This is a genomic window from Sphingobium indicum BiD32, assembly GCF_000382885.1.
GTDB lineage: Bacteria > Pseudomonadota > Alphaproteobacteria > Sphingomonadales > Sphingomonadaceae > Sphingobium > Sphingobium japonicum_C.
Window position 1 is genome coordinate 1 of record NZ_CAVK010000198.1, and the last position, 44505, is coordinate 44505.

The window sequence follows — 44505 nt, forward strand, 5'->3', positions numbered from 1 at the left end:
AGTCGAAGGGGGCCGTCCTTTCTTCCGCGAAGAAGGACAAGGCTTCGACAAGCTCAGCCCGAACGGAGGATATATTCTCCCCGCGTGGAAACATGGCACTGACCCACCCCTCCCCCTGGCGCATCGAAGCCACCGCCCTTGTCGCCCTCGCGCTGCCGATGATCGCGGGCAATATCGCCTGGTCGGCGATCGCCGCGACCGATCTGTTGCTGCTCGGTCGTCTGGGGGCGGAGGCGGTGGCTGCCGGTGCGCTCGGCATCAACCTGTTCCATGCGCTGCTCCTGTTCGGCATGGGACTGGTCACCGCAGCCTCTCCCCTCATCGCCAGTGAGCGCGGCCGTCGCCGCCATTCGGTGCGCGATGTCCGCCGCACCGTTCACCAGACGCTGCGCGCCGCCACTCTCTTCGTCATCCCCGCCTGGGCAATTCTTTGGCAGAGCGAGGCGATCCTGCTGGCGATGGGGCAGGACGCGGATCTGGCCCATGGCGCGGGCCAGTTGATGCGCGGCCTGCAATGGGCGCTGCTCCCCTTCCTGGGCTTCACGACGCTGCGCACCTTCATCGCCGCGCTGGAACGGCCGGTCTGGGGCTTGCTCATCATGCTCGCCGCCATCCCGTTCAATGTCCTTGCGGGCTGGGCGCTCATCTTCGGCCATCTGGGTTTCCCCCGACTTGGCCTGTTCGGAGCCGGGCTGGCCAGCACGGCCTCTTCCTGCTTCCTCTTCCTTGGGCTGCTCGCCGTCATCCTGATCGACCGCCGCTTTCGCCGTTACCGACTGGTCGGTCGCTTCTGGTCGCGCGACCGCGAACGCCACGCCCAGGTCTGGGCGCTCGGCCTGCCGATCGCCATCACCTTGGGCTTTGAAACCACCGTGTTCAATGCGTCGGCCCTGCTGATGGGCCTGATCGACCGCGATTCGCTCGCCGCCCATGCCGTTGCGATCCAGATCGCCGCCCTGGTGTTCATGGTCCCCATGGGCATCGGTCAGGCCGCCACCATCCGTGTCGGGCTAGCCTATGGCAGGCATGATCGCGCAGGGGTCGGGCGTGCGGGCTGGCTGGCCTTGCTGATCGGCACCGGTTTTGCCTGCTGCGCCGCCCTCGCCCTCATTCTCCTGCCACGCACGCTCGTCTCCGCCTTCCTCGACCTGAACGATCCCGCCAACGCGCGCACTGTCCAGCTCGCTGTCAGCTTCCTCGCCGTCGCGGCCTTGTTCCAGCTGGTGGACGCCGCGCAGGCCGTGGGCGCGGGCGTATTGCGCGGGGTGCAGGATACCAGGGTGCCGATGATCTTCGCGATGATCGGCTATTGGGTCGTGGGCATCGGCGTCGGCACGATCCTCGCCTTTCCGCTACGAATGGCTGGCCTTGGCATCTGGCTGGGTCTGGCCGCCGGATTGGGATCGGTCGCGGTCCTGCTGGTCACCCGCTGGAGCCTGCGTGAACGGCTGGGGCTGGTACGCGGCTGACCCAATTGCATGATGGAAAAATGGTGCAGCGCACAAAGCAATTGATCGAATCAGCCAAATCGGTCAGATGTCGATCACTATGCAAGCCCCGACCGAGATTTTTGAAGCGATCGCGCTCCAGAAGTGCCTGATGGTGACCTATAACAAGATGGTCGTCACCCTGGCCCCGCACATTCTCTACACGCGCCATGATGAATTGTTCATCGACGCCGTGACCGTGGACCGCGACGGCAAGCCCCCGCGCGAACTGAAGCTCGGCACCTTCAAGCTGGTGGGCCTGTCCGACCTCAAGGTATTGGACGAACCGTTCGAGGCGATGCACGGCCTCTACGACCAGAATGACGACAAATATCGGAACGTCACCCTGTTCGCCGTCGCGCCGGAGAGCGCCGCCGCCTGATTGGCGGGCCTGCGTCATCATCCCAACCTCGTCATGCTGAACTTGGTTCAGCATCCATTCTCTCAACGGTAGCATTGTCATACCAACCGAGAGCCAATGAATCCTGACTTTCGTCAGGATGACGGAAATCTCACTTCTTCAGCCGATAGCCGGTCCTGAACATCCAGCCGATAATCGCCAGACACACCGTCAGCATCCCCGCGACGAAAATCAGGCTGAATTCAATGGCAACGTCGCCCTTGCCAAAGAATGTCCAGCGAAAGCCAGAAATCAGATAGACGATCGGGTTGAACAGGGTGATGGTGCGCCACGGTTCGGCCAGCATCTGCACCGAATAGAAGGCGCCGCCCAGAAACGTCATCGGCATGATCAGCAGCATCGGGATAACCTGCAACTGCTCGAAACTCTGCGCCCATATGCCAAGGATGAAGCCGAACAGGCAGAAACTGATCGCGATCAGGATCATGAACCCGGCCATCGCGAACGGGTGTGCGACCGGCACATCGACGAACAGGTGCGCGGTCACGAAGATGATCGTTCCGATAATCAGCGACTTGGTCGCCGCCGCCCCCACATAGGCGATGATCGTCTCGGTCGCGGACACGGGTGCCGACAGCAATTCGTAGATGGTGCCGGTGAATTTGGGCATGTAAATGCCGAAACTGGCGTTGAAGATGCTTTCGGTGAACATCGCCATCATGATCAGCCCCGGCACGATGAAGGCGGCATAGGGGATGCCATCCACCTCCGTCATCCGCGACCCGATCGCCCCGCCGAACACCACGAAATAGAGCGTGGTCGTGATCACCGGCACCAGCAGCCCGGTCAGCAGGGTGCGCCGGAAGCGGTGCAGCTCGAACTTGTAGATGGCGGCGATGGCGCGCAGGTTGGACAGGCTCATGCCACTTTCTCCTGATGCACCAACTCCACGAAAATATCCTCCAGGCTGCTCTGCGCCGTGTTCAGATCCTTGTAACCGATGCCAAGGTCCCCCAGCCGCCGCAACAATGACGACACGCCGGTCCGCTCCGCCTGGGTGTCGAAAATATATTCGATCTCCTGGCCATCCCCCTTCAGCGTCACGTCCCATTCCGCCAGTTCCGCCGGCACCGCCGCCAGCCGCTCGGCCAGCACCACGGTCAGCGTTTTCTTGCCCAGCTTCTTCATCAACGCGGCCTTGTCCTCGACCAGCATCAGCTCGCCCCGGTTGATCACCCCCACCCGGTCGGCCATTTCCTCGGCCTCCTCGATATAATGGGTGGTCAGGATGATGGTGACGCCGGTTTCCCGTAGTTCGCCAATCAGCTTCCACATATCGCGGCGCAACTCCACGTCCACGCCCGCGGTCGGCTCGTCCAGAAACAGCACGCGCGGCTCATGGCTCAGCGCCTTGGCGATCATCACCCGGCGCTTCATCCCGCCCGACAGTTCCAATATCTTGGCGTTGCGCTTGTCCCACAGCGACAGGTCGCGCAGCACTTTCTCGATATGCGCGGGATTGCGCGGCTTGCCGAACAGCCCTCGGCTGAACGTCACCGTGTCGATCACCCGCTCAAACTGGTCGGTGGACAATTCCTGCGGTACCAGCCCGATCGCGTCCCGCGCACCGCGATAGTCGCCGACAATGTCATGTCCCGCCACCTTCACGCTGCCGCCGGTCGCCCGCGCTATGCCGCAGATGATGGAGATCATCGTTGTCTTGCCAGCGCCGTTTGGCCCCAGCAGCGCGAAAATCTCGCCTTCCTCGATGGTCAGGTCAACGCCCTTGAGCGCCTCGAACCCCGACGCATAGCGTTTGGTCAGGCCGGAAATCTCGATAATGGATGCCATGGATGGCTCTGCCCCTTTTGCGTTGCGGCAAAGATAAGAGGCAGATTGCCAAACGCAACCTATTCGCCGCGCCGCGTGAAACGGAAAACAGTCGCGGGCGGAAAGTTGCGCACCGTCTGCCCCACCCGCACCACGTCCAGCTCCAGCGCATCGATCACCTCGCGACTGACCGGCGGGCGCATCGAATAGGTGAACTGCACGAAGCTGCCGCCGGGCTGCAACATGCGGAAGGATTCGGACAATATATCGAGATGCACATGGCGATCCATCGCCAGCAATGGCAGGCCGCTCACCACCGTCTGGTAACTGCCGGGTTCCCCCGCCGCCGCCGTCGATACGATCTGCGCGGGGGTTTCCAGCACCGACACATGGGGAAAATGCCGCCGCAACCCGCGCGCAAAGGCCGGGTTGATTTCCACCACCTCCAGCTTTTCGGGCGGCAGGCCCGTGCCCAATATCGCGCGGGTAAACACGCCGGTGCCCCCGCCCAGTTCCAGCACCCGGCCATCGGCAGGGTCGATCTGCGCCACCATCAGCCGCGCCAGATAGCGGCTGCTGGGCACGACCGACGCGGTCTGGCGCGGCTTCTGCACCCAGGCCGCCAGAAAATCGAGATATTCGGTGGCGCGGGCGCGAAATTCCCCGCGCGGCAAAGCGATTGCGCGGCTCCGCTTGGGCTTATGCTGCATAGGCGAAATGCGACCGCTCTCTATCCATCCCGACTCCCTTAACGAGCCGGAGCCGTGCCGTCGATTGGCTTTAGCGTTTCGATGCGTTCTTGCAGCCATTGCGCCACAGCCGCGATCCGCGCCAGCTTGCGCAGGTCGCCATGCATCACCAGCCAGAAGCTGCGCGTTATCTCCACCTGATCGGGCATCAGCGGCACCAGGGCAGCGTCGCGCCGCCCGATAAAGTCCGGCAACACGCCGATTCCCGCGCCCTCCGCGATCATCCGCTGCTGCATGATGATGCTGGTCGACCGCAGCGTCGCCTCCAGCCCCGCCTCCACCTCGTCCAGATAATCCAGTTCGGGCGAGAAGATGAATTCGGGCACATAGCCGATCAGCACATGGTCCCGCAGCTGCGCCGCCCGTTCCGGCCGCCCCGCCCGCGCCAGATAGTCGGGCGATGCGTAAAGATGCAGCCGATAATCCCCCAGCCGCCGCACCATCAGCCGCCCGCGTTGCGGCCGCGCCAGCATCACCGCCATGTCCGCCTCGCGCTTGGACGGATTGAGGAAGCCCGACGCCGTGATCAGGTCCAGCCTGATGCCCGGATGCCGCCGGTTGAAATCGCCCATGCCCGGTGCCAGCACCCAAGTGCCAAATCCCTCCGCCACTGACAGCCGCACCTGCCCCGCCAGCCGATGTTCCTGCCCCTGCGCATCCTCGATCGCCGCCAGCGCCGCACTTTCCGCCGCTTCGGCATGGCCCAGCAATTCCTGCCCCCGCGCCGTCAGCGTCCGCTCGCCTGCCCCCAGCTCGAACAATTCAGCGTCCAGCGCCTTTTCCAGCCGCGCCAGCCGCCGGGCGATGGTGGTCGCGTCGATCCCCAGCGCGCGCGCCGCCGGTGCCACCTTGCGCGCCCGCGCCACCGCCAGAAATACCCTCAGATCATCCCAGTCGAACATCGCCGCCACCGCCTGCAAATTTGCAGCCTGCCTATGCAAGACTTCGCCATTGCTTGCAATAACGCAAGGCGCCTAAAAGGCACCAACCAACCGAGAGGATGCCTCCCCATGCGTGAGATTTCGCACAAGCTCGCCTTCGTCCACGACACGCCCCCCACGCGCTACAGCGACGTGTTCGATCCCAACAATGGCGGGGTGCAGGCCCGCGTCGCGCTGGGCGATGCTGCCCTGCTCGACCTCGCCGTCGCGGCCGCCAAGAAGGCGCAGCCCGGCTGGGCCGCCGTCAATCCGCAGCGTCGTGCCCGCGTCATGTTCAATTTCAAGGCGCTGGTCGAAGCCAATATGAACGAGCTGGCGCATCTGCTCAGCTCCGAACATGGCAAGGTGATCGCGGATTCAAAGGGCGACATTCAGCGCGGTCTGGAAGTCATCGAATTTTGCTGCGGCATCCCCCATGTCTTGAAGGGCGAATATACCCAGGGCGCGGGTCCGGGCATCGACGTCTACAGCTTCCGCCAGCCGATCGGCATCGGCGCGGGCATCACCCCGTTCAACTTCCCCGGCATGATCCCGCTCTGGATGTCGGGCGTCGCCATCGCGACCGGCAACGCCTTCATCTTGAAGCCCTCCGAGCGTGATCCCTCGGTGCCCGTGCGCCTGGCCGAACTCTTCCTCGAAGCCGGCCTGCCCGAAGGCATTTTGCAGGTCGTGCAGGGCGACAAGGAAATGGTCGACGCCATCCTCGACCACCCGGATATCAAGGGCGTCAGCTTCGTCGGCTCCTCCGACATCGCGCACTATGTCTATAATCGCGGCGTCGCTGCCGGAAAGCGCGTCCAGGCGATGGGCGGCGCGAAGAATCATGGCATCGTCATGCCCGACGCCGATCTCGATCAGGTAGTGAACGACCTGTCGGGCGCGGCCTTCGGCTCGGCTGGCGAACGCTGCATGGCGCTCCCCGTCGTCGTCCCCGTGGGTGAAAAGACCGCCATTGCCTTGCGCGAAAAGCTGATCCCGGCGATCGAGGCACTGCGCGTCGGCGTCTCCACCGATGCCGAAGCCCATTATGGTCCGGTCGTCACCGCCGCGCACAAGCAGAAGATCGAAAACTGGATCCAGACCGGTGTGGACGAAGGCGCGGAGCTGGTCGTCGATGGTCGCGGCTTCAAACTGCAAGGGCATGAGGAAGGCTTCTTCGTCGGCCCCACTTTGTTCGACCATGTCACCACCGACATGAGCGCCTATAAGGAAGAGATTTTCGGCCCCGTCCTCCAGATGGTCCGCGCCGACAGTTTCGAGGAAGCGGTATCGCTGCCCAGCAAGCATCAATATGGCAATGGCGTCGCCCTGTTCACCCGCAACGGCCACGCCGCCCGCGAATTCGCCGCCCGCGTCGACGTCGGCATGGTCGGCATCAACGTGCCGATCCCGGTCCCGGTCGCCTATCACACGTTCGGCGGCTGGAAACGCTCCGCCTTTGGCGACACCAACCAGCATGGCATGGAAGGTGTGAAATTCTGGACCAAGGTGAAAACGGTCACCCAACGCTGGCCCGACGGCGGCGCGTCGGCCGACAGCGCCTTCGTCATTCCGACCATGGGGTAAAGGGATGGGGGGAGCGGCATCACCTCTCCCCTCGTCATCCTGACGAAAGTCAGGATCCAGAGCATCAAGGCACAGCGCCTGCCGCCCTGGGTGCCGGATCAAGTCCGGCATGACGGAGGAAGAGGATCGAATCCCAGATCCTCAGCAAGATCGCGCCAGCGGGGATTGTCAGCCTCAATAAGATCGAGCTTCCATTTCCGCTTCCAGTTCTTCAACTGTTTCTCTCGAACAATGGCCACTTCCATGGTGTCGCACATCTCGAACCAGACCAACCGGCTCACATCATATCGCGCCGTAAAACCGTCCATGGCTTTCGTGCGATGCTGATAGATGCGCGCCATCAGGTTGGGCGTGACGCCGATATAAAGTGTCCCGTTGCGATCACTGGCCATGATATAAACGACAGGTTGACGATCCATGGGGCAATGCTGCGATGCTCCAGATGACGAATCAAGCCAATCATCGTCATCCTGACGAAAGTCAGGATCCAGGGTTCCAGACGCGACCCATGACGCTCTGGATGCCGGATCAAGTCCGGCATGACGGCAATTTAGGGTAAGGCAATGACCAATCAGTTCGACCTGACCGACGACCAGCGTGAAATCCAGGATCTCGCCCGCCGCTTCACCGCCGACGCGATCACGCCCCATGCGGCGGAGTGGGACGAAAAGCATATCTTTCCCCGCGACACGATCCGCGCGGCGGCGGAGCTTGGCTTTGGCGGCATCTATGTCTCCGAAGCGTCCGGCGGCATCGGTCTTGGCCGACTTGAATCCGCGCTGATCATGGAAGCCATGGCCTATGGCTGCCCCTCGACCAGCGCCTTCATCTCCATCCACAATATGGCCGCGTGGATGATCGACACGTTCGGCGGGCAGGCGGTCAGGGACGCCTATCTCCCCGACCTCATCCCCATGACCCGCATCGCCAGCTATTGCCTGACCGAGGCAGGCGCAGGCTCCGACGCCGCCAGCCTCAAGACCAAGGCAGTGCGGGACGGCGACCATTATGTCGTCACCGGCTCCAAGCAATTCATCTCCGGCGGCGGCGAGAATGAAGTCTATGTCGTCATGGTCCGCACCGGACAGGACGGGCCAAAGGGCATCAGCTGTCTCGTCATCGACAAGGATATGCCGGGCGTCAGCTTCGGCGCGCAGGAACGCAAGCTTGGCTGGCACAGCCAGCCCACCGCGCAGGTCAATTTCGACGGCGTCCGTGTGCCCGTCGAAAACCTCGTCGGCGTGGAGGGTCAGGGCTTCGCCATCGCCATGGCGGGCCTGGACGGCGGCCGCCTCAATATCGGCGCCTGCTCGCTGGGCGGCGCGCAGCGCTGCATCGACGAGGCCGTCCAATATACCAGGGACCGCAAGCAGTTCGGCCAATCGATCGCCGACTTCCAGAACACGCAATTCACGCTTGCCGACATGCAGACCGAGCTGGAGGCAGCCCGCACGCTGCTTTACGCCGCAGCCGTCAAGGTAAGCGACAATGCCCCCGACAAGACCCGCTTCGCCGCCATGGCCAAGCGCTTCGCCACCGACACCGGATCGTCGGTGGTGGACCGCGCGCTGCAACTCCATGGCGGCTACGGTTATCTGATGGACTATCCCATCGAACGCTTCTGGCGCGACCTGCGCGTCCATTCGATACTGGAAGGCACCAACCAGGTCATGCGAATGATCATCGCGCGGGATATGTTGCGGGATTAACCCCCTCTCCCCGCGGGGGAGAGGGTTGCGAAGACTTGGCAGCGTGCTGCCTAGTCGTAGCTGGGAGAGGGGGACATGCCTGCGCGGCCCCCTCTCCAACTTCGCCTAGGCGCGTACCGCGCCAAGGATTCGTATCCTCTCCCCGCCGGGGAGAGGCAGGAGAGAGACATGACCGACCAAGTCCTGACCTTCATCGAAAATGGTATCGGCCGCATCCGCCTGAACCGGCCCAAGGCGATCCACGCCCTGACGCCCGAAATGTGCGACGCGATCAACGCTGCGCTGCTCGACTGGCGCAGCGACGATAGCGTAACCGTCGTCATGATCGATCACAGCGAAGGGCGCGGCTTCTGCGCGGGCGGCGACATTGCTCTCATCGCCAACAGCGCGAAGGCCGACTGCGTCGAGGCCGAACGCTTCTTCCATCTCGAATATCGCATGAACCATCTGCTGTTCGTCTATGACAAGCCGATCGTCGCCTTCATCGACGGCATCGTCATGGGCGGCGGCGTGGGCATCTCGCTCCCCGCCCGTTATCGCGTCGCGACCGAGCGGACGACCTTCGCCATGCCCGAAACCGGCATCGGCCTGTTCCCCGATGTCGGCGGCAGCTGGTTCTTGCCCCGCCTGCCGGGCCGGGTCGGCGCATGGCTTGCCGCCACCGGCGCGCGGATCGACGGGGCGGATTGCGCCGCCATCGGCATCGCCACGCACTATATGCCGTCGGACACGCTGGAGGACGTCAAGGCGCGAATCCTGGCCGATCCCGCCAGTCTCGCCGCGATCCTTGACGCCGCCACGCAAACGCCCCCGTCCTCGAAACTCGACGCCGCCCGCTCTGACATCGACCGCCTCTTCGCCTCTGACAAGGCGGAGGAGATCGTCGCCGCGCTCGAAGCGGACGGTGGCGAATGGGCCGCCAAGCAACGCGCCACCCTCGCCACCAAATCGCCCCAGACGATCAAGGTCGCGCTGCGCCAGTTGATCGAGGGCGCGGCCCAGCCCGATTTCGCCGCCAATATGGCGATGGAATATGGCCTTGCCTGCGCCATCATCCGCCGCCCCGATTTTGTCGAGGGCGTCCGCGCCGTGATCTTCGACAAGGATAATGCACCGCAATGGAACCCGGCCACGCTGGAGGAAGTGAGCGACGCGATGATCGACGCCATCTTCGCCTCGCTGCCCGCCGACAAGCAATGGACGCCGCTGCCCGCTGTCGCGACCTGATCTGTCCTACATGGCAGGCGCTTGCTATGGTCCCGACGCACCGTGCCTGCCAATGCCGCCACTTTCCGATAGGATCAGGGCCGCGCAAGAATATGTCCGTTTTACCGGGAAATATGCGAAGTTAAGCAGGAGGAATGCCATCATGACCCAGACGATCGCCTTCATCGGCCTTGGCAATATGGGCGGCGGCATGGCCGCCAACCTGGTTAAAAACGGCTATGCCGTCCGCGCCTTCGACCTGTCGGAAGAGGCGCTGGCCAGGGCGGAAGCCCATGGCGCCACCCGCGCCGGCAGCGCTGCGGACGCTGCCACCGGAGCCGACGCAGTCGTCACCATGTTGCCTGCTGGCAAGCATGTCGAAAGCGTCTATGCCAGCCAAGTCTATGGTGCGGCCAACCCCGGCGCCTTGTTCCTCGATTGCTCGACCATCGACGTCGCTACCGCCCGCCGGGTGATCGAAGCAGCCACGGATCGCGGCTTCGACATGGTCGATGCCCCCGTCTCCGGCGGCATCGCTGCGGCCAATGGCGGCACGCTGACCTTCATGGTCGGCGGCACCGATGCGGCCTTTGCCAAGGCAAAGCCGATCCTGTCCGCCATGGGCAAGGCGGTGATCCATGCGGGCGGCGCGGGCAATGGTCAGGCCGCCAAAATCTGCAATAATATGCTGCTGGGCGCCACCATGGTCGCCACCTGCGAAAGCTTCGCCATGGCCAAGAAGCTGGGCCTCGATCCCCAGACCTTCTACGACATTAGCAGCGTCTCATCCGGCCAGAGCTGGTCGATGACCAGCTATTGCCCCGTCCCCGGCGTCGGCCCGCAAAGCCCTTCGGACAATGGCTATCAGGGCGGCTTCGCCGTGGGCCTGATGCTCAAGGATTTGAAGCTGGCCACCGAAGCCGCCGCCCTGGTCGGCGCGTCGGTGCCGATGGGCAATGCGGCGGAGTCCCTCTACCAGCTGCTCGCCAATCAGGGCGAAGCCGGTCGCGACTTCTCGCTGATGATCGAGATGCTGGAGGGGAAATAACCTACACCGTCATCCCGGCGAACGCCGGGATGACGGAAAAGAACTATTTCCCCTTGCCCGCCTCCGCCGCCGCCAGCACGCGCAGCACATTGCCCGACCAGATTTTCGCGACATCCGCCTCGCTATAGCCAGCCTTCAGCAGCGCATCGGTGATCCTGGGCAAGTCCAGCACATCCTCCATGCCGACCACGCCGCCGCCGCCATCCCAGTCCGCGCCGATCCCGACATGGTCCGGCCCCACGACCTTCAGCGCATGCAGCATATGCGCCATGAAGTCGTCAAAGGTCGCCCGGTCGGTATCGGGATGGAGCCGGTCAATCTCCTGCCGCTTCGCCAGCAATTCCGTACGCTTCTCCGCGGTCAGCTTGGTGCCCTCGCGCATTTCGCCGAACAGCGCCATCATCGCCTTCTGCCGTTCAGGGTTGGGCTTGCTGGCCTTCAGATAGGCGCCAAAAGCGTTCATCTGGATCACCCCGCCCTTGGCCGCCAAGGCTTTGAGATGCGCGTCATCGATATTGCGTGGATGGTCATAGACCGCCTTGCACCCCGAATGGGTCAGCAGCACCGGGGTCGTGGACAACGCCAGCAGATCGTCCAGCACCTGATCGCTACTGTGCGACGCATCGGGCACCACGCCCATCCGGTTCATCTCTTGCAGCAATTGCTTGCCCAGTGGACTGAGGCCGCCAAAACGCGGCTTTTTGGACGGGTCGGTCGAACTGTCGGCGAACTGGTTATGCGCGAAATGGGCAAAGCCCACGACCCGCACCCCCATGTCGTAGAAACTCTGGAGCAGCGACACATCCTCGCCCAGCGGATAGGCATTTTCGATCGACATATAGACGACCCGCTTGCCCGCCGCTGCGATCGGGGCTGCATCCTTCGCTTCTGTCGCCAGCGCGAAATTGGCCGGGTCCGCCGCCACCATCTCGCGGATCGACACCCCGCGCAGCAACGCGAAATCGCGCGCCTTGCGGAACCCCTCGACCGTCAGCGGTCCTTGGCTCGTATAGATCGCCCAGAAACCGCCATCCAGCCCGCCCTTCTTCATCCGCGGCAGATCGACCTGGGTATAATCCAGATGGACCCCATGTTCCTCGTCGATCGACCAGCCGGGCAGATCGAGCGAGGCGGGCGTATCCAGGTGACTGTCGAGTGTCAGTAATTTCTGGTGCAATTGCACCACCTTCTTCGACACCGCCTGCGCCGACGCCGGACCGGAGAGCAGCGCGATCAGCGCCGCTCCCAACATCACACCAGCCCGCATCAGATTTCGCCCGAAATGGTGAACTGGAAGGTGCGCGGCGACTGCGGCCGGAAGAAGCCGTCGCCCGTCACTGACGTGAACATGAAGGACAGCACATCCTTGTCGAAAATATTGTCGACGTTGAACCGCGCCTTCATGCTCTTGATCGGTCCCAGTGAAAATCCATCGCCAATATCGACATAGGCACTGAAGATGGTGAAGCCCGGCACGCTTGATCCTGGCGTATTGTCGAATGTCGAAAAGCGGCTGCTGGTATATTTGCCGGAAAAATTCCCGACCAGCCAGCTCGCCGGCTCGATGGTGACTCCGCCATTGACCACCCATTTCGCGCTGTCGGGGATATATTTTCCGTCTGTAGCGATGGTGGTTGTCGCGGTGACGATATCATCCTTGAACTTGGCGATATTATAGGTGGCGTTCAGGTTGAAATAGGCCAGGCCGTTCAGTGCAGTCGGCTTGAACGTCCCGCTGAATTCCGCGCCATAGGCCGTCACCCGGCCGACATTCTGGAAAAATGTTTCGGTCACATTGGTCGTGCCCGGCAAGATGGCGCTGATCGACTGGATGCGATTTTTGAACTTGGTGTAATATCCCGCCAGCGACGCATAAAATTGCCCCTGGTTGGTGCGAATGCCCGCCTCAAAATTTTTCGACCGTTCGGGCGCTGGCGCGGGAACCAAGGCCGCGCTGCTGTTCAGCGATACCGAGAAAATGTCGTCCATCCCCTTGGGCAGCGCCATATTTTCGGCATAGGATGCGAAAAGCTGCGTCTGGTTGTCGATCTTGTAGAGTATGCCTGCCATCGGCAGGAAGCCGTCGCCATAGCTGGCATTGTTGGTCTGCGGACCCCAGCCGGCGACCCAGATCGGCGCTGCCGATGTCCCCGCATTGCGATAATAGTCATTGAAGTCGCGATAGCCGGTCTGGCGGTAGTCGATATGCAGCGCCTTGACCCCCAGGTCGAAGATCAGGCTGTCATCCATCAGCGCGACCCTATCCCTGATGAACGCCTGCGTCGTGTTCCGTTCGGTCGCATAGTCGCGGCGCAGATAGACCAGATCATCCAGATTGGGCGCGCTGGCAGGCGAACCGTCGATCGTGTTGAACCGCGCCTGGGTGCGGTCATAATTATCGACTTCGGCCCATATCCCTGTTTCGATGGTGTGGGCACCCAGTTCCCAATGCAATTTAGCGGTCAGGCCATAGCGTTCGCCGCCCACAGTCGACAGGCCATATTGCGTCCCCTTGGGCGCATTGACCGGCAGGCCCGCAGCCACCTGCCGCAAATATTGAGTCCGGCTGTTGCTGTAGCTGTCGGGCGAAACGCCATAGCCCGCCTTGTCCTCATAATAGGCCGTGGCTTCCGCCCACATACCGTCGGCGATACCGGCATGGATTGTACCGCCATACAGTTTGTCATCGCGCACATTGAGGGCAAGGTTGTAGGTGTAGGTATAGCTGCCGCTGGAGTAGGCCGGACCGCCAGCGACCGGCTCGAAGCCCTGTGTCGTATTGGGCACAACCTCGATATATCCGCGATCCCGCCCGGTTTTGCCGCCCAGGTCGGGCGTAGACGAATAATATTGCGCGCGGCCCAGCGATGGCGAATCATAATCGAAAAACTTGTTCGACACGAACTTGAACCGCGCCCAACTGTCGCCGCCCAGATCGGCATGAACCATGGCTTCCCAATGTTCCCGATCCACCGATCCCGCGCCGCGCCACAGGTCTGTGTCCAGCTTGGTGCGGCTGACATAGGCACGGAACGGGCCGACCTGCCCCGTGCTGGCGCGAATGAAGGTACGCTTCATGTCGAAATCGCCGAAGGATTGCGACACGAACAGGCCCATCTCTTCCTGCGGCGCGATGCTGTTATATTGCACCACCGGACCCAGCGTAGAATAGCTGGGCAGGCTGACTTCGCCTGCGCCGACGGATGCTTCCACCACGCCCAGATTTTCATTGTCGACATAGCGGAACACCGGGCTGCCGCCAAAGGCGTCGCTGCGCCCGGTCGGGATGCCATCGACCACGAAACCGATCTGGTCCAGGTTGAAAGCGCGGGTCTGCACGCTGTTGCCAAATTCGTAGAGGCCCAGTGCGCCATCGGTCTGCACGTTGAAGCCCGGTAGTTGCTCCAACATCTTCAGGCCCGAAACGCCCGCCGGTGCCGACAGCAACGCCGCGCGCGTGACCGCGACGACATTGCTTACCTTATCCTCGCCAATCGCCTCCGACGATTGGGAGATACGGCGACCCGTGACGGTGATGCTGCTCTCATCATCGGCGACCGGTTCCTGCGCATGAGCCGCAGGAACCAGGGCACCGGCAGCGCATGCCAGCAACAGCGCACGAGTGGAAAAGCGGACGGGATAATGAACGGACATGGCGAGGCTCCCTGCATATTATGAGCCGTTCAGGGCAGCGCAAAGCGCCACGCCTCTCCATATTTGTTGTTCAGTTTCCTTGTGAAACGAATATGCCGGAAAACCCCTCCATGAACCTATGAGAATTTCTCAGCCCATGGCGGGAAAATAGACAAGAATCCGGCTATTCCCGCCCGGGCGGGAATAGCAGAAAATTGCCGCTCAGCGCCCTTTCCAGACGCCCGGCCGCTTCTCGACAAAGGCAGTCATGCCTTCCTTCTTGTCCTGCGTCGCAGTCAATATCTGGAACATGCGCCGCTCGGTCAGCAGTCCCTGGGCCAGGCCCGTCTCGAACGCGATATTGACCATTTCCTTATTCACCATCGCGGCCATCGGCGGCATGGCGGCAATAGCGGCGGCAGTCTTGAGCGCATCGTCGAGCAGATCAGCGGCAGCCACGATCCGGCTCACCAGCCCCGAACGTTCGGCTTCCTCCGCGCCCATCATCCGCCCAGTCAGGCACATTTCCATCGCCTTGGCCTTGCCCACCGCGCGGGTCAGCCGCTGCGATCCGCCCATGCCCGGCGCGACGCCAAGCTTGATTTCCGGCTGGCCGAATTTCGCGGTGTCGGCCGCGATGATGAAGTCCGCCATCATCGCCAGTTCGCACCCGCCGCCCAGCGCGAACCCGGCCACCGCCGCAATCCACGGCTTGCGCGTCGCGACAACCCCGGTCTGCCAGCCGGAAAAGAAATCCTGCAAGAAGAAGTCCGCCCCCTCCTTGTCGACCATCTCCTTGATGTCCGCGCCCGCTGCAAACGCCTTTTCGCTGCCCGTCAGGACCGCGCAATGCTGGGTCGGGTCGGCATCATAGGCGGCAAAGGCCGCGCTCAGGTCGCTCAGCACCTGACCATTGAGCGCATTCAGCGCTTGCGGTCGGTTGAGCGTGATCAGCGTCACCGCGTCGCGCTGTTCCACCAAAATCGTTTCATAGGTCATCGCCATCTCCCTTATGCTTTGTCAGTCAAAACCGATCAAATTCCGATACTCCTCCGCCTGTGGGGAGGTGACAGCACGAAGTGCTGACGGAGGGGGTCACCCTGTCGATAGCAGGACGCCCCTCCGTCTGGCTGCGCCAGCCACCTCCCCTTGCAGGGGAGGATCAAAGATAAAATCTGCTCTATGGGCGACACGCGCCGTCCGCCAGTCCCCGCTGTCCCGCATTTGCGCCGCACCTATCGGCACAGATGCATGAAGTCCCGGTCGTAGCTGCGCATATGCGCGCCGCCATCGACATACAGCGTCTGCCCCGTCACCGCGCTGGCATTGACCAGATACAGCACCGCCTCGGCAATCTGCTCGGCCTGTGGCAGACGGCCGAGCGGCATCATCTGCTCCAGCCGCGCCATCTGGTCCGCGTCATAATCGGGCGTCGCGATCGTCAGCCCCGGCGCGACCGCATTGACCCGCACCTGCGGCACCAGGCTGCTCGCGCTCGTCCGCGTCAGCCCCGCCAGCGCCAGCTTGGAAAGCGTATAGGCCAGTTGGTCGCCATGGGGATGGTCAATCCGCTGGTCCAATATGTTGATGATGCAGCGGTCGCCCACGCCCGCAGGCACGGTCGCAAACGCCTTGGTCAGCATCGTGGGCGCAGCGCAATTGACCGCGTAATGACGCATCAGATCATCGGCGGTCACATTATCCAGCCGGTCCTGCCCGAACATCGCGGCGCTGTTGACCAATATATCGGGCGGGCGGCCAAAGCGCGCCGCAACCTGGGCGATCAGTTCCTCGGCATTTTCAGGGTCGGCGAAATCGACGACGAACCCTTCCCACTGCGTACCCTGCTCCTCCAGCGTCAGCGCCAGATGCGAATCGAGCCGCGTATCGTGACTGCCATGGATCGCCAGCGAATGGCCCGCCTTTGCCAGCGCCGCCGCGATGATCCCGCCCAGCCGCCGGTGCCCGCCCGTCACAAGAGCCAGCCGCTTGCCCGCGATCGGCAAGGCACCAGCCTCCTCCGTTGGACCGCGCGCACTGCCCAATGGGCGATAGGGGACGTCCTCCTCGTTCATGAAGCGATAAGTTTCAGCACTTCCTCGCGCGACTTTTCATCGTCGCGGAACACGCCCAGCATCCGGCTGGTTTTCATGATGACATTGGGGGTCCGCACCCCGCGCCCGGTCATGCAGCCATGCGTCGCCTCGATCACCACGGCGACGCCCTGGGGCTTGAGATGCTCCCAGATGCAGTTGGCGACTTCGGAGGTCAGCCGTTCCTGCACCTGCAAGCGGTTGGCAAAAGCGTGCAGTACGCGCGCCAGCTTGGAAATGCCTACAACATAGGCGCCTGGCAGATAGGCGATATGCGCCTTGCCCACGATGGGTGCCATATGATGTTCGCAATGCGACTGGAACGGAATATCCTTCAGCAGCACGACATCGTCATAGCCACCCACTTCATGGAAAATGCGCGACAAATGATAGGCCGGATCGTCGCCATAGCCCCGGCAATATTCACGCCACGCCCGCGCCACTCTTTCGGGCGTCTCGACCAGACCTTCGCGTTCGGGCACATCGCCCGACCAGCGGATCAGCGTGCGGATCGCTTCCGACACATCCGCCGGAACCGGCTCCTTACCTTCGCCAACCGTCTCCGCATCGGGGTCATATGCCATGAACAGGGCCACTCCTTATCGTATCGGCCCCGCATATGGCGATTAGCCCTGCCGATGACCAGACCCTTTCACGGTGGTGGACACAAGATCGCACTGGTGGCAAATCGAACAAAAAGTCAGGGTCGCTACAGCAAATATGTTATTCATCCTTCCCCCCCATGCGTACTGAACGCATCGCAGCCGTCCTGCTGGCGGCCGGCACTTCGTCGCGCTTTGGCGAGACGGACAAGCTGATGGCGGAGTTGCGCGGCAAGCCCCTTGCCGCCCATACGCTCGAAACCGTGGCGTCGATGGCCTTTGCCGAACTCATCGCCGTCGTACGTCCGATCGAGGTCGCCCCCGTCCTACACCGCAAGCTTGACCGGCGCGGCTACACCATCATCGTCAATGACCGCCCCGAAGAGGGGATTTCGGGCAGCATCGTGCGCGCGGTCGAGCATGTCATGCCGATCAACCGGATACGCGGCATCCTCATCTGCCTCGCCGACATGCCCGACGTGCCGCAGACCCATTATAACCGCATCTGTCTGGCGGCGGAGGACATACGATCGGTCGTTGCCAGCACCGACAGCTTCTCCTCATCCCCCCCCGCCTTCATCGGTCGCAAACATTTCCCCGAACTGCTGGCACTGAAAGGCGATCAGGGTGCCCGCGCGCTGCTCAGCCACGGGCTTCAGATCGAAACCACAGGCAACGTCCTGCATGATATCGACACGCCGGAAGATCTGCCCGGCTGGCGACCAGCAACGCCGGAATGATCAGTTCGATCGCGTAGGATCGGTCATCGCATCGCCCATTTCGCGCGGATCGGGCGCACGGCCCATCGGCAGCGACCCGGTCTGTCGCTCCAGCATCCGGTGAACCACCGGCGGGTTGGGACCGTCATGCAGCGCATGGATCGCATTGCTATTGGCGATGTCGGCCACGGTCCGCCTTTGGTTATGCCGCACATAGTCCAGCCAGGTCGATACATGATAGCGCTCGACCCATAGTTCAGGATCGCCCAGGTCGCGCATCAGGGACCAGCCATGCGCGCCATCGCGCCGCCTGATCCGCCGCCGCTCACTCATCGCCGCCAGGAACGGCACGATCGACCCGGCGGGGATGCGATATTCGATCGTCACCACCACTGGCCCGCTGCGCGGCTCGACCGGCACCGCCGTATCCGGCTCACGCCAGCTATTCTGAAGGTCCAGATTGTCGTCCCCCGTCTGGGGCAATCGCCAGACCAGACCCAGCATCGCCGCGATGAACTGCGCCGCCGCCGACGCATAGAGCGCCTCAACCACGCCATGATGCTCCGCCAGCCAGCCAAACAGCCAGGCACCGATCGCCATGCCGCCAAAAGCGGTCATCTGATAAAGCGATACCGCCCGCGCCACGACCCAGCGCGGTGCCGACATCTGCACCGATACGTTGAACGTCGACAGCGCGGTGACCCAGCCGAAACCGGCCAGCAAATAGCCCAGCAGCGCCAGCGCCAGCCAGCCGCTCGCCCCGGTGATCGCCGTCCCCAGCGCCAGCGCCAGCGCCGCATTGCGCACGATCGTCTCGATCGAAAAGCGCGCACGCTGGCGGCGGGTCGATAGCGCGCCGATCACCGCGCCCAGCCCAAATGCACCGCTGGTCATACCGAAGGTCAACGCCCCGCCGCCGAGCAGGTCGCGCGCCACCAGAGGCATAAGCGCCGACACCGCGCTAGCGCCAATGCCGAACACGGTCGCGCGCAGCAACACCAACTGGATCTTGGGCGACATCGCCACATAACGCACCCCCGCCCGCATCGCGACGTCCAGCCGCTCGCGCGGCAGCAGCTTGGGCGGCAAATCGGGTCGCCAGCGGAACAGCACGGTCAGCAGCGCGACATAACTTACCGCGTTCGTCAGGAACGCCGCCGCCGCGCCCGCCGTCGCGACGATGACGCCGCCCAGCGCCGGGCCGACGCTGCGCGCCAGGTTGAACCCCATCGAATTCATCGCCACCGCACTCGGCAGGATCGCGCGCGGCACCATGTCGCCGACCGACGCTTGCCACGCAGGACCGTTGATCGCGGTGGCGCAGCCCAGCGCAAAGGTGAACGCCAGCAGCAGCCAGGGTGTGATCAGCCCGGCCCAGGCCGTGACCGCCAGCGCCGCCGACACGACCAGCATCGCCATCTGGCACCCGATCATCACCTTGCGCCGGTCCAGATTATCCGCAACCGCGCCCGCCCATAGCGACAGCAACATGATCGGCAGCGTCGTCGCCGCGGGCACCAGCGCGATCAGCAGCGGGGAGGCCGACAGCGACGTCATCATCCACGCCGCGCCAACCGACTGGATCAGCCCGCCGAAATTCGACGCCAGACTGGCCGTCCAGATCGCGCGAAAAATGGGGATAGACAGCGGCGAGGGGGCTTTGGGGGAATCGACATCGGGCACGCCCCCATGAAGCGGAATATCGCGCAAGCGTCAAACCCGCGACTCGCCCACCCCTGCCCCTACGTCAGAGCCGCACCGCGTGAAAACCGCATTTCCCGCTTGCACTTTACGTAAACGTAAATACATTCACGTCCGTATCCGATGCACCCGGCAAGGGTGACCCACGGAGAGGGAAAATCATATGGAAGCCTATATTTACGACGCCGTCAGGACGCCCCGTGGTCGGGGCAAGGCCGACGGGTCGCTGCACGAAATCACCCCGGTCCAGCTGGCCACGCAGGTGCTGGAGGCGATCCGCGATCGCAGCGCGATAGACACGGTCGATGTCGATGACGTGATATTGGGCTGCGTCACCCCGGTCGGCGAACAGGGCGCGGATATCGCCCGCACCGCCGTACTCAACGCCGATTATGCGCAAACCACGCCGGGCGTGCAGGTCAACCGCTTCTGCGCGTCGGGCCTTGAAGCTGTGAACATCGCGGCGGCCAAGGTCATGTCGGGCGAGGCCTTGTTCGCCATCGGCGGCGGCGTCGAATCCATGAGCCGCGTGCCGATGGCCTCGGATGGCGGCGCCATCGCGATGGACCCGGCGGTCGCCTACAAAACCTATTTCGCGCCGCAGGGCATCGGCGCCGACGTCATCGCCACCAAATTCGGCATCAGCCGCGACGACGCCGACGCTTATGCCGTCGAAAGCCAGAAGCGCGCCAAGATGGCCTGGGACGAAGGGCGCTTTGCCAGGTCGATCGTCCCGGTTCGCGACGTGATCGGTCAGGTCGTCCTCGACCATGACGAACACATGCGCCCCGAAGCGACGATGCAGTCGCTGGGTGCCTTGAAGCCCAGCTTCACTGCGCTCGGCGAAGAGATGCCCGGCTTCGACACTGTTGCGCTGCTCCGCTATCCCGAACTGGAGCGGGTCAACCATATCCACCATGCCGGCAACAGCAGCGGCATCGTGGATGGTGCCGCCGCCGTGCTGGTAGGCGGCAAGGACATCGGCGACAAATACGGCCTCAAACCCCGCGCCCGCATCCGCGCCATGGCCTCGATCGGCTCTGAACCGCTGATCATGCTGACCGGCCCGGAATTTGTAGCGGGCAAGCTGCTCAAGCGCGCGGGCATGACCACCGCCGACATCGATCTGTGGGAACTCAACGAAGCCTTTGCCAGCGTCGTGCTGCGCTACATGCAGGCGATGAACCTCAGCCATGACCAGATCAACGTCAATGGCGGCGCGATCGCCATGGGCCATCCGCTCGGCGCGACCGGCGCGATGGTGCTGGGCACGGCGCTCGACGAACTGGAGAGATCGGGCAAGAGCACCGCGCTCATCAACCTGTGCGTGGGCGCCGGCATGGGCACCGGCATCATCATCGAGCGTATCTGACGCAATTGTTCCCCCTCCCGCAGGCGGGAGGGAGCTTGGGAGGTGGGCCAGTCTGGACGCAACGAAAGCGCCGACAGCCCTCCTTGAGGATCGGAGAGAGCATCATGCAGACCATCACAATCACCACCGACGCCGACGGCATCGCCATCCTGACCATCGACGTCCCCGACCAGTCGATGAATGTCATCGGTCCCGATTTCATCGCCGATCTCGACGCAGCCATCACCCGCATCGCGTCCGATGAGGCGATCAAGGGCGCGGTCATCGCATCGGGCAAGGACAGCGGCTTCATGGCCGGAATGGACCTCAAATATTTCGGCGCGATGCTGGCAACCAGCGACGGCAGCCGCCCGCAACCCTCCGCCATTTTCAACGAGGTGTTCGTCCTCAACCAGCTATTTCGCCGCCTCGAAACCTGCGGCAAGCCGATCGCCTGTGCGATCGAGGGCACCTGCGTCGGCGGCGGCTTTGAACTCGCCCTCGCCTGCCATCGCCGCATCGTCGGCGATAGTCCCAAAACCCAGCTGGGCCTGCCCGAAATCCTCATCGGCCTGTTCCCCGGCGGCGGCGGATCGCAGCGCCTGCCGCGCCTGATGGGCGTGCAGGCCGCGCTCATGTATATGCTCCAGGGCAAATTGTTCCGCCCCGCCGAAGCCGCGATGCTGAAAGCCGTCGATCAGGTCGTGCCGCAGGGCACCGCGTTGGAAACCGCCCGCGAATGGGTGAAAGCCAACCCCTCCGCCGCCACCCAGCCATGGGATGCCAAAGGCTTCAAATTCCCCGGTGGTGCGGGCGCATTCAACCCCGCCTTCGTGCAAACCATGGTCGGCGCGCTGCCGATGACGCTTAAACAGACCCAGCGGAACATGAACGCCCCGGTCGCGCTCCTGTCTGCCGTCTATGAAGGCGCGATCCTGCCCTTCGACCGCGCCATCCGCGTCGAAAGCAAATATTTCGCCAAGGTCGCGGCCGATCCGCAGGCCGGCAACATGATCCGCAGCCTGTTCGTCAACAAGCAGGCCGCCGAACGCGGCGCGCGCCGTCCGAAGGCCGAACCCAAAGCCCCTACCATGAAACTCGCTATGCTCGGCGCAGGCATGATGGGCGCAGGCATCGCCACCGTCGCCGCGCAGGCGGGGATGGACGTCATCCTGTTCGACCGCGACATCGCTTACGCACAAAAGGGCAAGGCCCATGTCGAATCCGTCCTGTCAAAGCGGCTGGGCAAGGGCATGACGCCCGAAAAGCTGGCAACAACGCTTGCCCGCGTCACCCCCACTGCCAGCTATGCCGATCTGGCAGGCGCGGACTTCGTGATCGAGGCGGTGTTTGAGGATGTCGCGATCAAGGCCGAAGTCACCAAACAGGTCGAGGCCGTGCTTGGTCCGGACGTCATCTTCGGCTCCAACACCTCCACCCTGCCGATCACCAAGCTGGCGGGCGCATGGTCCAAGCCCGAAAATTTCATTGGCGTCCATTTCTTCTCGCCGGTCGAAAAAATGCCGCTGGTCGAGATCATTCTGGGCAAACAGTCCGGCCCGGCGGCGATTGCCAAGGCGCTCGATTTCGTCGCGCAGATCAAGAAAACCCCGATCGTCGTCAATGACTCGCGCGGCTTCTACACCTCGCGCTGTTTCGGCACCTATGTGCAGGAAGGCGCGGAACTGGTCGCCGAAGGAATCAACCCCGCGCTCGTCGAAAATGCGGGCAAGCAACTTGGAATGCCGGTCGGTCCCCTCGCGGTCAGCGACGAAGTGTCGATCGAGCTGGGCTATAAGGTCATGACGGCAGCAAAGAAGGAACTGGGCGACGCCTATATCGCGCAGCGCTCCGACGACGTCATGACGCTGATGGTCGATCTCGACCGCCTTGGTCGCAAGAACGGCAAGGGCTGGTATGACTATCCCGATACGGCCAAGAAAGCGCTCTGGCCCGGCATCGCCGACCACTTCCCCCGCGCCGACGACCAGCCCGATGTCGATGCGGTCAAGGAACGCCTCCTCTATCGCCAGTTGGTCGAATGTGCCCGCTGTTTCGAGGAAGGCGTGCTGGAAACGCCCGAAGATGGGGACATCGGCGCTATCTTCGGCTGGGGCTTTGCACCCTATACCGGCGGTCCGTTCAGCCATATGGACACCGTCGGCATCGCCCATGTCGTTGCAGTGCTGGACCGGTTGCGGGCCACCCATGGCGACCGCTTTGCCGCGACCGAGCAACTGCGCGCCATGGCGGCGACCGGCGGCACCTTCTACCGCCCCGCCCCCTCCCGCGCCGCAGCATGAAAAAACTGTAATTCGTAACGTCCCTCGTTTAGGTCTCCCTCCATACACCGTGTTCCCGCGCAGGCGGGAACACGCCAACATGGGGTGAGAGCATGACGATAAAGCCAACAATCCTGGTCACTGGCGGCGCAGGCTATATCGGCAGCCACGCCGTATTGGCGCTCAAGGATGCAGGCTATGGCGTCGTCGTCATCGACAATCTTGTCACCGGCTTCGACTGGGCCGTGCCAGATGGCGTGCCTCTGGTGCGCGGCGACATAGCAGACCAGCCGCTGGTCGAAGCCACCCTGCGCGACCATGATATCACCGCGATCATGCACTTCGCAGGCTCCGTCGTCGTGCCGGAATCGGTAGAAAACCCACTCAAATATTATCACAACAACAGCGCCAAGACTCGCGACCTGATCGAAAGCGCAGTCCGCGTCGGCGTCAAGCATTTCATCTTTTCCTCCACCGCCGCCACCTACGGCATCCCCGAAGAAAGCCCGGTCAAGGAGACCACCCCGCAGCGGCCAATCAATCCCTATGGCATGTCGAAGCTGATGACCGAATATATGCTGCGCGATGTCGCGGCAGCACATCCGATGAACTTCTGTGCGCTGCGCTATTTCAACGTCGCGGGTGCCGACCCGCAGGGCCGCAGCGGCCAGTCGACCGCAGGCGCGACCCACCTCATCAAGGTTGCGGTCGAAGCGGCGCTGGGCAAGCGCAAAGGCGTCTCGGTATTCGGCACCGACTTCGCCACCCCCGACGGCACCGGCGTTCGAGACTATATCCATGTGACCGACCTTGCTGCCGCCCATGTCCTCGCCCTGGAAGCGCTGATTGCCGACCCGGTGCGCAGCCACCTCCTCAATTGCGGCTATGGCAAGGGCTTCTCGGTCCTTGAAGTGCTGGACGCGGTCGACCGTGTCACCAACATGACGATCGACCGGACCATGGGGCCGCGCCGCGCTGGCGATCCCGACGCGCTGATCTCCGACAATCGCGCCATCCTCGCCACCTTCCCATGGGAACCGCGCTACGCCGATCTCGATCTTATCGTCCGCCACGCTCTCGCCTGGGAGCGCAGCTTAAGCGAGCGTGCATGAGCGAAGCATCGGTCCGCGCCTGGTTCGCCGCCAACGCACCAGACATCACGATCATCGACCAGGGCGTCAGCACCGCCACCGTCATCGAGGCCGCGCAAGCGCTGGGCGTCGAACCCGCCCGCATCGCCAAGACACTGTCGCTGCGCGTCGGCGACGGTGTCGCGCTCATTTGCACCCGCGGCGACGCCCGCCTGCACAATAGCAAAGCCAAGGCCGCGCTCGGTACCAAGCCGCGAATGCTTGGCGCGGACGAAGTGGAAGCGATCACTGGCCACCCGGTCGGCGGCGTCTGCCCCTTCGGCCTCGCCAGCCCGCTATCCGTCTATTGCGACGTCTCGTTGCAAGCCTTCGCCACCGTCTTTCCCGCCGCCGGGTCACGCACCAGCTCGGTCGAAATCAGCCCCGCGCGCCTCGCGCTGCTGACCGGCGCGACATGGATCGACATCTGCACCCTGCCCGAAACCGTGGAATAATCTCATGCCCACCGAACATCTTTTCACCAATAACGATGAGGCTGCCGCCCACCTCGCCACCCGCATCGCCGCGCTGCTGACCGATGCCATCGCCACGCGCGGCACCGCCAGCCTGGCCCTGTCGGGCGGCCGTTCGCCCAAGCCCGTGCTGGAGGCACTCGCTGCAACCCCGCTCGACTGGAGCAAGGTGGTCGTCACTTTGGTCGATGAACGCTGGGTCGCCCCGGACGCGCCCGACAGCAACGAACGGCTGCTGCGCGAAACCCTGCTGACCGGCCCCGCTGCCGCCGCGCATTTCGTGCCGATGAAAAATGATGCGGCCGACGCCTATGCTGGCCAGCCCGCCGTGGAAGCCGCCTTTGCCGCCATCCCCTGGCCGCTCGATATCGTGCTGCTGGGCATGGGAGAGGATGGCCACACAGCCTCGCTCTTCCCCGCCGCCGCCGAACTGGCCGATGGCCTGACCGGCACCGCCCGCACCATCGCGGTAACGCCCCCCGCCGCGCCACACCAACGCCTGTCGCTGACCGCCAGCGCGATTTTGGCCGCGCGCCACGTCTTTCTGCAAATCAGCGGGGACGCCAAGAAGGCGGTCTATGCGCGGGCACTGGAGGACGGCCCGGTCGAACAGCTTCCGATCCGCCTCGCCCTGCGTCAGGACGCGACTCCGGTAGAAGTGTGGATCAGCGCACAATAATTCCTCCCCAGCACTGGGAAGGGAGACCGGCAAAGCCGGTGGAGGGGGCGGGCGTCCTGATGCGCCCCATGGGAGCAAACGCATCCCCCCTCCGTCTGGCCTACGGCCATCCACCTCCCCTAAAAGGGGAGGATGGCGCCGCCTCCCCCAGAAGCGACGCCCTGCGAAAGCTCAGTTGGCCTTGCTCAAATCCACCTTCTCAACCCACTCAGGATAAAAGGTCGGCTCACGATTAGACCAGCCTACTGCCGTCGCCGCCGCTTCGCTGATCGACTGGAGCAGCACACGCCGCTTTTCGGGGTGCAGATGCGGCAGGCTAGCCGCCGCGCAGAAAGCGCCCGGCAACCATGGCCGCGCGCCCGCGCCCAGCAACCGCTCATAGAGAAAACGATAGGCCGAGAAACTTGCCAGCCGGTCCTGCCCCAAATCGAAGGCGGAGATGGTCACCAGCGGTGCCATGAACGGCTCCACCTGATCCAGCCCGCTATCATCAGGGACGCGCGCCTTGATCTCCTCGATCCGGCCATAAATCCGCGCCTGCGCCCGGATGGACGCTTCCTCCACCATGTCGCGCGACCATAGCTTCATCGCATCGCGGCGATGCAGGCCGATGTCGAGCGACCGGCGGATATAGCGTTGTGTGGCAGACGGGAAACTGGCGAATTCACGCAATTCCGCCAGGGTAACGGCCCCGTCCGCAGGTCTTGCACTCGTACCCATTGTCATGCCCTCCGACTTGAAGTCGATCGTCAGAACATGCGCCTACTATGGTTACTATAGGCTTAAGCACCTGTTCCACGGCCATTCACAAGGGACCAGATTTTTTTGTGCGGCGCAACATGAAAATATCACAGTCGCCCGTGCAGGAAATCAAGCGCCCGGCCGCCGCTCCAGCACCGCGCCGATCATGCTGCGCCACACCGCCACGTCACCTGCCTGCGCCATCTGCGCGTCCGGCTCGCGCAGCGTGTGCAATATCGCATAGGCATCATCGACATGATTAGGCCACGCCGCGTCCACCGCGCCGGCCGCATGGGGGTCGCTGCCGCCGCCATTATGGCTCAGCTGACGGCCGGCCAGGACACGGGCAATGCGTTCGATCGCGGGGGTGGCAGATGTCGGCATGGATTTGTCGCTCCTCTCAGGATCAAGGGTGCGTTTTCGCAATTCCCTGGTGCAAAACTAACATGATTCCCGGCAAATAACCATCAATCCTGATGCTCTTCAAAGCCGGATGACGGCACAGGGTCCCCATGGTCGCCAGGCTTGCTGGTCGCGGGCGGATCGGACGCATCCATCGAATCCTTCAGCCCTTCGTCAAGCTTCTCTTCCTCGCTCAGCACATGGTCCTGCGCGTCGGATTCACGCACATCGCCCGCTTCCTCGCGGCTGCTGGGGCGCACCCCATCCTGCTCGTTCATCGCTCTCTCCTTCTCTGCCGGATCAACGGGCGACGGCAGGGGGCGGTTCCCGGCCCGCGTTCGACCAACGGGCGGGCCAGTTCGACCAGCTACCACGCCATGGGGCGACATTTGCGTTGGCACCGCGTAAAAGGAGAGGATGACAAGCCTTCCCGACGACGGCGAACGCGGCGTATCGCCCGCGATCGCGCTCTATTCCATCCTGGGTTTCTGGCTCTTCTACGCCATACTCGTGACCCTGCGCGCCGCCGTGATGGGCTTTGAATCGCAGGGCGAACTGGGCGTCCGCCGCGCGGTCGTCACCGTGATCGGCATCGTCGTCACCTGGATCCTCTATCTGGCGCTGCGCCGGTTCGACACCAAGCCGCTCAGCGTCCGCATCGTCGCCGCCTTTTCGCTCGCCGCGCCCTTCGCGCTCGCCATGGCCTCGGCCAATTTCTACATGTTCAACGTCTATGATCCGGTGAACATCTTTGCCGATGCGGATCACAGCAAATATGGCAGCGAAGAAGCCTATGCCTTCGTCCAGATCGTGGAAGATGCGATCAGCCGCTATTTCTTCCTCGCCGCCTGGGCCGGCCTCTATCTCGCCCTCTCCTACGCCAGCGAAGCGCATCGCACCGAACGTCGCGCCGCCCGACTGGAGCGTGCCGCCCAGCAGGCCGAACTGCGCTCGCTGCGCTATCAGGTGAACCCGCATTTCCTGTTCAACACGCTCAACTCCCTCTCCTCCCTCGTCATGAAGGACCGGCGGGACGAAGCGGAACAGATGATCATGTCGCTCTCCAACTTCTACCGCACCAGCCTGACCGGCGATCCGCTGGACGACGTGCCGCTGGAGGAGGAAGTCCATCTCCAGAAACTCTATCTGGACATCGAAGGGGTCCGCTTCCCGGACCGGCTCAATACGGTGATAGACATCCCCCCGACCCTGATGAGCGCCTGCGTCCCCGGCCTCATCCTCCAGCCGCTCGTCGAAAATGCGATCAAATACGGCGTCTCGCGCACCTCCAGCCCGGTGGAGATCCGTATAACGGCACGAGAGAATGGCGACCTGATGCACATCGCCGTCACCGACGATGGCGACAACCCGCCCAGCCTGTCGGACAGCGGCAGCGGCATCGGCCTTGCCAATGTCCGTGATCGGCTGACGGCGCGCTTTGGGGATCTGGGCCAAATCGTCTATGGTCCACGCGAGGGGAAGGGATTTTCCGTCCTTCTCACCCTACCCATCATCCGCCGGGGCTGCTGAAACCTCCATGTCCATCCGCACCATGATCGTCGATGATGAACCGCTCGCGGTCGAGCGGCTCCAGATGCTGTGCGCGCGCGAACCGCGCATCGCGCTGGTCGGCACCGCCACCGATGGCGAAGCCGCGCTGCGCCTGATCGAGGGGTTGAAGCCCGACCTCGTCATGCTCGACATCGCCATGCCCCTGCTCGACGGCATCGGCGTCGCCCGCGCGGTCGGGCGCATGGGGCTGCGTCCCGCAATCATCTTCGTTACCGCGTTTGAGGGTTTCGCGGTCGAAGCCTTCGATCTCGCCGCCATCGACTATATGCTAAAGCCCGTCGCGCACGATCGGCTGACCCGCGCGATCGACCGGGTCGAGGCGGCGCTGCGCAATCACGCGCCCGAACGCACCCCTCTCGCCGCCGAGCCGCAGCCCGACTGGGCCGAGGAATTCTGGGTACCCCATCGTTCCGAGCTGATCCGCATCGCCACCGACCAGATCGACCGGATAGAGGCGGAGCGTGACTATATGCGCCTCCATGTCGGCACCCACAGCTATCTGCTGCACCAGACGATCAGCAGCCTGGAGGAACGGCTCGACCCGCAGCAATTTGTCCGCCTTCACCGCTCCCACATCGTCCGCCGCGACCATATCGCCCGCCTGCGCCACGACGGCAGCGGCGTGTGGTTCGCAGCGCTCACCGACGGCAACGAAATCCGCATCGGCCGCACCTTCCTTGCCAACGCCAGGGCCATGACGGGACGGTAAGACAAATCCTCCCCAAGCTTGTCTTGGGAAGGTGGCAGACCGCAGGCCTGACGAAGGGGCAATGCCCCCCTCCCACGCAAAAAAGCCCGGCAATCACCGGGCTTCTTCACGTCTGGGCGGGCATATCCGCAATCAGTTCTGCGCGTCCTTCACGCTCGCTTGGGCATAGCGCTCGCTGGTTTCGGCCCGCGCGATCGCGGCGCTGATCGGCGCTTCGACCTGGGCGATCGCCATGGACTTGCACGTCTGCGCGGTAGAGCGGTCCATCGACCTGCACACCTTGCTGGCGGCGCGGGCGATGCGCTGGCGCAGTTGCTGCTGGTCAGACGTCTTGGACAGGTCCAGGTCACCATGGCGCACTTCACTCGTACGGCCGTTGGAAACAAATTCTCCGGCGCTGGCCGAACCGGCGGTGGCGATCAGCGCGATGGAACCCAGCGCGGCAAAAAGGGTCGAACGGAACATGGGCTTGTCTCCTCTAAACTGCTGTGGCCCGGCCACTGCCGGTTAGGGGCTGGCGGCGGTCCGGGTGCGAACGGGGCGGGCCTTTGGGTCTTTGGGGCGGCGCCATCGCCCGTTCGCCCATCCTGTTTAGGCGCATGACCGCAACCGCGCCCGCCCGCTTCGACCGGCGGCACCCCGCATCGGCCAACGACACACCCATCGACAAAGCGCCCAACGGTGCGGACAAACAGCAGGACGAACGACATGAACGCGCCGCCAAACGACATTTGCCGTAACGGAAAGCGGGAATCGCAATGACGTCGACCAAGAAATTCCTCCCCTTGCAGGGGAGGTGGCAGCACGAAGTGCTGACGGAGGCGTGTCGCCCTCTCGGCGATAGAGCGGCCCACCGCCCAAACGCAAAAACGCCCCCGGCGCAAGGGATGGCCGGGGGCGTATCCAGGATGCTGTCGGGCACCGGGATCAGGATGAACTGTTGCAGGACAGACGCCGCCGCTCCGGCGAAACCATATCCCTGTGACGCCATCCTAAGCCGAAATCGGCGCCGCGAACCTGCCGTTCGATAATCCGCGCCCAACACACGCCCGGCTGCATGTCCCGACGACGAACCGTCAACCCGGCACCACCAACGACATCACGCCCCCAGCGGCGGCGACCCGGCGGCAACCAACGCCGCCTCGATACAGGCACGGAACGCTACGTCATGGCCGGTTCGGCCCTGATTTAAGGAAAGGCAATGGGCCGGTGGTTTTGCGATTGGGGGGAAGCGATTGGGTCATGCTGATGGATTGGAGAATGACGTGGATGCGCCAATTGTCGCCGTTCAACGCAGAAGTTACCATGGCCGAAAGCTGCCGTTCCTTTCGCCCATTATGCGCTTGTAATGCGCAACGCGCTAGCGCTGAATATCACTGGCGATGGGGCGATGGGGCTGGCATAGGCAAATGAGGGAGTACACTATGCCGAGCATTCCACAGACATTCTCAATTTCTGATTTTTTGACTTGGGACAGGCAGAAACAGCTTGAACTTCAGCCACAATTTCAGCGCGGCACAGTATGGACGCCTCAGGCACAATCATTTCTGATTGATACAATTTTACGCGAGCTTCCAATACCGGCGGTGTATATTCGCACGCGCATTGATGCATCAACCCAATCCTCTGTTCGTGAAGTGGTGGATGGTCAGCAACGCTTGCGGGCAATTTTGGCATTCGCCGCGAATGGTTTGCGAATAAACTCGCGAAGCCCTGATTTTGGTGGTCAGCGCTACAACGACCTTGCCCAAGACCGGAAGGACGCCTTCCTATCTTACAACATTTCCACTGTTCAACTTTTAAATGCGTCAGATGCAGAAGTATTGGAAGTATTTGCGCGCCTGAATTCGTACAGTGTTAAAGTGACGCCGGCAGAACTACGGCATGCTAGGTTCGATGAACCGGTCAAATGGGCGATTTGGAACACAACACGCGAAAATGGGCAACTTTGGGACAAATTTCATGTCGTTTCACTACGCGACAGTGTCAGATTGAAGAATACTACTTTGATTGCAGAGCTATACATGGCATTTGCTAACGGTCTCGGCGATGGCGGCGAGGACAAGGTTGGAGCATTTTATAAAAGCAACATAAAACGGGATGAAAACTATTTTTCAGATATCACCGGACTTGTGCAAAAAAACATTAACGTTTCTTGTGGTACATTTGGGATAGATTTCGGTAACACTACATTTTTTGATGCGCCAAATTTTCTTCTCCTTGTGTGTGCCATAGCATTCGTAGAAGGTGAATTGCCATCCTCGGCGTTGACAGTGGAGGTGGATAACAAGCGTGGGGTAGGCCTTAGCCTCGCAAACGCCGCCAACAATCTTCCATTGCTTGCCACGGCTATCGAGAACGATGATATTAACGGAGCATATGCCGCCTTCGTCGTCGCAAGCAAAAGTAGCACTCAACGGATCAGTTCACGCCGGCCTCGCTTCGCTGCCATAGTGAATGCCATCGCGGCGTAATGCTCAACAGTCTGGCAGCACAGTTGGAGCGGCGCGTCGATGCGCTAAGTGCGGATATGGCTCCAATCTTCGTCGCGCCGTTAACCGCTTCGGATCGCCGAAAAGCCGAGCACATCACTTTTCAGCTACAAAATGCTTGGGAACAATATGTACGGAACTTCATCCTTTGGTCAGCGACCGGACGAGCTGTCGGCTCAGCAGGGCGAATTCCACCTTCTGTCCCGCGTCGCTATCGAACAAGAGAAGCCGTCAGCCACTATCTACTTCTGATTACCGGCGCTCGGTACGAACCAAACTGGTATCGCCCCGTGGACGCTATTCGAGCCGCGAGAAAATTGAGCATAGCAAACTATGCGAACGTTGCCGCTGCGATTGGATCGACACCTTGGCCCCTTGAGAATTTGCGACTTACGCGAAATTTCTTCGCGCATCGTTCGCGCAGCTCGGCGTTGCAATTGCGTGCTTTAAACTGGTTCACTCCTAACGATGCCATAAGTATTGAAACCACATTGTTCCCGTTTGACATTGGCGGACTACGAAGGTTTGAAGGATACTGTGCTGCGATGAAGGCCGTAAGTCGGGCGATGCTATAGCCTCACTGGCGACAGCTATAGCCGGTCATGTTGTCTGAAGTTGCCGGTCCCCAATCGGACAATCCCGCCCATCAGTAAACACCCCTCATAGCCCCCACGCCCATGTCTTTGGTGCAGGCCCAACCTCTTTCCGCCCGACCCTGCGGATTTTCCCTTCTCAAATCCATGACCTCGCCCCATTTGTCGGGGCGACTGGCAGATGGTCTTGCCCGATCAGAACAAATATGGAACAACACACCCCATGAGTCTGACCCACATCTCCGTCCGCGGCGCGCGCGAGCATAACCTCAAGGGCGTCGATGTCGATCTGCCGCGCGACAGCCTGATTGTCATTACCGGCCTGTCGGGATCGGGCAAAAGCTCGCTCGCCTTCGACACCATCTATGCCGAAGGGCAGCGGCGTTATGTGGAATCGCTCTCCGCCTATGCGCGCCAGTTTCTGGAGATGATGCAGAAGCCCGATGTGGAGCATATTGAGGGCTTAAGCCCCGCGATCAGTATCGAGCAGAAAACCACGTCGAAAAACCCGCGCTCCACCGTCGCGACCGTCACCGAAATCTACGATTATATGCGGCTGTTGTGGGCGCGCGTCGGCATCCCCTACAGCCCCGCGACCGGCCTGCCGATCAGCGCCCAGACCGTCAGCCAGATGGTCGACCGCGTGATGCTGCTGCCGGAAGGCACGCGCTTCTACCTCCTCGCCCCCGTCGTGCGCGGGCGCAAGGGCGAGTATCGCAAGGAATTGGCCGAATGGCAGAAGGCGGGCTACACCCGCGTCCGCATCGACGGCGAAATGATGCTGATCGAGGACGCGCCCGCGCTCGACAAGAAGTACAAGCATGACATCGAAGTCGTGGTCGACCGCCTGGCCGTGGAACCCGACATGGGCACCCGCCTGGCCGACAGTTTCGAGCAGGCGCTGAAACTGGCCGACGGGCTGGCCTTTGTCGATCTCGCCGATGGCGTCGTGCCGGGCCGCGAGGATGAAGCCCCCGCCGCCGACAAGAAGATGAAGGGGGCCGGCATCCCCGCCAACCGCATCGTGTTCAGCGAAAAATTCGCCTGCCCCGTCAGTGGCTTCACCATCGCGGAGATCGAGCCGCGCCTCTTCTCCTTCAACGCCCCGATGGGCGCCTGCCCCGCCTGCGACGGGCTTGGCGAACGGCAGGAGTTCGACCCCGAACTGGTGGTGCCCAACGAAGCCCTCTCGCTTAAAAAGGGCGCGGTCGTCCCCTGGGCCAAATCCAACCCGCCCAGCCCCTATTATATGCAGGTGCTTGGGAGCCTCGCCAAGGAATTTGGGTTCAGCCTCGACACCCCCTGGGCCGACCTGCCCGGCGAGGTGAAACTCATCATCCTCCACGGCACCGGCGGCAAGCCCGTCACGCTCAAATTCATGGATGGCCGCAAAAGCTATGAAGTGAAAAAGGCGTTTGAGGGCGTTATCGGCAACTTGAACCGCCGCCTCCTCCAGACCGAATCCGCCTGGATGCGCGAGGAACTGTCCAAATATCAGCGCGCCCAGCCCTGCGAAACCTGCCACGGCGCGCGCCTGAAACCCGAAGCGCTGGCGGTCAAGATTGCGGGCGAGGACATCTCCCTCTCCACCCGCCGCTCGGTCGTGGACGCGCTCGCCTTCTTCACCGCGATGCCGGACAGATTGAACGACCAGCAGAACCAGATCGCCCGCGCCATCCTCAAGGAAATTGTCGAGCGCCTGGGCTTCCTCAACAATGTCGGCCTCGATTATCTGAACCTGGACCGCACCAGCGGCACCCTGTCCGGCGGCGAATCCCAGCGCATCCGCCTCGCCAGCCAGATCGGCAGCGGCCTGTCCGGCGTCCTCTACGTCCTCGACGAACCCTCGATCGGCCTGCACCAGCGCGACAATGACCGCCTGCTCGTGACCTTGAAGCGCCTGCGCGACCTGGGCAACAGCGTCATCGTCGTGGAGCATGACGAGGATGCGATCCGCCACGCCGACTATATTGTCGACATGGGACCGGGCGCGGGCATCCATGGCGGGCAGATCGTGGCGCAGGGCACCCTGCCCGAAATCCTGAAGGCCAAAAACAGCCTCACCGCCGATTATCTCAACGGCACCCGCCGCATCGACGTGCCGGCCAAGCGCCGCAAGGGTAATGGCAAGAAGATCACCGTCCACAACGCCCGCGCCAACAACCTCACCGGCGTGACGGCCAGCATCCCGCTCGGCACCTTCACCTGCATCACCGGCGTCTCCGGCTCCGGCAAGTCCAGCTTCACCATCGACACGCTCTACGCCGCCTCCGCCCGCGCCCTGAACGGCGCGCGCATCCTGGCCGGCGCGCATGACAAGGTGACGGGCCTGGAACATTGCGACAAGGTGATCGACATCGACCAGTCGCCCATCGGCCGCACCCCCCGCTCCAACCCGGCCACCTATACCGGCGCCTTCACCAACATCCGCGACTGGTTCGCGGGCCTGCCCGAAAGCCAGGCGCGCGGCTACAAACCGGGCCGCTTCAGCTTCAACGTCAAGGGCGGCCGCTGCGAAGCCTGCACCGGCGACGGCCTCATCAAGATCGAGATGCACTTCCTCCCCGACGTCTATGTCACCTGCGATGTGTGCCACGGCGCGCGCTACAATCGCGAAACGCTGGAGGTGAAATTCAAGGGCCACTCGATCGCCGACGTGCTGGACATGACGGTCGAGGATGCGGTCGAATTCTTCAAGGCCGTGCCGCCGATCCGCGACAAGATGGCCATGCTCGCCGAAGTGGGCCTGGGCTATGTCAAGGTCGGCCAGCAGGCCACAACCCTGTCGGGCGGCGAAGCCCAGCGCGTCAAACTCGCCAAGGAACTCGCCCGCAGAGCCACCGGCCAGACCCTCTACATCCTCGACGAACCCACCACCGGCCTGCATTTCGAGGATGTCCGCAAACTGCTCGAAGTCCTCCACGCGCTGGTCGACCAGGGCAATAGCGTGGTCGTGATCGAGCATAATCTCGACGTCATCAAGACGGCGGACTGGATCATCGACATGGGTCCAGAGGGTGGCGTGAAGGGCGGCGAAGTCGTGGCGGAAGGCACACCGGAAAAGGTCGCGAAGGAGCCACGGTCATTTACCGGGCACTATCTTGCGCCGTTGCTGGGGTTGGAGAGTGTGGCGGCGGAGTGAAGTTACGCGAGTTTAAGCCTAGGAGTATCCTCATGAGGACGCCTGTTCCTATCTCGACTTTTCTCAATTGGTGTAGCGAGAGAAGCAATTGATGTTATGAGCTTAATTTTATCCGAGTTGCTGGCCCAATTTATCAACTCCGCGCCTTGATGAGCCGCCGTTTCTAAGCAAGACCGTGCCGCAGATTCTACATTGCTTGACGCTTCATAAATCGCCGTATTCCGTGCCTCTGGATCGAAAATTCCAGCATTACGTATGTCAATGTCGCGTGCAACAACGGCTTCGGTCAATTCGCGTATTGAGGACTGATCAATCGCGGATGACAAAACGCGTATCTTATCGAGGCGTTTTGGCAAACGGACATCAATCGATGCCTCACCAAAAACGACCACGCCGACGTTGATGCGTTCATCACGGACTCCCCCAGGAGCTAACCGCACGATGGCAAATTTATACGATCGAACCATCCGTAAGCCCTTTGCGCAGCTGCTCGACCCTATCAGCCCACCCACCGCCATCGCAATAAGCAAAAAGGTCATCACTCAATGACAATGGAAGCCAATGAGTCGGCATTTGCCCAACCATCCGTCGAATTTGCGCAGGCGATATGACACCAAGCCGACGTACGATCAAAAGCGCGGCCTCAATGTCAAATCCATGCCGTTGACGCAAGTCTATCCATTCACGAGCGCTGGTATCACCGTCCTGAAAAAATCAGTCCCACGGCCATCGCCAAAAAACAGACCTCGCGAAATCCAGCGCCATCAACTGGCGTTCATTTCCAGCGCCCGCTATAAGAAAATTGCCCATATGGCGATCAATATTGTTCAAAAATAAATCTAAAGCGTGAATCGCTGATAGAACAGCTCTCAACTCCGGGGCGACACTTCCCAGTTCTATCATAGAGTATTTTTCTAAAAACAGAATAGTTTCCGTCTGGTTAAAAACACCATCTACCGATTCTGACCCAAATGCAATGTCACCATTATTAGTTTGGATGAAATCGCATCGTGGCGTTGAGATTCCGACCATTCCCGCTATTTGATGAGATAGCCATTCATTAGCTCTTATACATTTATCACCCTTATCGATTTTCAAATAGTATTTCCGTCCATTATCCGCTTGGACGTAAGCTGATACATCTTTGCCCTCAGGCATAGGGAGTTCGAACAGCGTTTTTCTAGGAAACAGGGCTAATTGTTCAGCAGGGATAGTTGGAGGAGGACCACTGAACGTGATCGGATTTGTCCAACCTCTCATCAACACAGGCTCAGCCATTCCACTACACCTTGTGGTCCAATATGGTGTGGATACCATATATTGATTTTCGGGCAAACGGTTAATCTGAGGGGATGTTTAACGGCTTATCACCTGCTGTGACAAATGCAAAGAACAAAACACGATCAGAGCGTCACGCAACTGGTGATCAGGTCATGGAATTACGGTGGGAATTAAGGTGACAGGTGCAACAATCCCCAAATCAAACCTGCATGTGTCCGATACGGATCAATCGCTGGGGCGACATCCCGCGCGATATGGATTCGCCCGGACCGTCCTGCTATAGTGAATCCATGACCAAGCTAACCCCCATCGAGTCCGAATTCGCGACGACGCAGGAGGCCGAAGCCTATGATGCATGGTTCCGTGCGAAGGTCGAGGCGTCCTTGGCTGATACGACGCCTCCCATTCCGCATGATCAGGTGATGGCAGAACTGCGCGCGATCATCGAAACGAAAACGGCCAGCCAAGCCTAATGCCGCATGTTGTCTGGCGCAAAACGGCGCGAGAGGATGCCCGCCGGATCACCGCCTATATTGCAGAGCGCAATCCTGCCGCCGCTCTACGCCATGCCGACTTATTCCAGCATTGCGCCGAACGACTGGCCGACCATCCCTACATGTATCGTGCCGGGCGCCTGCCGGACACGCGGGAAGCGATTGTTACGCCCAACTATATGCTCGTCTATCGGGTCACGGCCAACGCCATAGAAATTCTTGCCCTCGTCCACACCCGCCAACAATATCCCTAGCCCCTCCCCCGACACACACTACCCGCTTGATCCAAGGCCACCACTCCTGTCGCGCGCTCAAATTCTTGGCAGGTGACGAACGCTGCGAAGTGCAGACCCGCGTGGTCTTTGCCGACGCCAGTGAATTTAACAGCCCGGTCGATTATTGCGGCGTCACCAACCTGGTCGTCACCGACAAAAATATGTTCACGCGATGATAGGGACTGCCCTCCCTTTGGGCGGGGCGGCACGACGCGCTGGCCGGTCGGGGCGGATCGCGGGAAAATGCTCCGGAAGCGCCCTTATCCGCGCTCGACATGCGGCGCGGGCTGGCCGATAGTCGCGCCACCACCTAGCCCACCACCACGCGCGGGGCATGTTGCGCTGCATCATATTATTTCAACGCTAAGACACTTTATTTCACAAGCAGGGTTGAGCCTCCCCATGGGCGGAGGCATATAGACGGTCGAAAGCCGAGGAGTCGCATGGCGGCGATCCAGCGTCTCCTCCGTTCAATTCCAAGCGGGATGAACCCGCGTGAGAGGTTAGGCGAATGACGGCGCTGGCGGATGTGAACATCAAGGAAGTCGATACGTTCATCCGGGAGGCGCTGGAGGCAGCGCTGGAGCGGGGTGCCCTGCCCGGCGAACGCGAAGGGCTGGACGAACAGGGCATAGCGGCGGCCGCCGCCTTTCTGGGCCGCACCGCCAACGGACGCAAGCCGGGCGACGCCGCGATCATGGTCGAGACGCTGGGCGAAGGCGCCAATGGCCGCTATATGCGCATCGCGATCGTCAATGACGACATGCCGTTTCTGGTCGACAGCATTGCCAACACGCTGGCCGCCGCCGACATCACCATCCACCGCCTGCTGCACCCCGTCCTTTCGGTGACTCGCCATGCCGATGGGTCGCTGGCCGCGATACTAGACGATGATGCGCCGGGCGCGCGTCGCGAATCGATGATCTATATCGAAGCCGACCGGGCCGACGCCAAGGCGCGCCGGGCGTTGGAAAAGGCGCTGCGCGACACGCTGACCGACGTGCGGGCGGCGGTGGCCGACTGGGCGCCGATGCAGGCGGCGATGGCGGCGGACGCCGACGCCGTGCCGGACGAGGAAGGCGCGGCGCTGCTGCGCTGGTTCCTGGCGCGCCATTTTACCCAGACCGGGCATGAGCTGTGCAACCGCGACGGCACCAGCCAGTCGCGGCTGGGCATCTGCACCCTGCGCGACAAGACGCTGATCGCGCCTGCATCGCTGGAGGCAGCCTTTGTGTGGTTCGAGGAAGGCAAGCGCACGCCGCTGATCATCAAGTCCAGCCGCATCTCGCGCATCCATCGCCATGTGCTGCTCGACCTGATCATCATCCCCGTGCGCGAAGGACGCGAGGTCAAGGCGCTGTCGATCCATGCGGGTATGTGGACCAGTTCGGGCCTGTCGGCGACGCCGGAAAAGGTGCCATTGCTGCGGTCGACGCTGTCGAACCTGATGGACAAATTCGGCTTTGACCCGGCGGGCCATGCGGGCAAGACGCTGGCCCACGCGCTGACCGCCCTGCCGCATGACATCACCATTGGCTTTGATCGTGAGACGCTGGAGCGACTGGCGCTGACCTTCATGTCGCTGACCGACCGGCCCCGGCCCAAGCTGGCGCTGGCGACCAGCGCGCTGGCGCGCCATCTCTATGCCTTTGTCTGGCTGCCGCGCGACGAATTGTCGACCGCGCGCCGGATCGCTGTGCAGGACATGCTGGCACAGGCGGCGAACGGCCCGGTGCTCAGCTGGTCGATCGCGCTGGAGGAAGGTGGCCTCGCGCTGCTGCGCATCACGCTCGACCTGCGCGAAGGCGGCGTGGTGCCGGACGATGTGGCGCTGGACCATCAGCTCAAGCAGATGGTGCGCGGCTGGCTGCCCGCGGTCGAGGAAGCGCTGACGCAGACCGAGGAGCCGGGTCGCGCCGCCGCGCTGGCGCAGCGTTATGCCGGAGGCTTCCCGGCGGTCTATCGCAATGGCGCGGGGCCAGCAGAAGCGGCGATCGACATTCGCCAGATCCACGGCCTGTCAGGGGCCGGCGACAAGGCGATCCGCATCTATCGCAACCCGGAGGACAGCGCTGAACGGCTGCGGCTCAAACTCTACAGCCATGTGACGATCGCTTTGTCCGAAGTGGTCCCGGCGTTCGAGAATTTCGGCTTTCGCGTGATCGAGGAGATGACGACGGCGATTGATGGCGGGACGCTGGGCCATGTCCAGCGTTTCGTGCTGGAACTGCCCGCTGGCGGCGACGCGCAGGGGGTGGTGGCCCGCGCAGACATCGTCACCGAAGCGATCGCCCAGGTGCTGGAAGGCCGGGCGGAGAATGATCGGTTCAACGAACTGATCGTCACAGCCGGACTGACGCCGCGATCGGTGGTGCTGCTGCGGGCGCTGTTCCGCTATCTGCGCCAGACCGGCATGGCCTATGGCATGGCGACCTTTGCCGAAACGCTGCGCCGGGCGCAGGGGGTTGCGGTCAATCTGATCACCCTGTTCGAGGCGCTGCACGATCCCGCCGCGCGCGATGGCGCGGAGGCGCGGGTAGCAGAAGCACAGGCCGCGATTGACGCCGGGCTGGAGGCGGTGACGGCGATTGACGAGGACCGGGTGCTGAGACTTTTGCGCGCCGTCATCAACGCAACGCTGCGCACCAATTTCTTCAGCAAGGCAGCGGTCGAGGCGCTGGCGTTCAAGCTGGACAGCGCGCAGGTGCCCGGCCTGCCCGCGCCGCTGCCATGGCGCGAAATATGGGTCTATAGCCCGCGTGTCGAGGGCATCCATCTGCGCGCCGGGCCGGTGGCGCGCGGCGGGCTTCGCTGGTCCGACCGGCGCGACGATTTCCGCACCGAAATCCTTGGCCTGATGAAGGCACAACGGGTCAAGAATGCCGTCATCGTACCGACCGGGGCGAAGGGCGGCTTCTATCCCAAGCAATTGCCCAATCCGCAGGCCGACCGCGATGCGTGGATTGCCGAGGGCACCGAAAGCTATCGCATCTTCATCCGCGCACTGCTGTCGGTGACCGACAATATCGTCAACGACCATGTCAAACATCCCGCTCAGGTCGTGGTGCGTGATGACGACGATCCCTATTTCGTGGTCGCCGCCGACAAGGGAACGGCCACCTTCAGCGACATCGCCAACGCCATCGCGCTTGATCGCAAATTCTGGCTGGGCGATGCCTTCGCCAGCGGCGGATCCAACGGTTACGACCATAAGGCGATGGGCATTACGGCACGCGGCGCGTGGATTTCGGTGCAGCGCCACTTTGCCGAAATGGGCGTCGATGTGCAAAGCGAACCGGTCAGCGTCGTGGGTTGCGGCGACATGTCGGGCGACGTGTTCGGCAACGGGATGCTGCTCAGCAAGGCAATCAAACTGGTAGCAGCGTTCGACCATCGCCACATTTTCTTCGACCCCGCGCCCGATCCGGCAAAAAGCTGGGAGGAGCGCAACCGGCTGTTCCAGCTGCCCCGGTCAAGTTGGGACGATTATGACAAGGCGTTGATCTCCAAGGGCGGCGGCGTATTTTCCCGCGCGCTCAAGAGCATAATGCTGACCCCGGAAATCCAGGCGATATTGGGAGTCACGGACGCCGAGATGGAGCCGACCGCCCTCATCTCCGCGATCCTCAAAGCCCCTGCCGATCTGTTGTGGTTCGGCGGCATCGGCACCTATGTGAAGGCGGCGGCGCAAAGCCATGGCGATGTCGGCGATCCGGCCAATGACCGGCTGCGCGTCAATGCCGAACAGTTGCGGGTCAAGGTGATTGGCGAAGGCGCGAACCTCGGCACGACGCAGGCGGGACGCATCGCCTTTTCGCTGCGCGGCGGGCGGATCAACACCGACTTCATCGACAATAGCGCGGGCGTCGATTGTTCGGATAATGAGGTCAATATCAAGATCGCCCTGAACAAGGAGATGGCCGAAGGCCGCCTGCCGTTCGAGGAGCGCAACGCGCTGCTGGAAAGCATGACCGATGCGGTCGGGGCCATCGTGCTGGAGGATAACCGCTTGCAGGCGCTGGGCCTGTCCATCGCCGAAAGCGGCGGTGCGGCGGATCTGGCGAGCTATGTGCGGCTGATCGAGACGTTCGAGGAAAGCGGACGGCTCGACCGGCAGGTTGAAGGGCTGGCCGCGAACGACCAGTTGCTGCGGCGCGGACAGGACGGACAGGGTTTGACCCGGCCGGAACTGGCCGTATTGCTCTCGACCGCAAAGCTGAGCTTGCAGGACGCGATCGAGCAAGGTGATCTGGCCAGCGACGCAAGCATGACCGGCGAGTTGATGGCCGCCTTCCCTGCTGCGATGCAGGAAAGGGAAGCCGATGCGATTGCCGTCCATGCCCTGCGCAAGGAAATCATCGCCACCAAGGTCGCCAACCGCATCGTCAACCGGCTGGGCCTGATCCATCCGTTCGAGCTGGTGGAGGAGGAAGGCTGTTCGCTGGGCGACATGGCCAGTGCCTTCCTGATCGCAGAGCGGCTCTATGACATTGACACATTGTGGGCGGACATTGACGCCGCCGAGATGGCAGAAAGCGCGCGCCTTGCCCTGTTCGGCGATATTGCGGGCGGGATGCGGGCGCAGATTGCCGACATCTTGCGCAGCCAGTCGGCCGGGACGCTGCCGAGCGCTGGATTGGCAGCGCTGAAGCAGGGCGTTGGGACGTTGGCGGCGCAGGTCGATGATCTGCTGACCAGCGAGGCGCAGCGTCGCACCAATGCGGTGACCGAGCGGCTGCTGGCTCTGGGCGCGCCTGATGCGCTGGCGCGGCGCACGGCGGGACTGTTCAAACTGGACGGCGCGGTCGGCATAGCGGCGCTGGCCGGGCGGATGGGTGTGGACGAAACGGCGCTGACCCGCGCCTTCACCCATTTGGGCGAAGCGGTCGGCATCGACTGGGTCCAGTCCGCCGCCGCGCGCATGGAACCGACCGATCCGTGGGAACGGCTGCTGATTTCTGGCGTCGCCCGCGATATGCAGCAGGTGCGGCTGGACTTCCTGGCACAGTGCGGTTCCAAAGACGGCAAGGGCAAGGACATATCCGCCCATGTCGAAGATTGGCTGATCCAGCGCGGCCCCCGCATCCGCCAGTTCCGTACCCTGGTGCAACGCGCCAAGGCCGCTGCGACGCCCAATGTCGCAATGCTGGCGGAAATTGCGGGTCAGGCGCGCGGACTGCTGGGGCGGTAAGCCGCGCGGACGGCGGGGGAGGCAGGCACCTTTTCCGCTTTCCGCGTGATTCGGTGCATTTTCAAGAAAACTGGCTGGGGCGGCAGGATTCGAACCTGCGCATGGCGGCATCAAAAGCCGCTGCCTTACCGCTTGGCGACGCCCCAGCAGCGCCGATTTTCGTCGGCGCGGTCAGGCATATAGCGTGTGATTGGCGAAAGGAAAGCCTAGTCATCATCCTTTTGGGACGGCAATAAGACACTTTCCTCCCGCGCTGGATCATCACAGCCATGACCATTACCAGTTCGTCGCCTTCATCGGCCCAGATGTCGCCCGCATCCCCGCTGTTCCTGCGCGAGGATGAGATACGACGCGGGATCGAAATGCTCTATTTCGGCTATTCCGCGCTGACCCGGTCGATCGACGAGGGACTGGCGGCACTGGGGCTGGGCCGGGCGCATCATCGCGCGCTCTATTTCATCTCGCGCCAGCCCGACCTGACCGTCAAGGATCTGCTGCGGTTGCTGGCCATCACCAAGCAATCATTGGGTCGGGTCCTGAACGACCTGATTGATCGCGGCTATATCGAATCGCGGCCCGGTCCCAACGACCGGCGACAGAAATTGCTGCGGCTGAGCGCGGCGGGCGCAGCGCTGGAGGCCGAACTGTTCCGTGCCCTGCGCGAGAAGATGGCAGCCGCCTATGCACAGGCAGGGCAAGGGTCGGTCACCGGCTTCTGGCGGGTGCTGGAAGGGCTGATCCCCGATCAGGACCGGTCGATGGTGTTCGGCCTGCGCGGCGGATAGGCACGCAACCTTATCGCGCCTGCTGCGCTTATGTCGCTCCACGCAATGGGGAAAAGGAGCCATCATGCGCACATCCATATTGGCCGCACTCGCGGTCCTCTCGGTCGCCAGCCTGTCGGCTTGCTCGGAAAAAACCGAGGATAGCGTCGAAAATGCAGGCGCTTCGATCGGCAATGACATCAGCCAGTCGGTCGATCGCGCGGGCGACACAATCGATAATGGCCTGGACAGGGCCGGACGGACGATCGACGAGGGCGCGGACAAGATCGGTGCGGCGACGAGCGATGCCGCAAACGACGCGGAGCGCGAGGCAGACGCCGCCAAGCGTGATGTCGGCGCGTCGCTGGAAGAAGCAGGCAAGGATCTGAAGAACGATTGATCCGTTCGGGTGCGCGGCTTCCACACCGCGCACCTCCGGCTTGACCCCGCCCTGCGCGGTCCATAGCGGTCGGGCATGACCCATGCCGCCGTCCTCAGCGATCCCCCCGCCCCAAGCCGCTGGCTGATCGGCCGTCCCGAACTGGCGCTGATCGGCGTGACGATGCTGTGGGGCGGCACTTTCCTGATCATTCATGGCGCGATGACGCAGTCAGGGCCGCTTTATTTTGTCGGGCTGCGCTTTGGCACTGCGGCGCTGCTCACCCTGCCGCTGGCGCTGCCAGTGCTGCGCGGACTGACGCTGGGCGAACTATGGGCGGGGCTGGTGATCGGTCTGGGCATCTTTGTCGGCTATACGCTCCAGACCTGGGGGCTTCAGACGATTTCGAGCAGCGCATCGGCGTTCATCACCGCCGCCTATGTGCCGCTGGTGCCGGTGCTGCAATGGATCATCCTGCGGCGGCGGCCCCGGCTGGCGAGCTGGATCGGGGTGGCACTGGCGTTCATCGGCCTGTTGTTGGTGGCGGCACCCGAAGGCGGCATGGCGCTGGGCCGGGGCGAGATTCTGACGCTGATCAGCACATTGGCGATCGCGCTGGAGATCATCTTCATCAGCCTGTGGGCTGGCAGCGTCAATGTCCTGCGGGTGACCGTGGTGCAGCTGGCGGTGACGTCGCTGCTGGCCTTTGCCTGCATGGCCCCGGCGGGCGAGGCGATCCCACCCTTCTCCTGGGCGGTGGTGATCGCCGCCTGTGGCCTTGGCGCGATGACAGCGATCATCCAGCTGGTGATGAACTGGGCGCAGCGCACCGTGTCGCCGACACGGGCGACGTTGATCTATGCGGGCGAACCGGTCTGGGCCGGGATCATCGGCAGGATCGCGGGCGACC

At 62.6% G+C, this 44505-nt stretch carries 40 protein-coding genes and 1 tRNA gene; 23 read left to right on the plus strand and 18 right to left on the minus strand.

Annotation, left to right across the window (positions count from 1 at the left end; translation table 11 throughout):
* Window positions 1-92 precede the first annotated feature (92 nt).
* Together EBBID32_RS18515 and EBBID32_RS18520 are read left to right on the plus strand one after the other, a co-directional pair.
* A complete protein-coding gene (locus EBBID32_RS18515) occupies window positions 93-1469 on the plus strand; it encodes an MATE family efflux transporter (protein WP_006963560.1) in 1377 nt (458 codons plus the stop codon).
* Window positions 1470-1548: 79 nt separating this feature from the next.
* Window positions 1549-1869: a hypothetical protein gene (locus EBBID32_RS18520; RefSeq protein ID WP_006963561.1), complete on the plus strand. Its 321-nt coding sequence runs from the start codon at window positions 1549-1551 to the stop codon at window positions 1867-1869.
* A 130-nt stretch (window positions 1870-1999) separates the two neighbouring features.
* Here EBBID32_RS18520 and EBBID32_RS18525 read toward each other — a convergent pair whose 3' ends face one another.
* From EBBID32_RS18525 to EBBID32_RS18540, 4 genes are read right to left on the minus strand one after another with little or no spacing between them, the layout of a single operon-like run.
* Window positions 2000-2770, minus strand: a complete 771-nt coding sequence (locus EBBID32_RS18525; RefSeq protein WP_006963562.1) for an ABC transporter permease — start codon at window positions 2768-2770, stop codon at window positions 2000-2002.
* Window positions 2767-3699, minus strand: coding sequence for an ABC transporter ATP-binding protein (locus EBBID32_RS18530; RefSeq protein ID WP_006963564.1), 933 nt, complete (start codon window positions 3697-3699; stop codon window positions 2767-2769). The genes EBBID32_RS18525 and EBBID32_RS18530 overlap by 4 nt, the downstream gene beginning before the upstream one ends.
* Window positions 3700-3758: 59 nt before the next feature.
* On the minus strand, window positions 3759-4388 hold the full coding sequence (locus tag EBBID32_RS18535) for a class I SAM-dependent methyltransferase (RefSeq protein WP_006963566.1): 630 nt from the start codon (window positions 4386-4388) through the stop codon (window positions 3759-3761).
* Between the two features lie 38 nt (window positions 4389-4426).
* Complete coding sequence (locus EBBID32_RS18540; protein WP_037491833.1) at window positions 4427-5329, minus strand: LysR family transcriptional regulator; 903 nt, start codon at window positions 5327-5329, stop codon at window positions 4427-4429.
* A gap of 108 nt (window positions 5330-5437) precedes the next feature.
* On the opposite strand from EBBID32_RS18540, the gene EBBID32_RS18545 reads away from it, so the two are divergent.
* A complete protein-coding gene (locus EBBID32_RS18545) occupies window positions 5438-6934 on the plus strand; it encodes a CoA-acylating methylmalonate-semialdehyde dehydrogenase (RefSeq protein ID WP_006963571.1) in 1497 nt (498 codons plus the stop codon).
* A gap of 98 nt (window positions 6935-7032) precedes the next feature.
* Here the strand turns inward: EBBID32_RS18545 and EBBID32_RS18550 are convergent, their stop codons facing one another.
* Window positions 7033-7353, minus strand: coding sequence for a GIY-YIG nuclease family protein (locus tag EBBID32_RS18550; protein ID WP_006963572.1), 321 nt, complete (start codon window positions 7351-7353; stop codon window positions 7033-7035).
* A gap of 144 nt (window positions 7354-7497) precedes the next feature.
* Here EBBID32_RS18550 and EBBID32_RS18555 point away from each other — a divergent pair, with 144 nt between their 5' ends.
* The 3 genes from EBBID32_RS18555 to mmsB all read left to right on the plus strand — a co-directional run bounded on the left by EBBID32_RS18555 (window position 7498) and on the right by mmsB (window position 10897).
* Complete coding sequence (locus EBBID32_RS18555) at window positions 7498-8643, plus strand: acyl-CoA dehydrogenase family protein (protein ID WP_006963573.1); 1146 nt, start codon at window positions 7498-7500, stop codon at window positions 8641-8643.
* 168 nt (window positions 8644-8811) lie between these two features.
* The gene (locus EBBID32_RS18560; protein ID WP_006963574.1) at window positions 8812-9870 is read left to right on the plus strand and encodes an enoyl-CoA hydratase/isomerase family protein; all 1059 of its coding nucleotides are present in this window, start codon (window positions 8812-8814) and stop codon (window positions 9868-9870) included.
* A gap of 52 nt (window positions 9871-9922) precedes the next feature.
* Window positions 9923-10897: a 3-hydroxyisobutyrate dehydrogenase gene (gene mmsB / locus EBBID32_RS18565; RefSeq protein WP_156022618.1), complete on the plus strand. Its 975-nt coding sequence runs from the start codon at window positions 9923-9925 to the stop codon at window positions 10895-10897.
* Window positions 10898-10940: 43 nt separating this feature from the next.
* Here mmsB and EBBID32_RS18570 read toward each other — a convergent pair whose 3' ends face one another.
* The 5 genes from EBBID32_RS18570 to folE form a co-directional block, all read right to left on the minus strand.
* Window positions 10941-12164, minus strand: coding sequence for a dipeptidase (locus EBBID32_RS18570; RefSeq protein ID WP_037491824.1), 1224 nt, complete (start codon window positions 12162-12164; stop codon window positions 10941-10943).
* Window positions 12164-14551: a TonB-dependent receptor gene (locus EBBID32_RS18575; protein WP_006963579.1), complete on the minus strand. Its 2388-nt coding sequence runs from the start codon at window positions 14549-14551 to the stop codon at window positions 12164-12166. Before EBBID32_RS18575 ends, EBBID32_RS18570 begins: the two co-directional genes overlap by 1 nt.
* Window positions 14552-14752: 201 nt before the next feature.
* On the minus strand, window positions 14753-15529 hold the full coding sequence (locus EBBID32_RS18580) for an enoyl-CoA hydratase-related protein (RefSeq protein ID WP_006963581.1): 777 nt from the start codon (window positions 15527-15529) through the stop codon (window positions 14753-14755).
* Window positions 15530-15765: 236 nt separating this feature from the next.
* Complete coding sequence (locus EBBID32_RS18585) at window positions 15766-16605, minus strand: SDR family oxidoreductase (RefSeq protein ID WP_006963583.1); 840 nt, start codon at window positions 16603-16605, stop codon at window positions 15766-15768.
* The gene (gene folE / locus EBBID32_RS18590) at window positions 16602-17207 is read right to left on the minus strand and encodes a GTP cyclohydrolase I FolE (protein WP_006963585.1); all 606 of its coding nucleotides are present in this window, start codon (window positions 17205-17207) and stop codon (window positions 16602-16604) included. The genes EBBID32_RS18585 and folE overlap by 4 nt, the downstream gene beginning before the upstream one ends.
* 158 nt (window positions 17208-17365) lie before the next feature.
* Between folE and EBBID32_RS18595 the strand changes: the two genes are divergently transcribed.
* Window positions 17366-17965 (plus strand): nucleotidyltransferase family protein, encoded by a 600-nt coding sequence (locus tag EBBID32_RS18595; RefSeq protein ID WP_006963587.1) that lies wholly within the window; start codon window positions 17366-17368, stop codon window positions 17963-17965.
* On the opposite strand, the gene EBBID32_RS18600 is transcribed toward EBBID32_RS18595, so the two are convergent.
* Window positions 17966-19654, minus strand: a complete 1689-nt coding sequence (locus tag EBBID32_RS18600; RefSeq protein ID WP_006963589.1) for an MFS transporter — start codon at window positions 19652-19654, stop codon at window positions 17966-17968. It abuts the gene before it with no gap.
* Between the two features lie 154 nt (window positions 19655-19808).
* Here EBBID32_RS18600 and EBBID32_RS18605 point away from each other — a divergent pair, with 154 nt between their 5' ends.
* The 5 genes from EBBID32_RS18605 (at window position 19809) to pgl (ending at window position 25560) form a co-directional block, all read left to right on the plus strand.
* Entirely contained in the window at window positions 19809-21017 is a 1209-nt protein-coding gene (locus EBBID32_RS18605) for an acetyl-CoA C-acetyltransferase (protein WP_006963591.1), read from the plus strand.
* A 104-nt stretch (window positions 21018-21121) separates the two neighbouring features.
* Window positions 21122-23299, plus strand: coding sequence for a 3-hydroxyacyl-CoA dehydrogenase NAD-binding domain-containing protein (locus EBBID32_RS18610; protein WP_006963593.1), 2178 nt, complete (start codon window positions 21122-21124; stop codon window positions 23297-23299).
* Window positions 23300-23391: 92 nt separating this feature from the next.
* Window positions 23392-24390 (plus strand): UDP-glucose 4-epimerase GalE, encoded by a 999-nt coding sequence (gene galE, locus EBBID32_RS18615; protein WP_006963595.1) that lies wholly within the window; start codon window positions 23392-23394, stop codon window positions 24388-24390.
* A complete protein-coding gene (locus EBBID32_RS18620) occupies window positions 24387-24863 on the plus strand; it encodes a YbaK/EbsC family protein (protein ID WP_006963597.1) in 477 nt (158 codons plus the stop codon). Before galE ends, EBBID32_RS18620 begins: the two co-directional genes overlap by 4 nt.
* Window positions 24864-24867: 4 nt before the next feature.
* Window positions 24868-25560 (plus strand): 6-phosphogluconolactonase, encoded by a 693-nt coding sequence (gene pgl, locus EBBID32_RS18625; RefSeq protein WP_006963599.1) that lies wholly within the window; start codon window positions 24868-24870, stop codon window positions 25558-25560.
* A gap of 171 nt (window positions 25561-25731) precedes the next feature.
* On the opposite strand, the gene EBBID32_RS18630 is transcribed toward pgl, so the two are convergent.
* The 3 genes from EBBID32_RS18630 to EBBID32_RS18640 form a co-directional block, all read right to left on the minus strand.
* A complete protein-coding gene (locus EBBID32_RS18630; RefSeq protein ID WP_006963601.1) occupies window positions 25732-26280 on the minus strand; it encodes a hypothetical protein in 549 nt (182 codons plus the stop codon).
* 150 nt (window positions 26281-26430) lie between these two features.
* Window positions 26431-26685 (minus strand): hypothetical protein, encoded by a 255-nt coding sequence (locus tag EBBID32_RS18635; RefSeq protein ID WP_006963603.1) that lies wholly within the window; start codon window positions 26683-26685, stop codon window positions 26431-26433.
* 83 nt (window positions 26686-26768) lie between these two features.
* Window positions 26769-26981: a hypothetical protein gene (locus EBBID32_RS18640; RefSeq protein WP_006963605.1), complete on the minus strand. Its 213-nt coding sequence runs from the start codon at window positions 26979-26981 to the stop codon at window positions 26769-26771.
* Between the two features lie 139 nt (window positions 26982-27120).
* Here EBBID32_RS18640 and EBBID32_RS18645 point away from each other — a divergent pair, with 139 nt between their 5' ends.
* Window positions 27121-28233: a sensor histidine kinase gene (locus EBBID32_RS18645; protein ID WP_006963607.1), complete on the plus strand. Its 1113-nt coding sequence runs from the start codon at window positions 27121-27123 to the stop codon at window positions 28231-28233.
* Between the two features lie 7 nt (window positions 28234-28240).
* A complete protein-coding gene (locus tag EBBID32_RS18650) occupies window positions 28241-28984 on the plus strand; it encodes a LytR/AlgR family response regulator transcription factor (RefSeq protein WP_006963609.1) in 744 nt (247 codons plus the stop codon).
* A gap of 132 nt (window positions 28985-29116) precedes the next feature.
* Here EBBID32_RS18650 and EBBID32_RS18655 read toward each other — a convergent pair whose 3' ends face one another.
* Window positions 29117-29449: a UrcA family protein gene (locus EBBID32_RS18655; RefSeq protein ID WP_006963611.1), complete on the minus strand. Its 333-nt coding sequence runs from the start codon at window positions 29447-29449 to the stop codon at window positions 29117-29119.
* 959 nt (window positions 29450-30408) lie between these two features.
* On the opposite strand from EBBID32_RS18655, the gene EBBID32_RS23735 reads away from it, so the two are divergent.
* Both EBBID32_RS23735 and uvrA read left to right on the plus strand, forming a co-directional pair.
* Complete coding sequence (locus tag EBBID32_RS23735; RefSeq protein ID WP_196805696.1) at window positions 30409-31458, plus strand: DUF262 domain-containing protein; 1050 nt, start codon at window positions 30409-30411, stop codon at window positions 31456-31458.
* 834 nt (window positions 31459-32292) lie between these two features.
* A complete protein-coding gene (uvrA, locus tag EBBID32_RS18665) occupies window positions 32293-35211 on the plus strand; it encodes an excinuclease ABC subunit UvrA (RefSeq protein ID WP_006963621.1) in 2919 nt (972 codons plus the stop codon).
* A gap of 2 nt (window positions 35212-35213) precedes the next feature.
* Here the strand turns inward: uvrA and EBBID32_RS23740 are convergent, their stop codons facing one another.
* Entirely contained in the window at window positions 35214-35750 is a 537-nt protein-coding gene (locus EBBID32_RS23740; protein WP_081628131.1) for a DUF3037 domain-containing protein, read from the minus strand.
* A 175-nt stretch (window positions 35751-35925) separates the two neighbouring features.
* The gene (locus EBBID32_RS24270) at window positions 35926-36489 is read right to left on the minus strand and encodes a hypothetical protein (protein WP_156022620.1); all 564 of its coding nucleotides are present in this window, start codon (window positions 36487-36489) and stop codon (window positions 35926-35928) included.
* A 293-nt stretch (window positions 36490-36782) separates the two neighbouring features.
* Here EBBID32_RS24270 and relB point away from each other — a divergent pair, with 293 nt between their 5' ends.
* From relB to EBBID32_RS18685, 4 genes are all read left to right on the plus strand, one after another.
* Window positions 36783-36965 (plus strand): type II toxin-antitoxin system RelB family antitoxin, encoded by a 183-nt coding sequence (gene relB / locus EBBID32_RS18675; RefSeq protein WP_006963623.1) that lies wholly within the window; start codon window positions 36783-36785, stop codon window positions 36963-36965.
* Window positions 36965-37240: a type II toxin-antitoxin system RelE/ParE family toxin gene (locus EBBID32_RS18680; RefSeq protein ID WP_006963624.1), complete on the plus strand. Its 276-nt coding sequence runs from the start codon at window positions 36965-36967 to the stop codon at window positions 37238-37240. Before relB ends, EBBID32_RS18680 begins: the two co-directional genes overlap by 1 nt.
* 65 nt (window positions 37241-37305) lie before the next feature.
* Window positions 37306-37437, plus strand: coding sequence for a hypothetical protein (locus tag EBBID32_RS25165; RefSeq protein ID WP_006963625.1), 132 nt, complete (start codon window positions 37306-37308; stop codon window positions 37435-37437).
* 335 nt (window positions 37438-37772) lie between these two features.
* A complete protein-coding gene (locus tag EBBID32_RS18685) occupies window positions 37773-42452 on the plus strand; it encodes an NAD-glutamate dehydrogenase (RefSeq protein ID WP_006963626.1) in 4680 nt (1559 codons plus the stop codon).
* Between the two features lie 71 nt (window positions 42453-42523).
* Here the strand turns inward: EBBID32_RS18685 and EBBID32_RS18690 are convergent.
* Window positions 42524-42598: transfer RNA gene (locus EBBID32_RS18690), tRNA-Gln, on the minus strand.
* Window positions 42599-42721: 123 nt separating this feature from the next.
* On the opposite strand from EBBID32_RS18690, the gene EBBID32_RS18695 reads away from it, so the two are divergent.
* The 3 genes from EBBID32_RS18695 to EBBID32_RS18705 all read left to right on the plus strand — a co-directional run.
* A complete protein-coding gene (locus tag EBBID32_RS18695) occupies window positions 42722-43237 on the plus strand; it encodes a MarR family winged helix-turn-helix transcriptional regulator (protein ID WP_006963629.1) in 516 nt (171 codons plus the stop codon).
* 64 nt (window positions 43238-43301) lie between these two features.
* Complete coding sequence (locus tag EBBID32_RS18700) at window positions 43302-43616, plus strand: hypothetical protein (RefSeq protein WP_006963630.1); 315 nt, start codon at window positions 43302-43304, stop codon at window positions 43614-43616.
* Window positions 43617-43691: 75 nt separating this feature from the next.
* On the plus strand, window positions 43692-44505 hold an 814-nt coding region (locus EBBID32_RS18705), incomplete at its 3' end, for a DMT family transporter (protein ID WP_037491830.1).

Excerpts from the sequence above, each read along its gene's own strand:
- EBBID32_RS18515 (WP_006963560.1), top strand. The coding sequence starts at position 93 with ATGGCACTGACCCACCCCTCCCCCTGGCGCATCGAAGCCACCGCCCTT.
- EBBID32_RS18520 (WP_006963561.1), top strand. The coding sequence starts at position 1,549 with ATGCAAGCCCCGACCGAGATTTTTGAAGCGATCGCGCTCCAGAAGTGC.
- EBBID32_RS18525 (WP_006963562.1), bottom strand. The coding sequence starts at position 2,770 with ATGAGCCTGTCCAACCTGCGCGCCATCGCCGCCATCTACAAGTTCGAG.
- EBBID32_RS18530 (WP_006963564.1), bottom strand. The coding sequence starts at position 3,699 with ATGGCATCCATTATCGAGATTTCCGGCCTGACCAAACGCTATGCGTCG.
- EBBID32_RS18535 (WP_006963566.1), bottom strand. The coding sequence starts at position 4,388 with ATGCAGCATAAGCCCAAGCGGAGCCGCGCAATCGCTTTGCCGCGCGGG.
- EBBID32_RS18540 (WP_037491833.1), bottom strand. The coding sequence starts at position 5,329 with ATGTTCGACTGGGATGATCTGAGGGTATTTCTGGCGGTGGCGCGGGCG.
- EBBID32_RS18545 (WP_006963571.1), top strand. The coding sequence starts at position 5,438 with ATGCGTGAGATTTCGCACAAGCTCGCCTTCGTCCACGACACGCCCCCC.
- EBBID32_RS18550 (WP_006963572.1), bottom strand. The coding sequence starts at position 7,353 with ATGGATCGTCAACCTGTCGTTTATATCATGGCCAGTGATCGCAACGGG.
- EBBID32_RS18555 (WP_006963573.1), top strand. The coding sequence starts at position 7,498 with ATGACCAATCAGTTCGACCTGACCGACGACCAGCGTGAAATCCAGGAT.
- EBBID32_RS18560 (WP_006963574.1), top strand. The coding sequence starts at position 8,812 with ATGACCGACCAAGTCCTGACCTTCATCGAAAATGGTATCGGCCGCATC.
- mmsB (WP_156022618.1), top strand. The coding sequence starts at position 9,923 with ATGCCGCCACTTTCCGATAGGATCAGGGCCGCGCAAGAATATGTCCGT.
- EBBID32_RS18570 (WP_037491824.1), bottom strand. The coding sequence starts at position 12,164 with ATGCGGGCTGGTGTGATGTTGGGAGCGGCGCTGATCGCGCTGCTCTCC.
- EBBID32_RS18575 (WP_006963579.1), bottom strand. The coding sequence starts at position 14,551 with ATGTCCGTTCATTATCCCGTCCGCTTTTCCACTCGTGCGCTGTTGCTG.
- EBBID32_RS18580 (WP_006963581.1), bottom strand. The coding sequence starts at position 15,529 with ATGACCTATGAAACGATTTTGGTGGAACAGCGCGACGCGGTGACGCTG.
- EBBID32_RS18585 (WP_006963583.1), bottom strand. The coding sequence starts at position 16,605 with ATGAACGAGGAGGACGTCCCCTATCGCCCATTGGGCAGTGCGCGCGGT.
- folE (WP_006963585.1), bottom strand. The coding sequence starts at position 17,207 with ATGGCATATGACCCCGATGCGGAGACGGTTGGCGAAGGTAAGGAGCCG.
- EBBID32_RS18595 (WP_006963587.1), top strand. The coding sequence starts at position 17,366 with ATGCGTACTGAACGCATCGCAGCCGTCCTGCTGGCGGCCGGCACTTCG.
- EBBID32_RS18605 (WP_006963591.1), top strand. The coding sequence starts at position 19,809 with ATGGAAGCCTATATTTACGACGCCGTCAGGACGCCCCGTGGTCGGGGC.
- EBBID32_RS18610 (WP_006963593.1), top strand. The coding sequence starts at position 21,122 with ATGCAGACCATCACAATCACCACCGACGCCGACGGCATCGCCATCCTG.
- galE (WP_006963595.1), top strand. The coding sequence starts at position 23,392 with ATGACGATAAAGCCAACAATCCTGGTCACTGGCGGCGCAGGCTATATC.
- EBBID32_RS18620 (WP_006963597.1), top strand. The coding sequence starts at position 24,387 with ATGAGCGAAGCATCGGTCCGCGCCTGGTTCGCCGCCAACGCACCAGAC.
- pgl (WP_006963599.1), top strand. The coding sequence starts at position 24,868 with ATGCCCACCGAACATCTTTTCACCAATAACGATGAGGCTGCCGCCCAC.
- EBBID32_RS18630 (WP_006963601.1), bottom strand. The coding sequence starts at position 26,280 with ATGGGTACGAGTGCAAGACCTGCGGACGGGGCCGTTACCCTGGCGGAA.
- EBBID32_RS18635 (WP_006963603.1), bottom strand. The coding sequence starts at position 26,685 with ATGCCGACATCTGCCACCCCCGCGATCGAACGCATTGCCCGTGTCCTG.
- EBBID32_RS18640 (WP_006963605.1), bottom strand. The coding sequence starts at position 26,981 with ATGAACGAGCAGGATGGGGTGCGCCCCAGCAGCCGCGAGGAAGCGGGC.
- EBBID32_RS18645 (WP_006963607.1), top strand. The coding sequence starts at position 27,121 with ATGACAAGCCTTCCCGACGACGGCGAACGCGGCGTATCGCCCGCGATC.
- EBBID32_RS18650 (WP_006963609.1), top strand. The coding sequence starts at position 28,241 with ATGTCCATCCGCACCATGATCGTCGATGATGAACCGCTCGCGGTCGAG.
- EBBID32_RS18655 (WP_006963611.1), bottom strand. The coding sequence starts at position 29,449 with ATGTTCCGTTCGACCCTTTTTGCCGCGCTGGGTTCCATCGCGCTGATC.
- EBBID32_RS23735 (WP_196805696.1), top strand. The coding sequence starts at position 30,409 with ATGCCGAGCATTCCACAGACATTCTCAATTTCTGATTTTTTGACTTGG.
- uvrA (WP_006963621.1), top strand. The coding sequence starts at position 32,293 with ATGAGTCTGACCCACATCTCCGTCCGCGGCGCGCGCGAGCATAACCTC.
- EBBID32_RS23740 (WP_081628131.1), bottom strand. The coding sequence starts at position 35,750 with ATGACCTTTTTGCTTATTGCGATGGCGGTGGGTGGGCTGATAGGGTCG.
- EBBID32_RS24270 (WP_156022620.1), bottom strand. The coding sequence starts at position 36,489 with ATGGCTGAGCCTGTGTTGATGAGAGGTTGGACAAATCCGATCACGTTC.
- relB (WP_006963623.1), top strand. The coding sequence starts at position 36,783 with ATGACCAAGCTAACCCCCATCGAGTCCGAATTCGCGACGACGCAGGAG.
- EBBID32_RS18680 (WP_006963624.1), top strand. The coding sequence starts at position 36,965 with ATGCCGCATGTTGTCTGGCGCAAAACGGCGCGAGAGGATGCCCGCCGG.
- EBBID32_RS18685 (WP_006963626.1), top strand. The coding sequence starts at position 37,773 with ATGACGGCGCTGGCGGATGTGAACATCAAGGAAGTCGATACGTTCATC.
- EBBID32_RS18695 (WP_006963629.1), top strand. The coding sequence starts at position 42,722 with ATGACCATTACCAGTTCGTCGCCTTCATCGGCCCAGATGTCGCCCGCA.
- EBBID32_RS18700 (WP_006963630.1), top strand. The coding sequence starts at position 43,302 with ATGCGCACATCCATATTGGCCGCACTCGCGGTCCTCTCGGTCGCCAGC.